Raw genomic sequence first — 57,671 nt, forward strand, 5'->3', positions numbered from 1 at the left:
CCGGCCGTCCGCGCAGCAGGTATCGCACCGGTCGCAGTAGCCGCTTGCGACTCCGCCACGACGCCGGACGCTGCTCGAATACCTGCCCCGCGCTTGCACCGCAGGCAACGCCGCGGTGATGGCATACCGCCTGCACTGGCCGGTCGCGCCCCTGTACGGGCTTTGCGCGACAATAGCCGCATGAGCAACCACGATCTCGTTCCCGCCGACGCCCGCGCCCGCGCCTTGCACGGCGCGTTGCTGATCGACATCCGCCACCCGCACGAGCGCGTCGGCGGCCAGGCAGAAGGCGCGCTGGCCATCGCACAGGCCGAACTGGAACAGTTCCCCGCCCAGCACCTGCCCGATACCGGGCGCGAGGTCCTCCTGATCTGCCAGAGCGGCCAGCGTTCCGCGCGCACCGCCGCCCAGCTGCGTGCGTATGGCTATGCGCGGGTGCAATCCGTGCTGGGCGGCACCGCCGCATGGGTGCGCGACGGGCTGCCCACGGTGCGGCCCAGCCTGCCGCCGGACGAGCAGGACTTCCTGGAGCGTTATTCGCGGCATCTCCGGCTGCCGCACGTCGGCCTCGACGGCCAGCAGCGCCTGGCGCGCGCACGCGTGCTGCTGATCGGCGCCGGCGGCCTCGGCTCGCCGGCCGCGTTCTATCTGGCCGCCGCCGGTGTGGGTCACTTGCGGATCGCCGACGACGACGTGGTGGACCGCAGCAACCTGCAGCGCCAGATCCTGCACACCGAAGACAGCGTTGGCAGCGCCAAGGTCGCGTCGGCCGCGCAGCGGCTGGGCGCGCTCAACCCGCGCGTGCAGGTCGAGCCGGTGCGCTGCCGCGTCACCAGCGACACTGTGGAACGGTTGCTGCAGGACGTGGATGTGGTGGTCGACGGCGCCGACAACTTCCCCGCCCGCTATCTGCTCAACGACGCCTGCGTCCGCCTCGGCAAGCCGCTGGTGTACGGGGCGGTGCAACAGTTCGAAGGCCAGCTCAGCGTGTTCGACGCCGGCCGCCAGCGTGGGCAAGCGCCCTGCTACCGCTGCCTGTTCCCCGAGCCGCCACCGCCCGAGTTCGCACCCAATTGCGCCGAGGCCGGCGTGCTTGGCGTCCTGCCTGGGGTGATCGGCCTGCTGCAGGCGACCGAAGCGGTGAAGTTGCTGCTCGGCATTGGCGACAGCCTGGCCGGGCGCCTGCTCAGCTTCGATGCACTGGCGATGCGCTTTCGCGAGATCCGCCTGCGGCCGGATCCGCACTGCCCGGTCTGCGCGCCCGACGCACGCTTTGCCGGCTACCCGGATTACGCGGCATTTTGCGGTAGCGCGATCGATTGAACCCGGCCATGGCGCCGCCGCGGTGCGCCAGCGCAGGTCAGCACGTCACCCGGCATCGTCGTTGACCCACTGCAGCGGGCACATGGCCGCCTTGCACACGCTCACAGGGCATAGGGAATCACCCGCACGATTTCACCGGCCTCGAAACGACGCGCCTGCTCCGGCAGCACGATCAACGCATTGCTGTCGGCGGCACCGCGCAGCAGGTGCGAGGCATCGCCGCGATGCGGCAACGCGCTCAAGCGCCCATCCGCGCCGCATTCCAGCCGCCCGCGCAGGAATTCCCGCCGCTCGTGGCGCTTCTCCCAGGGGCTGGCCAGCGCGGCATGCCACAGCGCTCGCGGCTCGCTGCGACCCTGCAGGCCATCCAGCAGCGGCACGCCGTAGGCGATCAGCGTCGCCAGTACCGACACCGGATTGCCTGGCAATCCCAACACCAGGCAACGCCCGATCTGCCCCAGCACCGCCGGCATCCCCGGGCGCATGCGCACGCGCCAGAAGTGGATCCGGCCCAGTTCCCCGATCAACCGCGGCAGATAATCCTTTTCGCCGGCAGAGACGCCGCCACAGGTGATGACCACATCGAAGGCCGCCGCCGCATCTTCCAGCATGCTGCGGATGCGTTGCGGATCGTCCGGCAGGGTGGGCCAGGCGGTAGGCGCATAGCCCAGCGCCCGCAGCTGCGCCATCAGCATGTCGCGGTTGCTGTTGTAGATCTGCCCGGGGCCCAGCGGTATGCCCGGCTCCACCAGTTCGTCGCCGGTGGCCAGCACCGCAATGGTGGGCCGCGGCGCCACCGCCAACCGCGAGACGCCAAGCGCTGCCGCCAGCCCGATGCGCGCCGGGGTCAGTACCTGCCCGGCCTGGATCACCAGGTCGCCGGCACGCACATCGCTGCCAGCCAGGCGCACGGAGGCACCCGCGCCTGGCGCAGCGAGGATGACCACGATCCCATCGCGCTCTTCGGTGTCTTCCTTGGGCACCACGGTGTCGGCACCGGCCGGCAGCGGCGCGCCGGTGGTGATGCGCAGGCATTGCCCCGGACCCAGCGTGCCGTCCCAACGTTGGCCGGCAAACTGTTCGCCGACCAGCTGCAGGCGGGTTTGCGCGTCCACCAGATCGGCATGCCGCAGCGCAAAGCCGTCCATCGCACTATTGGCGAACGGAGGCAGCGCCAGCGGCGCAATCAGATCGCCGGCGCTGATACGCCCATCGGCGCGTGCGTTGGGAATGGTTTCGTCCGGTGGACGATGGGCGCCCGCCACGGCATGCAGGATCTGCAGCGCCTGCGCGTAGGCAATACGGCTGGGATACTCGTTCATGCCGCGAAGGATACCAGCGCCCTGCGAAAGGCCGGTGCGCAGTGCCACTTCAGAAGACAGTGCTGCAACACGCAGCAGCCCGTGCGCGGCCGCTTGCGTCGTCGCCACCACGCCACGCATGCGCGGCGTGGTGGCGGACTTACTTGCCCTTGACGTGCCGCATCAGGCGCCGCTTGCGCGCCACCTGGCGGTCGGTCAGCGGGTTCTTCTTGCCTTCGTACGGATTGGCACCTTCGCGGAAAATGAAACGCACCGGCGTGCCGACCAGCTTGAAACGCTTGCGGAAAAAGTTTTCCAGATAGCGCTTGTACGACTCCGGCAACACCTTCAGCCGCGTGCCATGCACGATGAAGGTTGGTGGGTTCGCACCGCCCGGATGCACGTAGCGCAGCTTGGAGACGTGGCCGCGGATGCTCGGCGGCGGATTGGTCTCGTAGGCGATTTCCAGCGCCTGGTTCACTTCGCTGGTGCTGAACTCGTGCGTTGCCGAGGCGTGTGCGCGGTGAATCGCCTGGAACAGTTCGCGCATGCCCGAACCATGCAACGCGGAGATCCGCACCGCCTCGGCCCAGTTCACGAAGCCCAGCTTGCGCGAGAGCAGGTCTTCGGCCTGCGCCCGCTGGTAGTCGCTTTGCCCGTCCCACTTGTTGATCGCCACTACCAGCGCACGGCCGGCATCCAGGATCGCGCCAAGAATGGTCGCGTCCTGATCGGTCACGCCTTCGGTGGCATCGAGCATCAGCACTGCCACCTGGCATTGCTCGATCGCCTGCAACGTCTTGAACGCGCTGAACTTCTCCACCGCCTCTTCCACCTTGCCGCGACGGCGCAGGCCGGCGGTATCGATCAGGCGGTATTGGCGATTGTCGCGCTCCAGGTCCACCGCGATCGAATCGCGGGTGGTACCCGGTACATCGGAGGCGATCATGCGCTCCTCGCCCAGCAACCGGTTGACCAAGGTGGACTTGCCCACGTTCGGCCGACCCACGAAGGCGATGCGCACGCGCGCCGGGTCGTTGTCCAGCAACTCGCCGGAGCCTTCCTCCGGCAGCCGTGCACCGACTTCTTCGAGCAGCTCGTCGATGCCCTGCCGATGCGCGGCAGACAGCGCCACCACGTCGGAGAAGCCGTAGCGCGCAAACTCCGAGCGCACGGTCTCTTCGTCGGTGCCGTCGATCTTGTTGATGACCAGCACGGTCGGGCGGGCCAGCTTGCGCAGCCAGGCCAGGATCTCGTCGTCGAGGGAGGACGCACCTTCGCGGCCATCGACCACGAACAACACCAGATCCGCTTCGCCGGCGGCGGCACGCGCCTGACGCGCGGTGGCACCGGCCAGGCCTTCTTCCTCGCCGGCGATACCGCCGGTATCGACGACGATGAACGGTTGCTGCTCGTCGAGGCGGCAGACACCGTAATTGCGGTCGCGGGTGACGCCGGGCTGGTCGTGGACCAACGCGTCGCGGGTGCGCGTCAGCGCATTGAAGATGGTGGACTTGCCGACATTGGGCCGTCCAACCAGGGCGACCAGGGGCAGCATCGCAAGGTCCTTATTGTGCCAACCGGAAGGCGCTGAGATCGCCGTCGGTATTTTGTACCAGCAGAATGCCATCAACGACCTGTGGCTGCGCCAGCAGCGTGTCGCGTCCAGCGCGAGCGCGCGCGGCCAGTGCGCCATCGCTGAGCTTCAGCCAGTGCAGATAGCCCTTGTAGTCACCGACCACGGCATAGTCGCCCTGGATGGCCACACCGGTGAGCGAGCGGCGCGCCAAGGCCGCCTGCGACCACATCGCCGCACCGGTGGTCTTGTCCAGGCCCCATACCGAGCCGGCGTTGTCGGAGACCACCACCACGGCCGACGACACACCAACACCACCGGCGCCGCCATGATCGCGCGTCCACAGCGGACGGCCGCTCGGGCCTTCCAGCGCCAGGGTTTCGTTCTTGAAGCTGGTGGCATACAGCGTGGTGCCATCGAGCACCGGCGCACCATCCACGTCGGCCATGCGCTCCAGCTCGGTGCGACCTTCCGGCACGCCAATGGCCTGCTCCCACAACGGGCGGCCATCCTGCAGGGCCAGCGCGCTCAAGGTGCCGCTATCGTTGCCGACGAATACCACGCCCGGGCCGATGACGATCGGCGCATTGCCGCGCACCGACAGGGTGGGGCCTTCCTCGGCATGGAACCAGCGACGTTCGCCGGTGGCGGCATCGAATGCAGTCACGCGGCCGTCGTTGCTGCGCACCAGCACCAGATTCTGCGCGATCGCCGGTGCGGCGATCACCTCATTGGGCACCTTGCCGCGCCACTTTTCAGTGCCGTCGGCCTGATTCAGGGCAATCACATCGCCAGACAGGCTACCGATCACCACCAGCCCCTCGCCCACCCCGGGACCACCGGACAGGCGCTGCTTGAACTTGCGGTCGTTACGCTCTTCCTTCTTGGGCTTGTATTCCCATACGCGCTTGCCGGTCTGCAGGTCCAGCGCCTGCACGCCGCCGGTGATCGCTGCGGCATACACCTTGCCGTCGGCCACGGCCGGTCGCTGACGCACGCCGATGTGCCCTTCGCCCTTGCCCACGCCAGTGGACCACAGCTTGTCGACCTTGACCGATGACTCGAAATCCACCAATTCCGCCGGTTCCTGCGCCTTCTTGGCCGCCGCATCCTTGCCCGCGAACCAGCCCTTGACGGTGCTGCAGCCAGCCAACGACACGCCCATCAGGGCAAGCAACGCCACGCGCTTGTACATATCGACCTGCTTCATCAAATCTGCTCCGCCGGATCGGGCACCTTGCCGCCCACATCCATCAGCTTGGTTTCCAACAGCCGGCGCTGCGGCGAGGCCACGTCCACCGTGGTCAATGCCCGGGTATACAGGGCACGCGCATCTGTGGGCTTGCCCTGCGCAACCAGCGCATCGCCGCGAATCTCCAGGCTGGCATGGTCCTGCGCATCGGCCAGCAGCTTGATCGCTTCGTCCGGCTTGCCACTTTCGATCAGCACGCGCGCCAGGCGCTGCTGCACGACCTGCTTGAGCGCGCCTTCGGCCGGCACATCGCGCAAGGTCTTGATCGCTTCGGCATTCTTGCCGGCATCCACCTGGGCCTTGGCCAGACGCAGCGCCGCCAGCTCGGCATAGATGCCGCCCTTGCCGTCGTCCAGCGCCACGATGTCCTTGGCGGCCTTGTCCAGGTTCTTGGCCTGGATCGACTTCACCACTGCCTCGTAACGGGCATTGGCCTCCACCAGTTCGGTGTTGGCACGCTTCTGCCACCACTGCCAACCCAGGATCAGTGCCAGGCCGAGCAGGACGCCGCCCACCAGGCCCGCACCATTCTTTCTCAACCAGGACCGAACCCGTTCGCCTTGTTCGTGTTCGTCCAGCAGATCGTCGATCGCCATGCGTACTCTCGCTCCGTCATCCCGGAGGCGCGGAACATCAAAAGGGAAAAATGAAAAACCGCAGTCCGCTTCACTCGGAAGCAGGCACCACGGAGCCATCGGAGGATACCGCAAAACGTGCCACGTTCGCGCGCTGGAACGGTTTCACATCGACGATACTGCCGCCTTGCTGAACCTCTACCGCCGAGGCGTTGCCCAGCACGATGCGGCCCACCTGGCCCGGCGCATAGTTGCGGCGCTCGCCGGCATGGATCAATGCTTTCTCGACCGCACTGCCATCCGGCGCCAGGATCTGCACCCAACTATCGCCACTGAAACTCAGCGAAAGGCTGCCAGCCTGTGCTGCGCTTGGCGCCTGCTCGGCTGCCGGGGTGGCGCTTGGCACGGGCGTCATCGAGGCGATGTAGGGCGCAGCCCGCTCGCGCGGCACAGTGGCCGGCTGTGCTGCGGAGGCCGTGCCCCGGGTGTTGGCGGCCACCGGCATGCTGTCCAGCGACACGGTGCTCGGCGCCTTGCCATCCAGGTGCGAGCGGGTCGCATACCAGACCGGCACCGCAAACACGCCGGTAATGACGACATACATCGCCTTGCGCGCCGTGCTTTCGACAATGCGACGCGCGCGTGGCGTATGGGTATGGCTGACCAGCTTGACCGGTTCGACCGGGGCAATGGTGGCCTGCTGCAACAACGGCTCCAGATCGACCCGCAGCAGACGCGCATAGCTGCGTAACTGACCACGCACGAAGACCGGCGCGCCCAGACGCTGCCAGTCTTCCTGCTCCAGCGAACGCACCACATGCGCCGGCATGCGCAACTTGCCGGCCACCTCGTCCAGGCTCAGACCTGACGCTTCGCGCGCCTCGCGCAGATGCTGTCCGCAGCCCTTTTCCTGCTCGAAAGGGTTCGGATTGGAATCACTGATCACAATGCATTGGCCCCGGGGTGAGCGGTCGCTGCGTCAGGAAATTCCTTGACCAACCGCTGTTGGTAACGGCTGGCAGCTACCTTGTCGCCCAGCCCTTGCTCAATCTGAATGGCGAGTTGTAACACGGATGCCGTTGCCGGTGCAGCCGCAAGCCTCCGTTCGACAAACGCGCGTGCCTCGAAAAAGTTGCGCCGACCCGTTTCCAGCCGCGCCATCGACTCGAGCGCGTAGGGGTTGTTCGGATCGATGTCCAATGCCTTGCGCAGATCGCCCAGCGCACGTTCGGATTGACCTGCCTTTAGTGCGCAACCGCCGGCATTTCCCAGTGCCGACGCTGGCGAGGCGTACGCTCTGTCGGCCAAGGCACGATCGAACCAGGCAAGCGACTCGCCAGGTGAGCCGTTGGCACACAACCAGGCGCCGTAGTTGTTGAGAATGTCACCGCGCTGGGGAGCCAGTTCGGCAGCGCGACGGTAGGAAGCGCCAGCGCCGGCCATATCGCCCCTGCCCCCCTGGATCAGGGCCAGCATGCCAAGGGCATCCACCGACTGCGGATCTTTCTTCAACGCGGCCCGAACCTGTTCCTCGGCGCCAGCGTAATCGCCGGTCTGCAGCCGATTGTTGGCAAGGCCCAGCTTCTCCTGCACCGCGAGGCGGCTCTTGGTGGCCTTGCCATCGCGGAACGAATACACCGGCGCCACTTCTTCAACGCTTTCGGCCACACCGGCCTTGGGATTGCGCCAACCGCAGCCAACCGCGCACAACGCGATCGCCACGGCCGCCATTAACGCGAATTCACGCTGCCGCATCTCGATCGGCCTGCCCTTCCAATGTGCGGCGGAACTCCGCCTGGCGACGGGTGCGGTCCATGACCTGGCCCTTGAGCTGCCCGCAGGCTGCGTCGATGTCGTCGCCGCGGGTACGGCGCACCATCGTCAGCACCTGTGCGTCGAGCAGGATCTTCTGGAATGCGCGAATCTCCGTCTCGCCGGAGCGCTCATAGCGCGTGCCGGGGAACGGGTTGAACGGAATCAGGTTGACCTTGCCGGCATCCTTGGATTGCACCGCATTGTCGAACTGACGCATCAACCGGGCCAGCTGCCGCGCATGTTCCGGCTGGTCGTTGATGCCTTTCATCAAGGTGTATTCGAAGGTCACCGAATCGCGCTTCTTGCTGCCGCGCAGGTAGCGGGCGCAGGACTCCATCAACTCCGCGATCGGGTACTTCTTGTTCAGCGGCACCAGGCTCTCGCGCAGGGTGTCGTTGGCCGCATGCAGCGACACCGCCAGCGAGACATCGCTTTCGGTGGACAACCGGTCGATCATCGGTACCAGGCCAGAAGTGGACAGCGTCACCCGCTTGCTGGCCAAGCCGTAGCCCAGATCGTCGCGCATCACGCTCATCGCGCGCACGACGTTGTCGAAATTCATCAGCGGCTCGCCCATGCCCATCATCACCACGTTGGTGAGGCGGCGCCAGCCTTTGGCAGCACTGCCGTGCGGCACGTTGCCCAGATGGCGCGCCGCCACCCACACCTGCCCGATGATCTCGGCAGTGGTCAGGTTGCGGTTGAAGCCCTGGGTGGCGGTCGAACAGAACGTGCAGTTCAGGCCGCAACCAACCTGGGAGGACACGCATAGCGTGCCGCGGCCCTTGTCGGGGATGTAGACCGTCTCGATCGCATTCTTGCCGTCGGTGCCCATGGCCAGCAGCCACTTGTGGGTACCGTCGGTGGAGGGCTTGTCGAACACGACGTTCGGGACCAGCACCTCGGCATGCTGGTGCAGCTTCGCACGCAATGCCTTGCCGAGGTCGGTCATCTGGTCGAAATCGGCGACGTAGCGGTGGTGGATCCACTTCATCACCTGGTGGGCACGGTAGCGCGCTTCGCCGAGCGTGTCGGCGAAGAAGCGCTCCAGTCCCTCGCGATCGAGGTCGAGCAGGTTCTGCTTGCGCACCGGTGCTGCGGGGACGGGAGCGTCCTGCAGCACGGAGGGGATCACGACCTCATTCACGATTCGACTCTCTCGGCCTCAGCGCGAGACCACTTCGGTAGCGGCAAAGAAATACGCCACCTCATTGGCAGCGTTCTCGACCGAGTCCGAGCCGTGGGCGGCATTGGCATCGATCGAATCGGCGAAGTCGGCGCGGATGGTACCCGGCGCAGCGTCCTTCGGGTTGGTGGCACCCAGCAGGTCGCGGTGCGCGGCAACGGCGTTCTCGCCTTCCAGCACCTGGATCATCACGGGGCCGGAGATCATGAACTCGACCAGCGCGTTGAAGAACGGACGCTCGCGGTGCACGGCGTAAAAGCCTTCGGCTTCACGGCGCGACAGCTGCTTGTACTTGGCGGCCACGACCTTCATGCCGGCCTTTTCGAAGCGGCTGTAGATTTCGCCGATGACGTTCTTGGCGACGGCGTCGGGCTTGATGATGGACAGGGTGCGCTCCAGCGCCATGGGAATTCTCCGTTGGGCGGGCCACTGAAGGCCCGAGGTTATCATGAAAAAAACCCGCGTCAAAACGCGGGCTTAGGCTTCTTTGCGATGGTCAATTCTATCTCGTTGGCTATTTGTTTGCATACCGCCCCCTGAATCGTGCTGCAGCGCCGCATGACCGGGCGCACTGCTGGCCCTAGACTCAAACAATCGTTTGATTGAGCCTGACCCGACGCATGCCCAAGCCAGCCCACTTCTCCACCAAGGACCGCATTCTCGGCGCGGCCGAGGAGCTGTTTGCCCAGCATGGATTCGCCGGTACCTCGTTGCGCCAGCTCACCACCCAGGCCGACGTCAACATCGCTGCGGTCAACTACCACTTCGGCTCCAAGGAAAACCTGGTCAACGAGGTGTTCCGCCGGCGCATGGACGAGATGACCAGCGCACGACTGCAGCAGCTGGAAGCGGCGAAGAAGTCACAGCCCGGCGAACTCACCGCGGTCCTGGCGGCGTTCGTAGAGCCTGCGCTGGCGATGGCGCAGGACCGCCAGAACGGCGGCGCCTTCGTGCGCGTGATCGCGCGCGCCTACGCCGAAAAGAACGACAACCTGCGCAAGTTCCTGTCCGACCACTACGGGCACGTGCTGCGTGAATTCGGCAAGGCCATCGCCGCCTGCGTGCCGGGGCTGAGCAAGGAGGAACTGTACTGGCGCCTGGACTTCCTGGCCGGTGCGCTCACCTATGCGATGGCCGACTTCGGCCTCATCAAGCGCCCGGCCGGCGTCAGCGAGGCCGACCACCGCGCCCGCGCGGCGCGCGAACTCATCCGTTTCGCGGAACCCGGTTTCCGCGCTCATTCCACACCGTAAACGTTCCACCAAGAGGCTATTGCCATGTCCAATCCGTTGCTAGTTCGTCGCGCCGCCGTGCTCGGTGCCGGCGTCATGGGCGCGCAGATCGCCGCCCACCTCACCAATGCCGGTGTCGATACCGTGCTGTTCGACCTGCCCGCCAAGGATGGTCCGGCCGACGGCATCGTGCTCAAGGCCATTGCCAACCTCGGCAAGCTCAGCCCTGCCCCGCTCGCCAGCAAGGCGTTGGCCGAAGCGATCACCCCGGCCAATTATGAGAGCGGCCTGGAGCAGTTGCGCGACTGCGATCTCATCATCGAAGCGATCGCCGAGCGGATGGACTGGAAGCAGGACTTGTACAAGAAGATCGCGCCGTTTGTCTCCGAGCAGGCGGTGCTGGCCTCCAACACTTCCGGCTTGGGCATCAACAAGCTGTCCGACGTGCTGCCCGAGCAGCTACGCCACCGTTTCTGCGGCGTCCACTTCTTCAACCCGCCGCGCTACATGCACCTGGCCGAGCTGATCCCGGCCAAGGGCACCGACAAGGCCGTGCTGGAAGGGCTGGAAGCGTTCCTGGTCACTACCCTGGGCAAGGGCGTGGTGTATGCGAAGGACACCCCGAACTTCATCGGCAACCGCATCGGCGTGTTCTCGATCCTGTCCACCATCCACCACACGCAGGAATTCGGCCTGGGCTTCGACGAAGTGGATGGCCTGACCGGCCCCTTGGTCGGCCGCCCGAAGTCGGCGACCTACCGCACCTCGGACGTGGTTGGCCTGGACACCATGGCGCACGTCATCAAGACCATGGGCGACACCCTGCCGGACGACCCGTGGCACCAGTACTTCACATCGCCGAAATGGCTGGACGCGCTGATTGCCAAGGGTGCGCTGGGTCAGAAGGTTGGCGCCGGTATCTTCCGCAAGGTCGGCAAGGACATCGTGGTGCTCGATCTGCAGAAGCAGGACTACCGTCCGGCTGACCGGGCCGCTGCGCCGGAAGTGGTCGAGATCCTCAAGATCAAGAACCCGGCCGAAAAGTTCGCCAAGCTGCGTGAAAGCCAGCACCCGCAGGCGCAGTTCCTGTGGGCCACCTTCCGCGACCTGTTCCACTACAGCGCCTATCACCTGGCCGATATCGCCGAAACCGCGCGCGATGTGGACCTGGCCATCCGCTGGGGCTACGGCTGGTCGCTCGGCCCGTTCGAAACCTGGCAGGCCGCCGGCTGGAAGCAGGTGGCGCAGTGGATTGCCGAAGATATCTCCAACGGCAAGAGCATGAGCAGCGCGCCGTTGCCGAACTGGGTATTCGATGGTCGCGATGGCGTGCATGGCGCGGAAGGCTCGTACAGTCCGGCACGCGACGCCAAGCTACCGCGCTCCGCGTTGCCGGTGTACAAGCGCCAGCGTTTCCCGGACCCGCTGCTGGGCGAGAAGTTCTCGCCAGGCGAGACCGTGTTCGAAAACGACGGCGTGCGCATGTGGCACGACGGCGACGATGTCGCCGTGGTCAGCTTCAAGACCAAGATGAACACCGTCTCCGACCACGTGCTCAATGGCCTTCAGGAAGTGGTGGGCCGCGCGGAGAAGGATTTTGCCGGCCTGGTGATCTGGCAGCAGAAGGAACCCTTCTCCGCCGGTGCCGATCTGGCTGGCGCGCTGGGCCTGCTGCAGGCCGGCAAGGTGGACGCGTTCGAAGCCCTGGTCGCCAATTTCCAGGCCACCAGCCAACGCATCAAGTATTCGCAGGTGCCGGTGATTTCGGCGGTGCGCGGCTTGGCACTGGGCGGCGGTTGCGAATTCCAGATGCACAGTGCCAAGACCGTGGCCTCACTGGAGAGCTATATCGGCCTGGTGGAAGCCGGCGTCGGCCTGCTGCCGGCCGGTGGCGGCCTGAAAGAGCTTGCGGTGCGCGCCTCGGTGGCGGCGGGTCCAGGCGGCGATGTGTTCGCCGAGCTGAAGAAGACCTTCGAAACCGTGGCAATGGCCAAGGTCTCCAACTCAGCGGTCAATGCGCAGGAGCTGGGCCTGCTGCGCGCCACCGACAAGATCGTCTTCAACAGCTATGAGGCACTGCACATCGCCAAGGCCGAAGCGCGTGCGCTTGCTGAAGGTGGCTACCGCGCCCCGCTGCCGGCACGCCGCATCCAGGTGGCCGGCGATGTGGGTATCGCCACCTTCAAGATGTTGCTGGTCAACATGCTGGAAGGCCGCTTCATCAGCGAATACGACTACGAGATCGCCACCCGCATCGCCACGGTGGTCTGCGGCGGCGAAGTCGATCGCGGCGCGCTGGTGGACGAAGAATGGCTACTCAAGCTGGAGCGCAAACACTTCGTCGAACTGGCCCAGCAGGAAAAAACCCAGGCGCGGATTGGGCACATGTTGAAGACCGGCAAGCCGTTGAGGAACTGAGAATCGGGAGTGGGGAATCGGGAATGGGTAAACCCCCAACCGACTCCCCGCTTCTCCCAATTATCTGCCGGGTAATGAAGATGGCGAACTCAGGCGAATCCGCACTTGCGATTCCCGATTCCCGATTCTCGATTCCCGGCTATCGGAGATAGCCAAATGAGCAAGCAGATTCAAGAAGCCTACATCGTCGCCGCCACCCGTACCCCGGTCGGCAAGGCGCCCAAGGGCGTGTTCCGCAATACCCGTCCCGACGATATGCTGGCGCACGTGCTGCGTGCAGTGGTGGCGCAGGCGCCGGGGATCGATCTGTCGCGCATTGACGACGCCATCATAGGTTGCGCCATGCCCGAGGGCGAGCAAGGGATGAACGTGGCGCGTATCGGCGTGCTGCTGGCCGGCCTGCCCAATACCGTGGCCGGTCAGACCATCAACCGGTTCTGTTCGTCCGGCATCCAGGCCATCGCGATGGCGGCCGACCAGATCCGCCTGGGCAATGCCGACCTGATGCTGGCCGGCGGTACCGAGTCGATGTCGATGGTGCCGATGATGGGCAACAAGGTCGCGATGTCACCGAGCGTCTTCGCCGACGACCACGTGGCCATTGCCTATGGCATGGGCATCACCGCCGAGAAGGTGGCCGAAGAGTGGAAGGTGTCGCGCGAGGACCAGGATGCGTTTGCGCTGGCCTCGCACCAGAAGGCCATCGCCGCGATCGCCGCCGGCGAGTTCCGCGACGAGATCACCCCATATGAGATCCATTCGCACCAGCCTGACCTGGCCGGCAATGTCATCGCCCTGCGCCAGCGCCTGGTCGATACCGACGAAGGCCCGCGCCCGGACAGCTCGCTGGAAGGCCTGGCCAAGCTGCGCCCGGTGTTCCGCAACGGGCAGTTCGGCGGCAGCGTCACCGCCGGCAACTCCTCGCAGATGAGCGATGGCGCCGGTGCCGTGCTGCTGGCCTCCGAGCAGGCGATCAAGGATTACGGCCTCACCCCGCTTGCGCGCTTCGTCAGCTTCTCGGTCGCGGGTGTGCGCCCGGAAGTGATGGGTATCGGCCCGATCGCCGCGATTCCCAAGGCGCTCAAGCAGGCCGGGCTGACCAAGGACCAGCTCGACTGGATCGAGCTCAACGAAGCTTTCGCCGCACAGGCGTTGGCGGTGATCCGCGATAGCGAGCTGGATCCGTCCAAGGTCAATCCGCTGGGCGGCGCGATTGCACTGGGCCACCCGCTGGGCGCCACCGGCGCGATCCGTGCCGCCACCCTGGTGCACGGCCTGCGCCGCCGCCAGCAGAAGTACGGCATGGTCACCATGTGCATCGGTACCGGCATGGGCGCGGCGGGCATCATCGAGGCGCTGTAAGCCACGCCGTGTCAGATCAGCCGTCTTACCCGATCAGGTAATCGACGAAGGCGTGCACGAGCACGCCTTCGCTCGTTCTGCAGTGCGCTGACGAACAGCCCGCCTCGCGCTACCGTTGCAACGACACCACAGGCCGCAGCTTAGCGCGCAACCAGCCATTGCCCGACGCGCGCACCAGCAAACACCAAGGCCAGCCCGGCCACCAGCGTCACCGCCAGATAGACGCCGATCATCGTGGTGCGATCGCTGCGCGCAAAGACCAGGCATTCCATCATCAACGACGAGAACGTGGTCAGCCCGCCGATCACGCCGACGATCAGCAGCGCCCGCAGCGGCCAGCTCGACGGGCCGCGCGCCTCCAGCCATACCAGCAGCACGCCAGCGACGAACGAGCCGGCCAGGTTCACGGTCAAGGTTCCCCACGGAAACCCGGCGCCGAAGCGCTGCAGCAGCGATGCGCCGATCGCAAAGCGCAAACCGGAGCCGAGCGCACCGCCGGTCATCGCCAGCAACAATTGCTGCCACCACACCGGGGCATTCATAAGCCCCCCCCGCACTCGTTGGCCGGCAGTGTCATCGAAGAAGAAGTCGCGTGCGTGAGCGGCATCATCAATCCTCAGTCAAAAAACGATGCCGGGCACGGACCTGCCGCCCCGGCGAGGGTGGGCAGGCATCATCAGCGCGCAGAACGCGTGCGGTTCAAGGAGGAATGCCATCTCCTGCAGCAGTGATTATGCCGGGGGCTTGCCGGCCTTGTCAGCTCGCGCTTGTGCACGCGCCGCGCGCAGGCGGTCGAGCTTTTCCTTGAGCTTGATCTCCAGCCCGCGCGGCACCGGGTGGTAGTAGACCTGCTCGCCCATTGCGTCCGGAAAGCCGGTCTGGTCCAGCGCGATGCCGCCTTCGGCGTCATGGTCGTATTGATAGTCCTGCCCATAGCCGAGCGTCTTCATCAGCTTGGTCGGCGCGTTGCGCAAGTGCAGAGGAACTTCCTGGGTACCGGTGGCGCGCATGTCGGCCTTGGCCTGGTTGAAGGCGGCATAGCCGGCATTGGACTTGGCCGTGCTGGCCAGGTACAGCACCAATTGCGCAAAAGCCAGCTCGCCTTCCGGACTACCCAGACGCTCGTAGATGTCCCAGGCTTCCAGCGCCATGCTCTGCGCGCGCGGATCGGCCAGGCCGATATCCTCGATCGCCATGCGAGTCAGCCGCCGCGCCAGATAGGCCGGGTCGCAGCCGCCGTCGAGCATGCGCGTGAGCCAGTACAGTGCCGCATCCGGGTTGGAGCTGCGCACCGATTTGTGCAAAGCCGAGATCTGGTCGTAAAACTGCTCGCCGTTCTTGTCGAAACGGCGGGTGCGGTCGGCCAGTACCTGCAACAGCGTTTGCGGCGTGATCTCGCCACCCTCGCCTGCGGCAAGCTCGGCGGCAATCTCCAGCAGCGTCAAGGCGCGGCGCACATCGCCGTCGGCGGCGCTGGCAATCTCCAGCAAGGACGCGTCCGAGACCTGGATGCGCTCCTGCCCCAATCCGCGCTGCGGATCGTGCAAGGCGCGCTGCAATGCTTCGACGATCTCCTGCGGCCACACCGATTCCAGCACGTGCACGCGGCAGCGCGACAGCAACGCGGAGTTCAATTCGAACGAAGGGTTCTCGGTGGTCGCGCCGACGAACAGGATGGTGCCGCGCTCGATATGCGGCAGGAAGGCATCCTGCTGCGCCTTGTTGAAGCGATGCACCTCATCGACGAACAATACCGTGCGCCGGCCGCTGGCGAACCGCTGCGCGGCCTCGGCCAGCACCTGGCGCACATCGGGCAGCCCCGACAACACTGCGGAAATCGCCTTGAATTCGGCATCCGCGTAGTGCGCCAGCAGCAAAGCGAGCGTGGTCTTGCCGCACCCGGGCGGACCCCACAGGATCATCGAATGCACGCGACCGGATTCCACCGCGCGACGCAGCGCACTGTCGGGTGTCAACAGGCGTTTTTGCCCCACCATCTCGTCCAGCGTGCGCGGGCGCATGCGCTCTGCTAACGGCGCCATCGCGTTGAGGCCGGGATATGGCAGAACGGGCGTGATCGAGTGGGGGCGTTTGTGTTTGCTCACTCCTTCACTATATCGCCTTCGTCAAGTGGACGTTCCACAACGCAGTTTTCGACCATGCCTGGCGGAAACGCTGATGTTCTCTTTCCAATCGACCACTTCGCGCAGCTACGATGCCTCGAACGCGCAGCGCAATACTCTTAATCAGTAACAAATGACCGCATGCAACAGCTTGGCTGCCCCCCCATCGGCGGCGAGCTACGCCAGCGCAAGCGGCATGTTCAGCATACGGATTCCACCATGCCCCGCATTCCGCTTCGTCCCTCTGCCATCGCCGCTTGCCTTCCAGGGATGGCCGAAACCATCTCGCATCCATCCAAACCTTCAGCGAAGCGGCAGACGCACAACAAATTGGCTACCCCCGATCCATGCGCGTTCGAGGCGGAACTGATCCAGGCACAGGAAGATCCGCTGGGTTGGTCCGCAACGCTACTTGAGCAAGCGAAGCAGGCAACTGTCTTCGACTGCGGGTTGAAAGCCGCTCCCAAGCGCAAACACGCTCTTCTGCGGCCCTTCAGGAAGGCCGCAGAGCTATTGGGCCTCAGTAGTGGTGCGCCAGAACCACATACGGCCCTGCTGCGCTATTCCTCGGTGCAGTGCGAGAGGAACAGACCAGCCGATCCATCGGAACGCAGCACCAATGCCACCGTTGATCCGCAAGCAGCCCCGTTGCTTTCAAATGCCGCCAAGGATCTCAATGAGGCGCTGATATCCCGCCTGGAGCAATCCAACCGCGATTTGGCCGCACGGATCTCCCGGCGTCGCCAAGACGAATTGAAGTACGCGCATGAACAAACGCTACAAGCCGCACATGCGCAGTTGGCCTTGAGAGCCCGACGCGCCGCCAATCTTAACGACAGCATCAGCGTACTGACGCGCGCACGCGCCGAACTGCTGCAACGGCTGCATGGATGCAAAGTGCAAACTGATGCAGTATCGGCGACGGTACAAGATCTCGAGTCGGAAATTCTCTCCGCGCGCGCCGCATTGAACGCACTACCAGACGATCAGCAGTCGCGCGCTGTCGCAGCGCGCGCGGCGCCATCCTTGGCCAACGCGCATCAGAGCGTAGATTCCTCACAGCTGCAGCGCGTCCGCACTCGGCTCGAAAACGCACTGAAGGATGCGCGCGCGCGCGGCGATGCACTGGCCAAAGCGGTTTTTTTCGGCCGCGGCCTCGCACAGGCAGAACAAGCAGAACAAGCACTTGCGGTTACTAATGCGGAGATCGATCAGTTACGGAGCGCGTATGCACAAGCGCGCGATGCGTTGCAGTCATATCAAGCAAGCAGCGCGGCCAATGAGCCGGTGTCTGGCACGCTTGCGTCGCACCTTGCTGCAGAGCGAAACCGAGAATTGGAGGTACTGCGCACACGACTGGGGCGCAACGAGAACATGCTGACCCTGCAACGCACGCATGCCGAGCGCTGCCAGCGGAATGCGCGGCGCCTACAGGAGCACCTCGCCCAGGTCGACGCAAAACTGAAGCAGGCGCAGCATTCGTCGCGGATCAACACAAAGGAGTTGTGGCAGCAGGAGCAAACGATCAGCGTGCTGGAAGCAGCGAACGGCGAAATGCGGCGTATGGTGGAACATGCAGCCGCGCAGCCGCCGGTTGATGAGGTTCGGCCCAAAGCTGCCGATCTCGTCGCCGACACCATGGAGGCATTGCTCCACGTCCTACCCGGCTTTCGCAAGGAAACGATCGCCCCCGTGAGTCGACAGGCGCTACGCACCTGGGCTGGCGGCCTGCAAGGCCGCAGCGCTGCGTTCGGGACCGACGCCTTGCAGCCGGTCGACGCGTTGCACATCGCCCTGCAGGCCTTATCGATCGCCAGCGAGGGCGATGCCACGGTAGCGGTCAACGTGCTGCAACGCTTGGGCGTCGTGCAGTTGCGTGAGCTGATTCCGCCACCAGAGGTCTCCATCGCTACCGAGGTGGTCCCGCCGATGGATACCGTCACCGCCTGCGTCGGCCTGTTGGCCGGCGTTCCGCGCGGCATGCAGGTTCTTTCGCACATGCTGCACGAAGAACCCACGCCCCCCTCCAGGGAGTGTTTGGAGGCGGCGCAGGTCCATCTGCGTGCCAGCCATCGGCTTGCACTGATGCCAGACGCAGAACAGACTGAACGCACCTGGCTGGGCGATGCGCAAATGGGAGCGCGCCATGCCCTGCATGGCGCCTCGCCGCTGCAGGGCCTGCAGTCTGCAACGGATGCCCAGCGCGGCGCATTTCATGCGTTCCGCAACGGCTACGAAACCACTCGGGCAGGTTCACCCTATGCCCGCGTTAACGCATGCCTGCAGATGTTTGCGCAATGGGCGGTAACAGACAGCGGAAGGCGGGGCAATCGCGCCCTCAATCCCTTCAACGCACTCGAGCTGGGAATGAAGGTCGGCGCCTCCGAAGCGCTTCCGACAGCTGTGCGGCGGGCCAACGACGCTTTTCGCGAGGCGGCCGGCCACCTTACCAGCTGGCTCGTCGCGCGCCGCCAGATCCAAATGGCGTGCGGGCGAATGCCGTCGCAGGAAGAGCTGGCGATGCAAGCGCTTTCGGAGTACGCGCACTGGCTCCCACACGAGCAGAATGCGACCGAACTGACCTTCACTGCCAAGGTACTGGCCAAGATTGAACGGCGCGCTCAGGATCTTCAGCGCTCGGCGGCTGCCTCCGTGAGCGAAACCAACGATCGGCAACCGGCGGAGTGCCATCCGGCGATCGCGTCCGCCTGGGTTGCATTACGTACCGGCCGCATGCGTCTGCCTGAAACGCTGCGGCTGATCCAACGCGGCTTGCTCCACCACGCCGTACAGCCGACCGACATGCCGATCGGTGCAGCGCCCCTGGATGAAGAACTGGCGTCGGTCGCGCGCAACCACTTTCATCAGGCCGTTGGTAATGCCAGTCGTTTTCTTCATGAGGGCGACACGTCCCGCGTCAGGTCGCCACGCGCGCTGTTCGAATGCCTGCGCAACCTGATGGAACGGCTGGAATGGCGCGACAAGCTGCGTCTCACCGAGCAACGAGTGATAGGACTCAATACGACGCCGCTGTCGGCCGCGCTTGCGATCATCCCCAGCGGCCTGGGACTGAAATTATCCGCAGGCTGTCAGATCAGTTCCGATCGCTCGGTGGAGATTTACATGGGACGGACCGGGCTGTCGCTGCAGATCGGACGACAGAAGGCGCGGCAGTTCAACGCCAGTACGGGCATTAGCGCGGGCGTGCTGCTGCCGGGCACCGAACGCGCACCGGTGGGTATTACGGGAGCAGCCGATTGGCGCATCAAAAATGAATCGGGCATCGAACATGGCGTGCAGATCCGGGTACCACGACGGGGCAAGGGTCAGGAGCTGGAGCAGCGCGCGCAATTCCTCGCCATGTTCGAACATCTGCTGGAGCTCGCAGAACAAGCCGGCGGCGATACAGGCCAGTTGACCAGGCAGGATTTTCTGGCGGAGCTACTGGCGCACCATCCCAGCATCACCGTTGGCTTGATCGGCCATGCCGAGCGCAACTCTTCGGCCACCGAATCCAGCGTCACCATCGCTGCGGGCGTGCGCGTGGGAAAAATGGATGGCCAACCGCGTCGCGCCACCCTGGGGGCTTCGCTCGGGCTAAAGGCACGGCGGGAAACCTCCCGTTCGCAGACGCCGATCGAAGGCTACATGACGATGGTGCTGAAGGATTCAAGCGCACAATCCAGGGTAGAAATCGCAGGGCGCGGAACGGCAAGTCTCGTTGCTCAGCAGTGGACGCACCCGAGCACTGGCAATGTGCCGTCCACACCAGTGGCGCGGCTGTCCATGGCTACGCTCGATTTCGGCTATAGCAGAGAGCTGCGTTCGGGTGGCAGCAATACGTTCTCCACCTTGTGGATGTTCAATAACGAAATCGATCCTGTGCGCACAGATCGTGGCTTAGAATTCTTCAACTTCACGTCATTCAAACGCGAGGTGAAACGCAACTGGCAGTTATGGACCCACTACGGAATCTCCAAACTGCAAGGCAAGGTCGATGACCAGCGGCTCTACATGGTGGCCGAGCGCCAGTTAGAGGACTTCGTCGAACGGGTCCGCATCCACATGCAAGACAACAAGTTCGCTTCGCTGGTCGTAGACTGGGTATTACAGGCCGATGCTGCGCCGCGCCTGGACGCATTGCGCGCGCAGGCCCAGCTATTACGGGGCGCCGGCTGCGAAGCTCAAGCGATGGAGGCTGATCGCGCCTTCGATGATCTGATCAGCCACCCAGGCATCTGGGAACCGACCATTCTCATTCTGCGCGAAAAGGGAAAACGCCAGCGCGAGCGTGGCATCGACTTCTTCATCAAACGCCAGGTTAACCAAGCGGCCGAGGCGAGTCGTACGGTTGGTCAATGGATCCCGTACGAGCCAGTCCCGTAGCGCTGCCGGCGTCACCCCCGAATGGCGGGGTTTCCGTCACGTCACGGCGAACGCTGCGCCCCCCACCCCGGCAGGCACAGCCGAGCTGCACCATGCATTTATGCCGTGCGTCCGCAGACGCATCTAATGCGCGTCGCCCACCACGTCCACGCCCTTGGCCGGCGTGTACCGGAAGGTGTCTGCAGCAAATGCAGGATTGCGCTTCCAGCCGCTGAAACTGATGGCGGTGTGCTGCCCCACCGCGTCCACCACTTCCATCTTCGCCAGGCCGTCCTTACCGAACCCCAGCGAGGCCATCTGGAAGCTCGCCTCGGTGTCGACCTTGGGCGTCAGCGACAGCCACTGCAGGCCGTCGCGCGGCGCCGCTTCTTCGCTGACGTCGTACTGCTTGTCCAGGCGCGCCGGGTCGATCAGGGCGACCAGCGGGCTGTTCTGCTCTTCGCTGCCCTGTGCACGCACGGTCACCTGCTCCAGGTCGGGGTCGAACACCCAGACCTTCTTGCCATCGGCCACGATCAACTGCTTGTAGGGCTTGGCATATTCCCAGCGAAACTGGCGTGGCGCCGACAACGCCACCCGCCCGCTGGAGCGTTCCTTGACCCGACCGTTGGCATCGCTGACCTGCTGGCTGAACTGCCCGTCCAAGCCCTTCAGGCCACGCGTGAACGTCTCCAGCTCCTGTCGCGCACCGGCAAAGGCGGTACCGGCGAACAGGGCGGTGGCAAGGACGGCATAACGGAGCTGGCGATGCATCGCGGTCTTCCAGAAGGAACTGCGTCAATTCTGAAGCTTCACAGATGAATGGGCGAGCGCTATCGCGCGGATGCGTTCATGTGAGGCGCGTGCCCGCGCTGCGCGCTCACTGCGCCGTCTGCACCTTGCTCAGATCGCCGTAGACGATCTGGCCGCGAAAGCCCCGGCGCACCTGCTGGTAGAGCTCGCGAAACGCGCGGTAATCCTGTGGCTGGCACAAGGCCTGCGGCCCACGCACGGCAGCGCGTTGCAACCGGTGCACGGCGGTGACGGTCTGCCCCTGCCGCGTCCATTCCACCGCGTAGTCGCCTGCCTTGTTGCGGAACCGGCTGCTGCGCGGGATGGCAATGATGGGCACGGTGTCGGGCAAGGTCACCACGTAGGTTTCCTCGCGCACGCTGTCGTTGCAATAGAACGGCGTCAGATTGTCTTCGGCCGAGGTGGTCGTGTAGATGTCACGGGTGGATTCGGCGCCAGGCATCTCCGGCAGGGTCATGCCACCGACCACGGAAAAATCCACCGCGTCGCTGGCCTGGAAGGTGTAGCGATAATTGAACGGCGTCTCCAGATCCAGTGGATCGCCCTGGATCAGCAGATCGCCGATGCCGACGAAGCCGGACTGGGCAATGATCGATTCCTCGATGCGGTTGCGGTTCTGCGCATTGAGCTGCACGAACATCGCGCGCAACCCCACCTCACCGGTTTGCCCGCTATCCAGCGTGGTCAGCCCCTGCAGGCCACCCTGCGGGGTGAAGCGATAGTCGGTCCGCGCAACATAGCGATTGACCTTGCGGTCGTTCGGCGGCGTGTGGGTGAGCTTGCCGTCGCGCGTATGCACCACCGGTGCGCCCAGGTCGCCGGCCGGCAGCTGGCCGAAGCGCGCATACGGGTTGGTGGAATCGACGTAGAGATCGAAGGCCGGCAGATAGGTGATGGCGTGATTGAAACGCCCCAGCACCGGGATCGCCGGCAATGTCGGCCCGCCCTCCGCACCGATCAGGACCGGCGTACTGGCGATGCCCTTGGCCGCCAGCAACGCTTCCAGGATCACCGTGTGGTCCTTGCAGTCGCCATAGTGGTTGGCCAGGATGCTGTCGGCACTGTTGGGCTCCAGCCCGCCATTGCCCAGGTACACCGCCACGTAGCGGATATTGCGCGCCACCCATGCGTACAAGGCCGCGGCCTGCGCACGCGGGGCGTCGATGCCCTTGGTGACCTGGTCGGCCAGCGCCTGGATTGCCGGCGTCACCGCCGCCGCGCGCGCGCCCTTGACGTGATAGGCCAGGCCCATCTGCGACCAGCTGTCGAAGGTGCTGGCCATCAAGGTGGGGCTGAACTCCCAGGTTGCCGCGCTCCAGTTCTGGTTCTTCATCGGCACGGTGCGCTGGTAACGCCACTCCCAGCGCGCCTGATCGCCACGCACCACCGGCTTGGTCCCGCCCTGTAGCCCACGCACCGACAGATGCATCGGCAACGATTTCGGCGCCACCAGGGTCACCACCGCATCGTCGTATTGCGCAAACACGCTGAAGGTCTCCCACAGGCTGAAATAGCCGGGGAAATAGGGGGTATTCTGCGCCCGCCGCACCCGGTAGACGATACGTGCGCCGGGCGCCAGGTTCGGGAACACCACCACCTTGACCTTGCGGTCGGCATATATCGCCGCCGAGGCGCTGGAATAGCTTTCCTGGGTGTAGATCTTGTCGCTGGCCACCTCCTGGCGCAGGCCTTCGGCGGTGACGGTATAGGCCTGAAGCACCTCGAGCGTTTCCATCTTCTCGCTGTAACTCAGGCGCACCTGGCTGAACTGCTCCACCGCCGACTTGGTCTTGAGCAGAATCTCGTATTCGTCGGTCTCCACGCTACTGGCATCGGCGCGTACTTCGTAGTCGGCGCGATAGCGCACGAAGCTGAAGTTGGTGTCGGCCTGGGTGCGTGCCGCCCCCGGGACAGGCGCCGCCTGCTGTCGGGGCTGTGGCTGGGCCAGCAGCGGCGCGGAGAACAACAGCACGAGCAACAACAAGGGACGATGCAGCATGGGTCTCGATCACGACAGGCCAAAGTGGCGCTTGGCGCACAGGGTAGCCGTTGTGCCCGGCAATGACAGACATGGGCTTCCCACTCTGCCGCATCACTGCGCATGCCCTCCTGCCGACACTCCAGCAAGGTGAGCTGGATCCGACGCTGGCTGCGCCTGTCGCCTGTCGCCGGACAACGCGATGCGATGCTTCGGTACGTTCAACGCTACCGAATCCAAGGGCGGCGCGTGGTCACCAGAAACCCGCAAATCCCCGCACCCGGCGCCCTGCACGGCGGTGATGGCCGCCGCGCTTACTTCGGGGGCGGCGGTGCCAGCACGCTGCGGTCGCCGTTGTGCTCGGGCGGGCTGACCACGCCGGCCGCTTCCATCGCCTCGATCAGGCGCGCGGCGCGGTTGTAGCCGATCTTCAAGCGCCGCTGCACGCCGGAGATGGAGGCGCGCCGGGTCTCGGTGACGATGCGCAGCGCCTCGTCATACAACGGGTCCGACTCGTCGCCACCACCGCCACTGCTTTCCGGCAGGCCGGTGGCACCGACCACGGTGCCATCGCCCATGGTCTGCACTTCGTCCAGCACGCCTTCGACATAGGACACCGGCCCGCTGGCCTTGAGGTGCTCGACCACCCGATGCACTTCCTCGTCGCTGACGAAGGCGCCGTGCACGCGGTCCGGCAGTGCGGTGCCCGGCGGCAGATACAGCATGTCGCCGTTACCCAACAACGCCTCGGCGCCGGACTGGTCCAGGATGGTGCGCGAGTCGATCTTGGAACTGACCTGGAACGCCACGCGGGTTGGAATATTGGCCTTGATGAGGCCGGTGATGACATCCACCGACGGCCGCTGCGTGGCCAGGATCAGGTGGATGCCGGCCGCACGCGCCTTCTGCGCCAGACGAGCGATGAGCTCTTCGACCTTCTTGCCGACGATCATCATCATGTCGGCGAATTCGTCGATGAAGATCACGATGAACGGCAGCGTCTCCAGCGGCCGCGGTGCTTCGCCCAGCTCCGGGTTCGGCTTGAACAACGGGTCCATCATCGGCTGGCCGGCGTCGATGGCGTCCTTGATCTTCTTGTTGAAACCGGCCAGGTTGCGCACGCCCACCGCGCTCATCAGCTTGTAGCGGCGTTCCATTTCGGCCACGCACCAACGCAGACCGTTGGCGGCCTCCTTCATGTCGGTGACCACCGGTGCCAGCAGATGCGGGATGCCTTGGTAGACGCTCAGTTCGAGCATCTTCGGGTCGATCATCAGCATGCGCAGCTCCTTGTGCGAGGCCTTGAACAACAGGCTCAGCACCATCGCATTGACCGCCACCGACTTGCCCGAGCCGGTGGTACCGGCCACCAGCAGATGTGGCATGCGCGCCAGGTCGGCCACGGTCGGGCGGCCGGCGATGTCCTTGCCCAGCGCCAGCGTCAACGGGCTGGCCGACTTGTCGTATTCCTTGGAGCGCAGCAGCTCGGACAGGAAGATCATCTCGCGGGTGACATTGGGGATCTCCAGCCCGATCACCGACTTGCCCGGAATCACGTCCACCACGCGCACCGACTTCACCGACAGCCCGCGCGCGATGTCCTTGTCCAGCGAGCTGATCTGGCTGACCTTGATGCCCGGCGCCGGCTCGATCTCGAAGCGTGTGATGACCGGCCCCGGATAGGCGCCAACCACCTGCGCCTCGATGCGGAAATCCTTGAGCTTGAACTCGATCTGCCGCGACAGTGTTTCCAGCGTTTCTTCCGAATAGCCCTTGGCCTGCGGCTTGGGGTCGTCCAGCAACGCCAGCGGCGGCAGGTCCGAGCCATCGGTACTCACGCCCTGGAACATCGGGATCTGCGTATCGCGCTTGGCGCGTTCGCTCTTTTCCACCACCGGTGCCGGCGGCGGCTCGATCTTGACCGGCTCGCGCTTGGCCTGCTTGACCGCATCGACCTTGCGCACTTCCTCGCGCTCCTCGCGCATCACCCGGGTCTGCTGCCACTCGCTGGCCTGGTGGGTCTTGCGCTGCATCAGCGGCCCCAGCGCCAGCACCCACTTGCCGATGCGCTCCATCACCGCGAACCACGACAAGCCAGTGGCCAGGGTGATCGACACCAGCAGCAGCACCACCACGAACAGGTTGGCGCCCAGCGCGCCGAAGCCGGCGCTGAGCGAGCCGCTCACTTGCTCCCCAAGAATACCGCCAGCCTCGGCGACTTCTCCATGATAAAGACGCAGATGCAGGAAGCCGGTCGAAGAGATCAGGAAGCCGACCATCCCAACCAACCGCAGCGAGGGTCCAAGGTCGCTCTGACTCTGCTCCTCGCGCTCGCCGATCAGGGCAATCCAGGCCACCGCTCCCAAGATCACTGGCAACAGAAAGGCCACGTAACCGAGCAAATACAGCAACACGTCCGCCGCCATGGCACCAAACCGGCCGCCCATGTTGTGAATCGGCGCGACCAGGTTGCCGGTGCGCGACCAGCCGGGATCGGTGGCCGAATAGGTGAACAGGCTGGCCAGCAGGTACAGCAGCAGCGGCGCCACCGCGATCAATGCCAGATCGCGCCAGAGCTTCTGTCGGCGCGGAGTGTCGGCGGCCGCCGTCTTGCGCGACGACGTCTTGCCTTCTGCGGGCTTGCTGCGTTCGGGAACCTGCTTTGCCACCTGTAGCCAGACCTTAGAAAAATGCTGTTAGTGGTTGATAATAAACGACTGCGGCCGCAGTGACAGCAGTCAGGCGACCGCCGGCTGCCACGGCATGCAGCCGTCAACGAAAAACGCCGCACAAGGCGGCGTCGGACCTGCAACGTGGGTGGGCCATGCCATCTGCGGTTCAAGCAGTTCCATCGCGCCGCCTTGATTCACCGGGTGTGGACCGCCACTCTATGCCGCCACGGGAGCGCGAATCTGCGCGCCAGCCCTGCCATTTCCTAGATCGCGAGTATACATGAGCGCCTCTTCTGCCAGCCCCGCCAAGCATTCCCGCCTGCTGATCCTGGGCTCCGGCCCGGCCGGCTGGACCGCCGCGGTCTACGCCGCCCGCGCCAACCTCAAGCCGGTGGTCATCACCGGGCTGCAGCAGGGCGGCCAGCTGATGACCACCACCGAGGTGGACAACTGGCCCGGCGACCCCCACGGCCTGATGGGCCCGGACCTGATGAACCGCATGCAGGCGCACGCCGAGCGCTTCGACACCGAGGTGATCTTCGACCACATCCACACCGCCGACCTGTCGCAGCGCCCGTTCCGGCTGATCGGCGATAGTGCCGAGTACACCTGCGACGCGCTCATCATCGCCACCGGCGCCACCGCCAAGTACCTGGGCATTCCCACCGAGGAAGCCTTCAAGGGCCGCGGCGTGTCCGCCTGCGCCACCTGCGACGGGTTCTTCTACAAGGACCAGGACGTGGTGGTGGTCGGCGGCGGCAACACCGCGGTCGAAGAAGCACTCTACCTGTCCAACATTGCCCGCAAGGTCTACCTGGTGCACCGCCGCGACACTTTGCGCGCGGAAAAGATCATGCAGGACAAGCTGTTCGCCAAGGTGGCCGCCGGCAAGATCGAAACCGTCTGGCACCACGCAGTGGACGAAGTGCTGGGCAACGATGCCGGCGTGACCGGCGTGCGGGTCAAGTCCACCCTCGACGGCAGCACCCGCGACATCGCTGCGCACGGCTTCTTCGTCGCCATTGGCCACCACCCCAACACCCAGTTGTTCGACGGCCAGCTGGCGATGAACAACGGCTACCTGGAGATTCGCTCCGGCCTGAACGGCGCGGCGACCGAAACCTCGGTGGCCGGCGTATTCGCCGCCGGCGACGTGGCCGACCAGCACTACCGCCAGGCGATCACCTCGGCTGGCTTCGGCTGCATGGCGGCGCTGGATGCCGAGCGTTATCTCGACAAGGGCGTCTGAGGTGATTGCCAACCGCCGGTCGCGCCCTGCGACCGGCCTGCCCAGCAGGCAGCGCGGATGAGCGTTACCGCGCGCTGGTGCCGTCGGCTGGACGAATTGCCGGCTGGCGCCTGGGATGCGCTGCACGATGGCACGCATCCCTTCATCGGCTATGCGTTTCTGCAGGGACTGGAGCAGGAAGGCTGCCTGCGTCCGGACTGGGGCTGGAACCCGCTGCATCTGACCCTGTGGGAAGGCGACAGCCTGGTCGCCGCCGCGCCGGGATATCTGAAACACAACTCGCACGGCGAATTCGTGTTCGACCATGCCTGGGCGCATGCGTACGCGCGCTACGGGCAGGAGTATTTCCCCAAGTGGCTGTGCGGGGTGCCCTACTCGCCGGTGACCGGCCCACGCCTGCTGGGCGCCCCAACGTGGCGGCCGCACCTGCTGGCGGCCATGCGCGAGCTGGTGGAGCGCAGCGGCCTGTCGTCGGCGCATGTGAATTTCCACCCGGTGGACGAAGACACCGCCTTCGATACCGACTGGCTGGAACGCAACGACCTGCAATACCACTGGCACAACCGCGCCGGCTGGACCAACTTCGAGGCGTTCCTTGGCGCCATGGACCACAAGCGGCGCAAGAACATCCGCCAGGAACGGGCCAAGGTGCAGCGCGCCGGTATCCGCATGCGCGTGGTGCATGGCGACGAGGCCAGCCAGGACGACCTGGCGGCGATGTATGGCTTCTATCTCAAGACCTTCAACGAGTACGGCAATTCGCCCGCACTCACGCCGCAGTTCTTGCAGCATCTGGCAACGGCCATGCCGCGCCAGCTGGTGATGTTCCTGGCCGACCTCGACGGCCGCCCGATCGCCGGCGCGCTCTGCCTGCGTGGCCACGACACCTTATACGGCCGTTACTGGGGCGGCGACACCCTGCCCGGCCTGCACTTCGAAACCTGCTACTACCAGGGCCTGGAATACTGCCTGCGCGAAGGCCTGGCCCGCTTCGAGCCCGGTGCCCAGGGCCAGCACAAGATCGCGCGCGGCTTCCTGCCCACCCTGGTACGCAGCCGCCACTGGATCGCCGACCCCAGCTTTCGTGCGCCGCTGGCGCAATGGTGCGCGGACGAGCGCGTGGCGGTTGCCCAACAGGCCCTCGAACTGGCCGAGCACAGCCCGTTCCGCGACTGCACCGGTGCGCCGACTCCAGCGCACAATGCGCCGATGCACCCGTGTGAGGGACGGGCAAGGCTCTAAACTCGTCAGATGTCGCGCGCTCTTCCCTTCCTGCTTTCCGCCGATCCCGCCGCGCCGTTTCCGCCTGCCGAGCAGGCATTGCGCGAGCCAGATGGCCTGCTGGCGATCGGTGGCGACCTGTCGGTGCCGCGGTTGCTCAATGCCTATGCGCATGGCGTATTCCCCTGGTTCTCCGATGGCCAGCCGCTGTTGTGGTGGAGCCCAAATCCGCGCATGGTGTTCTGGACCGAGAGCGTACGCCTCTCCTCTCGCTTCAGGCGCCAGCTGCGCACCAGCACCTGGACCGTGCGCGCCGATACCGCGTTCGAGCAGGTCATTGCAGCCTGCGCGGCGATTCCGCGCGCAGGCCAGGACGGCACCTGGATCACGCGCCCCATGCAGCAGGCCTACATCGAGCTGCACCACCTCGGCCATGCGCATTCGCTGGAAGTATTCGACGGGACACACCTGGTGGGCGGCATCTACGGGGTGGCGATCGGCCGAATGTTCTTCGGCGAAAGCATGTTCAGTGCGCGCAGTGGCGGCTCCAAGGTGGCCCTGGCCGCCCTGGCTGCGGACCTGCACGCCCGTGGATGGCCGCTGCTCGATGCGCAGGTGGAAAACCCCCACCTGCTGAGCCTGGGAGCCGAACGCCTGCCGCGTGCAGACTTTTTGCATTCCGTGCAGCGGCAGGTGGCGCAACCGGAGCCGGCAGGCAGTTGGTCCGCGCGCTATGGCGAGCGGCTGGCGCGTGAGCTGCATGAAGCTCGCTTAACATAAATTTGCACCACCGGGAGATGGGGCGTAAAATGCCGTCCCTTACGGCCCTGCCGGGCCAGCCGTGATTGCACAGGATTACATGTCGAAAGACGACTCCATTGAATTCGAAGGCAGCGTCAGCGAGACGCTTCCCAACACCACCTTCCGGGTCAAGCTGGAAAACGGGCACGAGATCATCGCCCACATCTCCGGCCGCATGCGCAAGAACTACATCCGCATCCTGACCGGTGACCGGGTCAAGGTCGAGATGACGCCATACGACCTCACCAAGGGCCGTATCACCTACCGCATGAAGTAAGCGGCTTTGGTGCTGAGACGCGAGGCGGCCCATGGCCGCTTTTTGTCGTGCCTGGAATTTGCAGCGTACTGCCTTGCGGTGGCATTTGTCGTCACAACAGCCATGACGCCGCACAAACAGCCAGACGCAATGCGATAGGTCCGCCTCCAGACCCTAGCCGCAGACCTCTGCGTCAGGCAGGCACAAAAAAGCCGCTCAGAGGAGCGGCTTTTCGTTGACCAGAACTTGCGATCAGTCGACCGTGGCAGGCAGCAAGCGCTCCGGTTCCGGATGCGCCTCCACTAGCAGCTCGCCTTCCTTGACGTCGATGTTGACGCGACCACCTTCCACCAGCTTGCCGAATAGCAGCTCGTCGGCCAGCGGGCGCTTGATCTTCTCCTGGATCACGCGCGACATCGGGCGTGCGCCCATCAGCGGGTCGAAGCCATGCTGGGCAAGCCAGTCGCGCGCGGTTGGGGTGGCCGACAGCGAGACATGCTTTTCCTGCAACAGCATTTCCAGCTCGATGATGAACTTGTCCACCACGCGCAGGATGTGGTCGAACCCCAGTGGCTGAAACTGCACGATGGCATCCAGACGGTTGCGGAACTCCGGCGTGAACCCGCGGCGGATCGACTCCATCGCATCGGTGGAATGATCCTGCTTGGTAAAGCCGATCGACCGCCGCGATGCCTGGGTGGCACCGGCATTGGTGGTCATCACCAGGATCACGTTCTTGAAGTTGGCCTCGCGCCCGTTGGTATCGGTGAGGATGCCGCGGTCCATGACCTGCAACAGGATGTTGAAGATGTCCGGGTGCGCCTTCTCCACCTCGTCCAGCAACAGCACGCAGTGCGGTGTCTTGACGATCTTCTCGGTCAGCAGGCCGCCCTGGTCGAAACCGACGTAACCCGGAGGCGCGCCGATCAGGCGGCTGATCGAATGCGCTTCCATGTACTCGGACATGTCGAAGCGCACCAGCTCGATGCCGAGCTGCAGCGCCAGCTGCTTGGTGACCTCGGTCTTGCCCACACCGGTGGGGCCGGCAAACAGGAAGTTGCCGATCGGCTTTTCCGGGTTGGCCAGGCCGGAGCGTGCCAGCTTGATGGAGCCGGCCAGTGTCTCGATCGCCGGATTCTGCCCGAAGATCACCATCTTGAGGTTGCGCTCCAGATGCTGCAGCACGTCCTTGTCGGTCGCGCTGACCTGCTTGGCCGGAATCCGCGCCATCTTGGCGACGATGGTCTCGATTTCCTCGATGTCGATCAGTTCCTTGCGCTTGCCTGCCGGCAACAGGCGCTGGCGCGCACCGGCCTCATCGATCACATCGATCGCCTTGTCCGGCAGCAGCCGGTCGCCGATGTGCTTGACCGACAAGTCAACTGCCGCCTGCAGCGCATCGTCGGCGTAGGTCACCCCATGGTGCGCCTCGTACTTGGGCTTGAGGCCCTGCAGGATCTCGAAGGTCTCGCCCACGGTGGGCTCGACGATGTCGATCTTCTGGAAGCGACGCGCCAGGGCACGGTCCTTTTCGAAGATGCCGCGGTATTCCTGGAAAGTGGTGGAGCCGATGCAACGCAGCTCGCCCGAGGCCAGCGCCGGCTTGATGAGGTTGGAGGCATCCATGGTGCCGCCCGACGCCGAGCCGGCCCCGATGATGGTGTGGATCTCGTCGATGAACAGCACCGCATTGGGCACCTTCTTCAGCGCGGTCAGCACGCCCTTCAGGCGCTTTTCGAAGTCGCCGCGATACTTGGTGCCCGCTACCAGCGCGCCCAGGTCCAGCGAGAAGATCACCGCATCGGCCAGCACGTCCGGCACGTCGTTATCGACGATGCGCTTGGCCAGTCCCTCGGCGATCGCGGTCTTGCCCACGCCCGCCTCGCCCACGTACAGCGGGTTGTTCTTGCGGCGGCGGCACAGCACCTGGATGGTGCGCTCGATTTCATCGGCACGGCCCACCAGCGGGTCGATCTTGCCGTTGCGCGCCTGCTCGTTGAGATTGGTGGCGTACTCGGCCAGCGCGTCGCCCTTGCCCTCGCCTTCCCCGCCCTCGCTCTTGGGCTCGCCCTCGGACGCGGAGGGCTGCTCGCTGTCTTCGCCCAGCTTGGCGATGCCGTGGGACAGATAGTTGACGATGTCCAGCCGGGTGATGTCCTGCTGGTTCAGGAAATACACCGCGTGCGAGTCCTTCTCGCCGAAGATGGCCACCAGTACGTTGGCGCCGGTGACTTCCTTCTTGCCGGACGATTGCACGTGGTAGACGGCGCGCTGCAGCACGCGCTGGAAGCCCAGCGTCGGCTGGGTATCGCGGCCGTCGTCTTCGGCCAGGCGCGAGACCGCCGCCTCGATCGCCTGCTCCAGATCGTTGTGCAGGCGCAGCTGGTCTGCCCCACAGGCCTTGAGCACGGCCTGTGCGGAGGGATTGTCCAGCAGCGAGAGCAGCAGATGCTCGACGGTCATGAACTCATGACGCGCCTCGCGTGCTCGCTTGTAGCACTGGCCGATGGTTTGCTCTAGGTCTTTGCTGAACATTGGTCACTCCGAACGGCTGTTGCCAACAATATGCGGCTTTTGTCGGGATTTTCCACAACCCTATCCAATAGGCATGTTCAGACAGCGTTAGCACGCGATTGCAGTCACACTGTTGCGCTGCTGGAATGATCCAGCAACGGTCTCAGCGCTGTTCCATCGTGCACAGCAACGGGTGCTGGTTCATCCGCGAAAACTCGTTGACCTGCGCCACCTTGGACTCGGCGACTTCGCGGCTGTAGACCCCGCAGACGCCGCGCCCACGGGTGTGGACGTGCAACATGACCTGGGTGGCGCTTTCCAGGTCCAGGTTGAAAAACTGCTGCAGGACGGTCACCACGAAGTCCATCGGGGTGTAGTCGTCGTTCAGCAGCAACACCTGGTAACGCGGCGGCGGCGCCACCTCCGGCTTGCTGGCTTCAACGGTCAGGCCGTGATCGTGTTCGTGTGAGGTCTTGCGAGGCATCCGGCCATTATACGGTTCAACGCCACGCGCATTGGACGATTTGCGCCGCGGCCCGCACAATTTGTCTCCAATTTCCCCCTTGGCCCCCATGACCGACTCCCTGACCGCAGCTGCGCCGGCGCCGCCGCCCTCGACCGACGCGGGCAACGCTGCCATGGCTGGCCCCCGCAGTGGGCGTATTGACCACTCTTGCGCGCTGGGCTCCGGCGGCTTGCCTGGCAACCCGTCCGCCCGCCAGGAGCGGCGGCGATGAGCGCCCCGCAGCCGCGCTGGCACCCCGATGTCACCGTGGCCACCGTGGTGGTGCGCGACGGACGCTTGCTGCAGGTGGAAGAGCGCATCGGCGACCGCCTGCTGCTGAACCAGCCGGCCGGGCATCTGGAGCCGGATGAAAGCCTGCTCGACGCCGCCGTGCGCGAAACCCTGGAAGAGACCGGCTGGGACGTGCGGCCGACCCATTTCATCGGCAGCTACCAGTGGCTGGCCCCGACCGGCCAGTGCTACCTGCGCTTTGCCTTCGTGGCCGATGCGCTGACACACCACCCCGAGCGCAGCCTGGATACCGGCGTGGTGCGGGCACTGTGGATGACGCCGGACCAATTGCGTGACGCCAGCGAGCGTTGGCGCAGCCCCCTGGTGTGGGAGGTGGTGGCCGACTACCTGGCCGGACAGCGGCATCCGTTGGCACTGGTGCGGCACGTCGCATGAGGACGCCGCGCATCGTGGTGGGCGTGTCCGGCGGGGTGGATTCGTCGGTGGCGGCCTGGCAACTGGCGCAGCAGGGCGAGGCGATCGCCGGGCTGTTCATGCAGAACTGGGCCGACGACGGCAGCGGCGATTGCCGCGCCGAAGACGACCGCCGCGACGCGGTGGCGGTCTGCGGGATGCTGGGCATCCCCTTCCACTTTCGCGATTTTTCCGGCGAATACTGGAGCGGCGTGTTCGAGCACTTCCTGGCCGAATACGCAGCCGGGCGCACCCCGAACCCGGACGTGCTGTGCAACCGCGAGGTCAAGTTCAAGCACTTCCTGGACGCCGCACAGGCACTGGGCGCCGAGCGCATCGCCACCGGGCATTACGCCCGGGTTGCCCACAGTGGCGGGCGCTGGCAGCTGCTGCGCGGCGCCGACCGGGGCAAGGACCAGAGCTATTTCCTGCATCAGCTGGGGCAGACCCAGCTGGCCGCCACCCTGTTCCCGGTCGGCGAGCTGGAGAAAAGCACGCTGCGCCGCATCGCCCAGGATGCGGGCCTGCCGACCCATGCCAAGAAGGATTCCACCGGGATCTGCTTCATCGGCGAACGCGACTTCCGCGAGTTCCTGGGCCGCTACCTGCCCGCCCGCACCGGCGAGATCCGCGACCCGCAGGGGCAGCGCATTGCCGAGCACCCCGGCGTGTTCTATTTCACCCTGGGCCAGCGCGAAGGCCTGAACATCGGTGGGGTGCGCGGCCGCGCGGCCGCGCCGTGGTACGTGGTGGGCAAGGACGTGGCCAGCAACGTGCTGTACGTGGACCAGGACCGCGACAGTCCGCTGCTGCAGTCGCGCTGGCTGCAGTCCGAGCTGGCCCACTGGGTCGCCGGTGCGCCGCCGGCGCGCCGCTTCAATTGCACCGCGCAGACGCGCTACCGGCAGCCGGACGAGCCGTGCACGGTGGCCGTGCAGGACGATGGCAGCATGCAGGTGCGCTTCGAGCGACCGCAGCGGGCGGTGACGCCCGGGCAGTCGCTGGTGCTGTACGACGGCGAGCAATGCCTCGGCGGCGCGGTCATTGCCGCCACCGATGCACCGCTGGAGCGTCAATTGGCAGGATCTTCTTCTTCCCCCGAGGGTGTGGCTTGATGAGTGTTTCCATGGATCACCGTGTGCTGGCGCTGGCCGGCGTTGCCCAGGCCCTGCAGCAGGTGCGGCGGATCGCCGAAACCGGGCATTCGGAGGCGGCCACGGTGCGCACCGCCATCGACAGCGTGTTCCGGGTGGATGCGGCCTCGCCGGAGGCGGTGTACGGCTCGACGGCGGCCCTGGCGCCCGGCCTGCGCCTGCTGCACAACTACTTTCGCAACCAGGGCCAGGACGATGTGCTGCCACGGCTGGCGCTGGCGGTGCTGCAGCTGGAGCGCCGCTTCGTGCGCGACACCGCCACCGTGGCCACGGTTTCCAGCGGGATCGCGGCGGCGGCGCAGCAGGCGCAGCGCCTGGACGACAGCGCGCATCCGGAGGTGTTGAGCGCGCTGGGCGGGCTGTATGCGCAGACCATCAGCCACCTGCGCCCCAAGGTCATGGTGCAGGGCAACCCGCACTACCTGGGCCAGGCCGGCGTGGTGGCGGAAATCCGCGCGCTGTTGCTGGCGGCGGTGCGCTCGGCGGTGCTGTGGCGGCAGATGGGCGGCAGCCTGTGGGATTTTCTGTTCGCCAAGCGCGCGATGAGCGAGGCGGTGGATCGCGCACTGCGTTGAGCAGCGCCGAAATGCCGGATGAAAGCGCCCACAACGGGCGCTGGCGTCCGCCAGTGGCGGCGCGATGCGCGAGGCAATCTGGCGATCGTCGCTAAAGACAACGGGGGGAGTGCCGATACAGCAACCGTGACTCCGCCGAGAACGCCCATGTATTCACGTCCACTCATCCGTCTAGCCGCCCCTCTGGCTCTGACCTTGCTGTTCCCCTTCGCTGTCGGATTCGACTGGCCCGCCTCGGTGCGCTGGGCGATCCTGGCGACCATGACCCTCAGTTGGTTGGGTTTTGCTGCCTGGGTGACGTATTCCCAGTTCCGGCCCAACCCGGACCAGGCCCGCATCCTGCGCGAGCAGGACCAGTTGCTCAACGAACTGCGGACGTTCGTCAGCAACGAAGTCGACGGGTCGCGCTCTGAAGTCGAGCGTGCCCGCGAACTGATCCGCCAGGCGGTGTCCGGCCTGGGCGGCAGCTTCGAAGCGATGAACCGCAAGTCGCGCCAGCAGAGCCAGGCGTTGGCCCGCATCGTGGACCGTGCCGGTGACGACGGCAGTGCCGGCGTCGACGTCGCCCGCTTCGCCCAGCACGCCAGCTCCCGCATGGAGCAGTTGGTGGAAGCGCTGGAACAGGTGAGCGGCCAGAGCACCAACACGGTGCATCACATCGACGAGATGGCCCAGCATCTGGATGGCATCTTCGCGTTGCTGGAAGACGTCAAGTCGATCGCCGACCAGACCAACCTGCTGGCCTTGAACGCGGCCATCGAAGCCGCGCGCGCCGGTGAAGCCGGTCGTGGCTTCGCGGTGGTCGCCGACGAGGTGCGCAACCTGTCCGAACGCTCCACCACCTTCAACGAGCAGATCCGCAAGCTGGCGCACAGCTCCAAGGAATCGATCGCCAAGGTGCGTGAAACGGTCTCGCAGCTGGCCTCGCGCCACATGGACCGCTCCCGCGAGGCGCGCCATGAATCGGCCGCCATGCTGGAGAACGTCGCCCAGATCAACGCCTCGTTGGGCGATGGCATGCGCGAAATCTCCGAATGCGCCCGCTCCATCGACGGCAGCGTGGCCGAAGCGGTGCGTGCGCTGCAGTTCGAAGACATCGCCACGCAGACCCTGAGCGGCATCCACACCCACCTCGATCGCCTCACCGCGATCAACCGCGAGGCAGTGGCGCTGCAGGAACTACTGCATCGCAATGGCGGCGTGTACGACAGCGACCTGGTCGCCGCGCTGCAGAAGGTGTCCAACCGCTTGCGCGACATGCGCGTGGAGTGGGAACGCCCGCCGCACAAGCCGGTGGCGCAGCAAGGCATGGGTGCCGGCACGGTCGAGCTGTTCTGAGACCGATGCCGACCCGCAACGTCTGATCCCGACATTCCCCGGCCTGCCGGGGATTTGTCGTTCCGTACCGACCTGGTGTTTCGTCATGACGCTACTTGCCCCGACCATCGATGCGGACCCCAGCGATGCGCTGCAGTCCGCCGCATTGGCTGCCACGTACGCCGAGCGCATCGCGCAAGGCGACGCGGCCAAGCCGGTGGTGCGGCGCGTGCGCCTGCCGGCCGCGCTGGAGCGGCTGGAACTTGCCGCCCGCGCAGAGGTCAAGGCGCTGGTCAATCCGCGCCGCGATTGCAGCGAAGACGAGCTGCTGTTCGCCACCGTGGCCTGGGATCTGGGCCTGGATGGCGCCGCAGTCGGCGCCTCCGGGCGCTGATGCAACACCGGCGGAGCGCGTCTCGGCAGGTGCCCCGCCGGATTGTCGAACTGCCCGATCTCAGGCGTTTGAGCGGCCGGTTTCCACCGTACCCCGGCATCGCTGATGGCGTGCACGCCCGCCCTTGCGACCGCCCTGCCCGACCGGACGTCGCTCGCTCCGGCGGGTGTCGCCGGTCTTGGTCACCCCGTCACCGTGCATCTCGGCCCTTGGCGCATTGCCAGGCAGGGTGAGCACGCGTTCCTGTTCCGATTGAGCGCCCTGGCGACCGTGACGAAGATCTCTCCCGGCAGTGCTTGCGACAGCGCCCTCGCCTGCAGCAGTGCGACACACGACAAGGCGTTGGCCTGGAACTTCACGCGCGTGCACGTCCTTTCCTGACCAATACAGCGCGCAGCTCGCTACCCTGAAGGCGCGAGCTTTTGTTCAAATCGACGTGAGAAGGTCCGCTGCCATGGCACGGCACCAATGCGGTGGCATCACTGCAGGACTGTGCACCGCGCCGGGCTGGCGGCGCCAGCCGGGCCAACATCTCAGTTGGCGATCACCAACCGCGCGCCCAGCCGCATGCCGGCTTCGGCCTCGCGCAGCCACTGCGCCATGTCGCGTGGCGACAACGGGCGCGAGTAGAAATACCCCTGGATTTCGTCGCAGCCCTGCTGGCGCAGCAAGGCATCTTCCTGCACCGTCTCCACGCCCTCGGCCACCACCTGCATGCCCAGCGCATGGCCCAGGTGCACGATGGCCTGGGTCACTTCGGCCGTGTTGGCGTCGTCGAGCATGCCCTGCACGAAGCTGCGGTCGATCTTCAGGCGCTGCACCGGAAAGCGGTTGAGGTAGTGCAGATTCGAGAATCCAGTACCGAAGTCGTCCACCGCCAGCAGCACGCCGTTCTGTTCGAACAACTCGAAGCAACGGCGCAGCGAATCCGAATCGCGAATCAAGGCCGATTCGGTCAACTCCAGCTCCAATCGCGACGGCGACCAGCCGTTGTCGCGGCAGATCTCCAGCACGCGCTCGGCGAAGCCGCGCTCGCGCAGCTGCACTGCCGAAACGTTGACCGCAATGCGGCTGAAGTTGAGTCCGGCACGGTCCCAGACCACCGCCTGGCGACAGGCCTCGCCAATGACCCATTCGCCAAGGCGCACGATCTCGCCGCACTCCTCGGCGATGGGAATGAACTCGGCCGGGCTGCACGGCCCGTGACCCGGCCGATTCCAGCGCATCAACGCCTCGATCGCTGGCGAGGTATCGCCGACGGTATTGACCAGCGGTTGGTAGACCAAGGTGAATTCTTCGCGTTCCAGCGCGCCTTGCAGCGCATGCTCCAGCTCCAGGCGACGCTGTGCACGCATTAGCACGTCCTGGCTGTAGTAATGGAACGTGTTGCGGCCCGATTCCTTGGCGGCATACATCGCCGCGTCGGCGGCGCGCAGCAGGCTGTCGAAGTCCGACAGGCCCTCCCCTTGCAGCGCGATACCGATGCTGGCGCCGAGCTTGAGGGTCACTTGGTCCTTGCGCAGCGGTTCGCCCAGCGCGCTGATGAGCTTGCGCGCGACGTGGCCAGCATCTTCCGGCTCGGACAGATCGCGCAGCAGCACGATGAATTCATCGTCGCTGAAGCGGCCGAACAGGTCACTGTTGCGCAGGTGCTGGTGCAGGCGCGCGGAGGCGAGCTTGAGCAGGTTGTCGCCGGTCGCATGACCGAAGGAATCGTTGATGCTCTTGAAGCCATCCAGATCGATCAACAGCATGGCCATCACCTGGCCGCGCTCATGCGCTTCGCGGATGGCGTTTTCGGCCTGCTCGCGCAGCAGGAAGCGGTTCGGCAGGCCAGTCAGGCGGTCGTAATGTGCCAACAGCTCGATGCGTTCATTGGCCTCGCGCTCGCGGGTGACATCGCGGAACAGGGCCACGAAGCGCGGCGGCAGGCCTTCGCGTCGGTCCAGTTCAATCAGGACCTGCACCCAGACGCGCTGGCCGGAATTGCGGTAGAAGCACAGCTCCAGTTGTTCGGGCAGGCCGCCGTCGGAAATGCGCAGCAGCGCCGATTCGAAGGCATCACGCGAGTCCTGGGTGTAGAGCGCAAGCGCCTGCTCCAGGGTGATGTTTTCCTTGCGCAGGCCGTGGATGCGATAGCACTCCTCGGTCCACTGCATGCGGCGGGTGTCGACCTCGATCTCGCAACCGCCGATCTTGCCCAGTGCTGAGACGCGGTTGAGCAATTCGGTACGCCAGCGGATCAAGGCATCGGTCTGGCGTTGTTCGGTCACATTCTGTAGTTGGCCAAGAACGCGCACCATGCTGGCGTTGCCATCGAACACCGGCTGCGCCCACACCCGCAGATGATGCGGGTTGACGCCCGGCAGGCCGTTGACTTCCAGCTCGAAATGCACGGGTAGGCCTTCGTGCTTGATCTTGCGCCAGGCGCTGCGCAATTGCGCAAGCGAAGTGCGCGCAAGCAGGCGCAACAGGTCGCGGACGCCGTGCAGACGCAGTTCGGCCATGCCGAGCTGCTGCAGGAAATCCGGCGAGATCCACAACTGGTCGTTCAACGCATCCCAGCTCCAGCTTCCCATGCTGGCAATGCGCTGGGCCTCTTCCAGCTGGGCCTGCTGCTCACGCAGCTGCTGTTCGAGCAGTTTCTGGTGGTGCACATCGGTATGCGTGCCGACCATGCGTAGCGGCCGGCCATCGGCGGTGCGCGAGACCACCCGGCCACGGTCCAGAATCCAGCGCCATTGGCCGTCGTGCTGGCGCAGGCGGAATTCGGCCACATAGGTCTCGGCACGCCCCTCCAGGTGGGCCTGCACCGCGGCGCTGACTTTCGCGTGATCGTCGGGATGGATCAGCCCGGACAAGGCAGTGAGATTGTTCGGCGGCGGCTGCTCGCTGTAGCCGAGCATGCGCGTCCAGCGTTCGGAGCGGTACACCACGTCGGCCGGGATATCCCAGTCCCACAGGCCGTGATCGGCGCTGTCCAGACCCATTTCCCAGCGACTGGTGCCGTCGGCGCCTACCGGTTCGGGAATGCTCAACGTGAACGCCATGACCTGGCCATGCTCGTCGCACACCGCGCGCAGCCAGCCTTCCAGTCGCCTGCCGCCGGTGCCCGGCAACACGCAGGCGGCCATGCCGCCGCCGTCCGCCACCTGGGCGCGGCTGCTTTCCAGCACTTCGGCATAGGCACCAAGGGTTGCCGGCAGCCCGATCGACTGCGCAACGCGGTTGGCCGCCAGCGGCTGGCCATGCGCATCCAACAACACCACCGCCGAGGTCAGCGGGTGTTGCAGCATGCTTGCAATGACGCCTGAGTCCACTCTGGAACACTCCGAAGAATCGCCCCCTGGCTCGGGGTCGCAATGGATAACGGCCGTTTGATGAATTAGTTGAGGCACCGGTTTCCGGCATGACCGAACCGGACCGAGTTACGGCTAAGATGGTTCCATCGCCCGCTCCATAGGTCGTCTGCGGACCCATGCAACAACCCGACGCCGCGCCCGCGTTCTCGTCCCCTCCCGTTTCCTGCCTGCGTCTGGCCCGGCGCCTGACCCATGGTGTGTGGACCCTCACCGGGCTGTACCTGCTGGTGGGCGTGATCTGGCTGTTGCTGGGCAACAGGCTGCTGAGCCTGGCCGGCGCGGCAACCCCGGAACGCTGGTCCGATGCCAGCTTCCTGCTGCTGTCGAGTATGGTGATCCATGTGGTCCTGCGGCGTTTCGTGGCCCTGATCGTGGACGAACATGCGCAACTGGCGCAGTCCGAGGCCTTGTTGAAGGCCAAATTCCTGGCACTGCCCAGCCCGGCGTTCGTCTACGATCTGGCGAGCATGCGCATCCTCGATGCCAACCCGGCAGCGCTGGAATTCTTCGGCTGGGAGCGTGACGAGTTCCTGCAACAGACCCTGCAGGCGATCTGGCCCAACGCCGACGGCGCGCGGCTGGAAGAGGTGATCGCGCAGATCCGCGCCAAGGGCGATGCCACCTGCGTATTGCACGAAGACCTGATGACGCGCAGCGGGCCGCGCCATGTAGAGGTGCGCAGCAACCAGCTGCATCTGGCCAGTGGCCCGGCCCGCCTGGTGGTGACCCTGGACCGCAGCGAGGAACGGCAGGCGCAGCAACTGCGCGACGAGGCCGTGCAGCGCCTGGAAGAAGCGCAATCCATCGCGCGGCTGGGTTCGTGGCAGCTGGATCGGCAAACCGGCCTCGGGCGCTATTCGCCAGCGGTCTATCGCGTGCTGGGGCGCAGCGTGCCGATGCACCGGCGCGAGCATCGGCTGGAAGAACTGCTGAACGCCTCCGACACCGCCACCCAGGCGCGGATCGAACGCATGATCGAGGACATGTGCACCGGTGGCGAGGTGCAGATCGACGTGCTGTTGCCGCTGACCGGTGGCGATTCGCAACCCCGTACCGTACATCTGCGCGCCGAGAGCGTGACCACCGCCAGCGGCGCGCGGCACGTGCACGGCACCTTGCAGGACGTGAGCGAGCGCGAACAGTCGCGGCGCCTGCTGCGCGAGCGCGAAGAGCAGTTTCGCGAGCTGGTGCGGGTATTGCCGGACGGGGTGCTGATCCTGGCCGACGAGCACGTGATGTATGCCAATGCGGCCGGCTCGGTCCAGTTCGGTTTCCAGGGCGAGACCATCCTGGGCGAACCCTTGCAGACGCTGGTCAGCGACACCGATCTGCCCCTGGTACGCGACTACCTGCGCGCCGGCAGCGACCGCAACGAGCCGGTGTCCAGTGCGCGCGCGATGCGCCGCCGCGATGGCAGCACGTTCTATGCCGGCCTGTCGGCCGGCGACATTCGCTATGGCGGGCGCAGCTGCAAGTTGCTGGTGGTACGCGACCTGAGCGAACCCGAACGCATGCGCGATGCGCTGGCCGAGAGCAACGCCGAACTGCAGGCAATGGCCAAGCGGCTGTTTTCGTTGCAGGAGGACGAGCGCCGCGCCATCTCGCGTGACCTGCACGATGATATCGGCCAGGCGATCACGGCGATGAAGCTCTCCGCGCACGCGGCACTGGACGAGCCCGATCCTGAGGCGCGGCGCGAAGACCTGCTGGAAGTGGTGTCGCTGGCCGACACCACGGTGACCAAGCTACGCAATCTGTCGATGCTGTTGCGCCCGCCGCAACTGGACGCACTGGGCCTGGAAGCGGCACTGCGCTGGCAGGCGTCGATGCTGTTCCGTGCCTCGCAGGTGCGGCTGGAGCTGGATATCCAGCCGCTGGAGGTACGTCCGGGCAACGAGATCGAGCAAGCCTGCTTCCGCATCGCGCAGGAAAGCCTTACCAATGCGCTGCGGCATGCCTGTGCCGGTGAAGTACGCATGCGGCTGCGCTCGATCGACAGCGAAAGCTTCAGCCTGGAAGTCAGCGACGATGGTGATGGGTTCGAGCCGGAAGGTCCACGCGGGCTTGGATTGATCGTGATGCGTGAGCGCGCGCAAACCGTCGGCGGTGCGCTCGCGATAGAATCGGCTCCCGGTGCAGGCACGCGCGTGACGTTGCGCCTGCCCTATCACCCGGCCGGCGAGTCCGTCCACGAAGATGGTGGACGTTGAGTCATGTGGAACCCTGTGATCCCGCCCGGACTGGAAATCGTCAAGCCGACGCGGCTGGGTGCGGGTAACCCCGACCTGTTGCACTTGGTGGACGCGGCCGCTTCCGGCGGCGCGCCCCTGATGGTCTTCCATGTCGATATCGACCACTTCGCCTCGATCAACGAAAACATGAGTGGCGAGGTCGGCGACCAGGCGCTGACCCTGGTTGCGCGACGGCTGCAAGAATTTTTGGGCACGCGCGGCAAGCTGTGGCGCCATGGCAGCGACGAGATGGTCATCGTGGCGGTGCGCCGCGAGGACACGCCATTGCCGGAAGATTTCGCCGAAGAGATCCGCCAGCAATTGGAGCTACCGCTGTCGGTTTTGCCGTACACGCTGTTCATGACCGGCAAGGTGGGCATCAGCCTGTGCCCGGAACATGCCACCTCGCTGTCCACCTTGCTCGATTACGCCGAGGAAGCCAGCTACCAGGCCGCGCGCGAAGGCGGCAATACGGTGCGGTTGTACACGCGCAATTCGGCGACCAATGCGCATAGCGAAAGCATCATCGCGCGGCAGATCGTCGATGCCATTCCGCATGGCGAGCTGCGCCTGCGCTATCAACCCCTGGTGAGCGCACGCGACGGGCGCATCGTGGGCATGGAGGCGCTGCTGCGCTGGCAGTCGCCGACGCTGGGCATGCTGGTACCGGAGCGCTTCATGCGCACCGCCGAACGCCTGGGCGTGATCGTGCAGATCGGCGAGTGGGTACTGCAGAACGCGGTACGCCAGGCGCGGCTATGGCGCGACCAGGGTTTCGACGATTTCAGCATCGCGGTGAACGTTTCCACACTGCAGCTGCTGCGCCCGGGCTTCTTCAACGAAGTGATGGCGATGCTGCAGACCGCAGGCGTGCCAGCGCAATTCGTGACCCTGGAGATCAACGAAAGCGCGTTGACCAACAACGTCAACTTCGTCCACGAGACGATGGCCAACCTGCGCAATGAAGGCATCAGCCTGAGCCTGGACAATTTCGGCACCGGCGATTCCAGCCTGAGCGCACTGGTGCGTTACCCGGTGGATCGGCTGAAGATCGACCGCAGCTTCATCAAGAGCGCGCCGGCCGGCAGCCGCGAAGCGGCGATCGCGCGCGCCATCATCGCGATGGGCCACCAACTGGGCATGACGGTGATTGCCAATGGCGTGGAATCGCAGGCCCAGCTGGGCTTTTTGCGCCGCAACGATTGCGACATTTTCCAGGGGTATCTGTTCGGCGAGCCGATGTCGGCCGAGTCGGCAGGCATGGCGCTACGGCGGCGCTACCTGCGCCCGGAGTCGTTCGCCGAAAGCCGCCCCGACCGCACCCTACTGCTGCTGGACGACGAAGAAAACGTGCTGCGTTCGCTGGTGCGCCTGTTCCGCCGCGATGGCTACCGCATCCTGGCGGCCGGCAACGTGCGCGACGCCTTCGACCTGCTGGCCACCAACGACGTGCAGGTGATTCTCTCGGACCAGCGCATGAGCGACATGAGCGGCACCGAATTCCTGGGCCGGGTGAAGATGCTCTACCCCGACACCGTGCGCCTGGTGCTGTCCGGTTACACGGACCTGGCCACGGTGACAGAGGCAATCAACCGCGGCGCGATCTACCGCTTCCTGACCAAGCCCTGGAACGACGACGAACTGCGCGAGCACATCCGCCAGGCGTTCCGCACGCATGACGAATTGCGCAACGGCCGGGAATAGGGAATCGGGAGTGGGGAATCGGTAGAGCAGCCCATTACCGCCCTGTTTGCATTATCAGACCCGCAGCCAACACCCAGCCACCGACAAACCGCTTCTACCCATTCCCGATTCCCCATTCCCGAATCCCAGTGCGTCAGCGCTACTTCGGCTGCCGGATCGGCAACACGATGCGGAAGCTGGCACCCTGCCCCGGGACGCTTTCCACGTCGATACGGCCGTGATGCTTGTTGATGATGCCGTAGGAGATTGACAGGCCCAGGCCAGTGCCACTACCGACCGGCTTGGTGGTGAAGAACGGGTCGAAAATGCGCTGCAGCAGATCCGGTGCGATGCCGGCGCCGCTGTCCTGGAACTGGATCCACACGTTGTCGGCCTCGTCGCGGCCGGTGGTGACGGTGATCGTGCCGCGCTCGGCGATGGCCTGCCCGGCATTGAGCAGCAGGTTCATGTACACCTGGTTGAGCTCGGACGGCAGGCACTCCACCAGCGGCAGATCGGCGTAGTTGCGCTCCAGGGTGACCTTGTACTTGAGCTCGTTCCAGATGATGTTGATGGTCGATTCCAGACCGGCGTGCAGGTCCACCATCTTCCATGACTCGGAGCGGTCCGAGTACGAAAAGTCCTTGAGGTCGCGCACGATGCGGGTCACCCGTTCGATGCCCTCGCGCGACTCGGACATCAGTTGCGGCAGATCGCGGCTGATGAAGTCGATGTCGGCACGATTGCGGATCTCGTCGATCTCCGGGATCAGCGCCTTCGGGTCCGGCGCCTGCAGCGCACGCTCGTAGGCTTCGATCAGGGTGAACAAGCTGCGCAGATACTCCTGCAGGCTGCCGAGGTTGGAGTGCACATACCCGATGGGGTTATTGATCTCGTGCGCGACGCCGGCCGCCAGCTGGCCGATGGAGGCCATCTTTTCCGACTGCAGCAGTTTGTCCTGTGCGCCGTTCAGGCGCATATAGGCCTGGCGCAGTTCCGCATGGCGCTGTTGCAACTCGCGCTCGTAGTCCTGCTGGCCTTCGATATTGTGGAACAACGCCAGGAAGTGACCGGCGCCCTGCTCTTCGTTGTAGTACAGGTGCGCGATGACCACCGTGTCTGCCACCGGCAGGCTGCCGGTCCAACTGCCCTTGCTACGCGCCTGGTTGAGCGCGTCTGCGGGCAGCACCTGCGAGATGCGCTCCCCCAGGTTGCGGTCGTCGGTAGGGTCTTCCTTGCACAGGCTCTGCCGCGCGACGGCGTTGGCCAGGATCAGCTGCCCGTCGGCACGAAACAACAACACGCCCTCCAACAGCTGGTCGCCGAAGGCGCGTAGCGTGGTCGAAGACGGCAGCAGTGCTTGGTTGAGAAAGAACTTGGCGGTCACGGGAGAAGGCAGCGGCAAGGGCAGCTCAATATACGCCCAACCACTGCAGCGCCATATCGCCACTTGGTCGTAGACCGCATCCCGCGCGTGCGGTGCTCGCTACCTGGCAGGCACGGCCGCAGCAGCAATTGATGGCGCAGCCTGACGGCATGCCGGGATGTGCATCGCCACTGCAGGGGCCAGTCGGCCCACCATCGCGCGCACTATTTCGGTGGCGGCATGGGATGGCGCATGGCCTTGCCACGGACGTGCCTGTGTCATCGCCAGTGCGGCAGCGGTGCTTGCGCCCCGGTCTTCAGGCCACGGCCAGCGAACGCCCGCCGCGCACCACGTTGGATTGGCCCTTGGCATCGTAGGACGGCGCGCTTTCTGTGCGGCCCAGGTGACGCAGCGCCCAGTTCACTTCCCGGCGGCGGCGTGCCAGCAGCGCGCCATTGGCGCGATTGGCTTCGGCCAGCTCGCGCAGGCGGTCTTCCTCGCCTTCGGGCATCGCTGATTCCAGCGCGCGCAGCGCCGACAGCTTGTCCTGCGTGTGCCGCATCAACCCATCGATGTCGTTCTCGAGTAATGCCTGGCGTTCGCCGGCCAGCGCATCGCTGAGACGTTGCAGGGACTCGTTCACGTTCATCCTTTGCGGTCGGATCAACCGGCCAGTTGCTGATTCAGATCCATCATGCGGCTGGCGATGGCATCCGGGTTGATGGAGTAGCTGCCGTTCTGCAAGGCTTCCTTCACTGCCTGGACGCGACCGGTGTCGATCGCCGAGGACTGCGAAAGCTCGCGCTGCAGGTTCTGCAGGTTGGTCGCCTCGCCGGTCAGCTTGACGCTGTCGGTGGGCGCGGTGGCAGCGATCGGGGACGTGCGATCTTCGCCGGCCGAAGCGATCTTGCTGCTGGTGGCCGCCGTACGAAGGGTGGCAGCGGTCGGTAGATTACCTTCAATTTTCTGGGTCATGTCAGGAACTCCTCTACAGGTCGTAGGGGATAACGGCACCCGGAAAAAAAACTTTACAACTAATTTTCACCTGGAAACGACGACGGTTCCACTGGCCTCGACGACTCCCTGCACCACCCGCCGCGAGGAAGAATTCTCCACCGATACGCGCTCGTTCTCGCCGGCATCGGACAGCGCGCGGCCGCTCATGCGCACTTCCAGGCCACCGTTGCGCGCCACCAGCGGCACGGTGTCGCCGCGTCGGACCAGGCGCTGGGAGACCAGATCGCTGGCAGAGAGCAGCGTGCCGGCAGGCAGGATGCGACGAGCGCTCCTGCCGACCGCAGCCACCGGGTCGGCCAGCACCGCACCGACGATGCGCGCGGCGTCACGCTTCTCGATGCTGATATCGGCCAGCGAAATGGTTTCTCCAGCGCTGATGCCGCGGCGCAGCACCAGCACGTCCTGGTTACGGCGCACTTTGAGCGGCACGAACAAGCGCCAGCCGGCCGGTTGCGGGCAGGCCACTTCCACCGTATTGGTCCCGGTGGGCTGGGCCTGCAACGCGATCGGGCAGGCCGGCATGCGCAGGCCCGGATCGAGCGTGGCCTCGGCCTGTGCATCCGGGCCAACGGTCGCGAGCGCCGCAGCACGGATGGAATCGACAGACTGATAGCTCTGGGCCCACGCCGGAGCGGCAGCCAACAAAATGACAAGCAGGAGCAGGCGCATGGGACCAGATCCGGAGGAAGACGGGACAGACGCTGCAAGCGGCGTGCCTGTTTTCGAATAGGGAATCGGGAATGGGGAATCGGTTGGTGGCTGAAAGATGGTTGGCCTTCGTTGCTGCCGTGCGATTTACTAGGTGAAAGCTATCAGTAGGCAAAGTCACTGCCCTTCGCTTCGGGCTTGCTGCGGAAAGCTTCATCCCTCGCTTTTACGATTCCCCATTCCCGACTCCCCATTCCCGACAGCGCCCCCCCGATCAACCACAAAGCCCTCAAGTTTCCGGGCGGCGCTGTCGATATCTGCCCCATGACCCACGATCTGCTCAACCGCATCGACCAGCGCACCCGACTGGCTGGCCACAATCGACTGGCCCTGCTGCTGTTCCGGCTGGGCGGGCGCCAGCTTTTTGGCGTCAACGTCTTCAAGGTGCAGGAAGTGCTGCGCCGCCCGGATCTGTTCCAGGTGCCGGGCCTGCCGAGCGAGTTCGCTGGCGTGGCCGATGTCCGTGGGCGCTCGGTGCCGGTGCTGGACTTGGGGCTGGCCATCGGCCACCCCGAACGCGACTCGCACGCCGAGGGTGGCCCCGGGTACCTGGTGGTGGCCGAGTTCAACCGCTCGGTCCAGGGCTTTTTGGTCAGCGGCGTGGAGCGGATCGTCAATATTGCGGTGGAAGATATTCATCCACCGCCGGAACTGGGCGCCGAAGCCACCTACCTGACGGCAGTCACCCGCTTCCATGGCGAGTTGATCCAGGTCATCGACGTGGAAAGCGTGCTGGCCGACATCGCCAAGGTCAGCAAGGACGTGCAACTGGATCCGTCGTTGCAGCTGGTGGCCTACGACCGGCAGTTCCAGGTACTGGTGGTGGACGATTCGCGCGTGGCGCGCCAGCAGATCCGCAGCGTGCTCGACCAGCTCGGTGTCTCGGCCACCCTGCTGTCGGACGGCCGCCAGGCGCTGGATCACCTGCTGCAGGTGGCCGCCTCCGGCGAAAACCCGGCCGACCGCTATGCCATGGTCATCTCCGATATCGAAATGCCGGCGATGGACGGCTATACGCTGACGACGGAAATCCGGCGCACGCCAGGCCTGCAGGGCTTGTACGTGCTGCTGCACACCTCGTTGTCCGGGGTGTTCAACAACGCCATGGTCGAGCAGGTCGGTGCCAACGCCTTCGTGGCCAAGTACAGCGCCCACGAACTGGCCGACTATGTGCTGGCGCGCCTCAAAGTGGTTGCCGAAGCGGCCTGAGCACACGTTTGGGCCGTACAGTCGATGAGCCGCAGGCGGCCATCGTCAGCGCCTGTTCCCTGGAAAAGGCTCCTGGTGACGGAATTGCGGCGGTGTGAGCATTCCCTCGCCAGGTCCTGACACCTGTCAGACAGTCTGGCCGGGCTGCAAGTTGCACAGCTGACCGCTGCAGCTTCTCCGGGGACAACCCACGTCCCGATCTCTGCCCGCCAAGCCCGTCTTTCGGCTGCTCCTGGCGCCCTCCCGGCGCGCCCCCTGTCCCACCTCGATTTGGCACAAACATTGCTTCTTCCCTGGCAACATCTCGCGGGAGAGCACCGTGTCCAATCCCTTCTCGTCCTTTCTAGGCGTCCACGGCGACGCGCTGCCGCTGCGCGAGCAACGGATGAAGCTCATTGCCAGCAACCTGAGCAATGTGGACACCCCTGGCTACAAGGCCAAGGACCTAAACTTCGAAGCCGCGCTCAAGGCGGCCGAAGGCGCACGCGATGGCACCCTGTTGCAGACCACCGACGCCAAGCATTATGAGATCGGTGGCAGCGCCGGGCTGAACCCGTTCCAGATCACCCGCGCAGCCGACCAGCCCAGCCTGGACGGCAATACCGTCGATCCCGACGCAGAACGCGCTGCCTACGGCCGCGCTGCGCTGGAATATCGCGCGTCGCTGAGCTTCCTCGAATCCAAGGTGCGCTCGATGCTCACCGCGATCACGGGCCAATAAGTCATGAGCAACCTTCCCATTTTCGATGTGGCCGGCTCGGCGATGCATGCGCAGTCGGTGCGCCTGAGCACCATCGCCTCCAACCTGGCCAATGCCGATTCGGTGGCCGGTTCGGCCGAGGCGACCTACAAGCCGATCGAGCCGATCTTCCAGGCCCAGCAGAACCGCCAGGACCCCAGCCTGACGTCGGTGAACATCAAGGAGATCAGCAACACCAACGCCCCGCCGATCCGTCGCTACGAGCCGGGCCACCCACTGGCCGATGCCGATGGCTATGTGTTCTCGCCAGACGTGGATCCGGTGTCGCAGATGGTCAACATGATTTCCGCCTCGCGCAACTACCAGGCCGGCGTGGAAATGCTCAATACCGCCAAGGAACTGGCGCTGGCGACCCTGACCATGGGGCGCTGACCCGTCCCTAGCTGACCCAACCCAACGGAACCTTCCAGATGAGCACGATCGGCAGCGATCTCTACAAAAGCCTTGGACTGAGCACTGGCAGCACTGTCGCCAAGAAGGAGGAAGCGCTCGGCCAGGCCGACTTCCTCAAGTTGATGACCGAGCAATTGCAGCACCAGGACCCGCTCAAACCGATGGAAAACAGCGCATTCCTCGGCCAGCTGGCGCAGTTCTCCACGGTGCAGGGGATTGGCGACCTCAATACCAAGGTCGGCGATTTCTCCGCCGCGATGAGCAACGACCAGGTACTCAAGGGCGCGGCGCTGGTCGGCCACAACGTCCTGGTGCCGTCCCCACAGGTGGCCATCGATGGCACCGGCTCGAGCAAGGGCGTGGTGTCTTCCACCGCCGCCGGCACGGTCAATTTCGAGATCACCGACGCCAACGGCACCTTCGTCAAGCAGATCAGCGTGCCGTCACCCGCGCCCGGCGAGGTGGCCTTCGCGTGGGATGGCACCGATGCCAATGGCAACCGCATGCCCGCCGGCAAGTACGGCATCACCGCGACACAGACCGATACGGCCGGTGCCAAGAGCAAGTTGCCCACCTACGTGGATGCACCGGTGGACAGCGTGACCATCGGCGCAAAGGGCCTGTACCTCAACCTGACCGGGCTCGGCACCGCCCCGCTCGCCAACGTGCTCCGCATCAGCTGAGCCGGCAACCGACACTCAAAGGAATCCATCCATGTCTTTCAATACTTCGTTGTCCGGCATCACCGCAGCCAATGCCGACCTGAACGTCACCTCCAACAACATCGCCAACGTCAACACCACCGGCTTCAAGGAGTCGCGCGCCGAGTTCGCCGACATGTTCCAGAGCACCAGCTACGGCCTGTCGCGCAACGCGGTGGGTTCGGGCGTGCGGGTCAGCAACGTGGCGCAGCAGTTCTCGCAGGGCAATATCGACCCGACCGGGCGCAGCCTGGACCTGGCGGTCTCCGGCGAGGGTTTCTTCACCGTCTCTTCCAATGGCGCCAAGATGTACACCCGCGCCGGCAACTTCCAGACCGACGCCAATGGCTACGTCATCAACCCGCAGGGCGCGCGCCTGCAGGTGTTCGCCCCCAATCCCAGCGGCAACGGCTTCGACGTGGGCCGCCTGTCGGATCTGCAGCTGCTGACCACCGACAGCCCGCCCAAATCGACTTCCACGGTCAACCTGGCCTTCACCCTGCCCGGCAATAGCACCGCACCGGTGGTGACCCCGTTCAACCCGGCCGACGACAAGACCTATAGCCATTCCACCGGTGGCATCAACGTCTACGATTCGCTGGGCGTCAGCCATGTGCAGACCTCCTATTTCGTCAAGACCGCCAACCCGAACGAGTGGCAGGTGCACAACTATGTGGATGGCACGGCGGTCGGTGCACCGACCACCCTGCAGTTCTCCAATACCGGTGCGCTGACCACGCCGGCCAATGGCATCGTCACAATGGACCCGTTCACCCCCAGCACCGGTGCCGGCGTGCTGAACATGCGGCTGGATATCAGCGGCTCCACCCAGTACGGCGAAGCCTTCGCGTTGCGCGACACCCGCCAGGACGGCTACGCCAGCGGCAAGCTCAACGAGATCAGCATCGACACCAGCGGCGTGGTGTTTGCGCGCTACTCGAATGGCGCCGACAAGCCGCTGGGCCAGGTGGCGCTGAGCAGCTTCGTCAACCCGCAGGGCCTGCAATCGCAGGGCAACAACATGTGGGCCGAAAGCTACACCTCCGGCGCCGCGCGCACTGGCGCACCGGACACCTCGGACCTGGGCCAGATCGAATCCGGCTCTCTGGAATCCTCCACGGTGGACCTGACCGAGCAGCTGGTGAACATGATCGTGGCCCAGCGCAACTTCCAGGCCAACTCGCAGATGATCTCCACGCAGGACCAGGTCACCCAGACGATCATCAATATTCGTTAAGAGCCGGGAATCGGGAGTGGGGAATAGGGAGTGGGGAATAGGGAATCGTAAAAGCCGGCGTCGCGCGTGACTGATGCCGGCCTTGCCCCCTACTCTCCCAGCCCCCGCCATCCCGCTGTTGCGATTCCCGATTCCCGATTCCCGATTCTCCATTCCCGGTGCCCCATGGATAAAGCCCTCTACGTCGCGATGACCGGTGCCCGTGCCTCCCTGCAGGCGCAGAGCACCGTGTCGCACAATCTCGCCAACGTCGATACGGTGGGGTTCAAGGCCGCATTGGCCAATACCGAGGCCTTCAAGTTGCAGGGCAAGGGGTATCCGTCGCGCATTGATGCCTTGCATGTGGATCAGGGCTTCGATCGCAGCCAGGGCCACCAGAAGGTCACCGGCAACCCGCTGGACGTGTCGCTACAGCAGGACCGCTGGCTGGCGGTGCAGTCGCCCGACGGCAGCGAGGCCTATACCCGCAATGGCGAGCTGGCGCTCACCGCCAATGGGCAGCTGGTCACCGCCAACGGGCATGCGGTGCTGGACGAGGCCGGCAACCCGATGACCATCCCGCCGCACCAGGCGATGGAGATCGGCAGCGACGGCAGCATTTCCATCATTCCCCAGGGCGAAGGCCCGCAGACCATGGCCATCGTCGGCAAGATGAAGGTGGTCGATGCCCCTGCCGATCGTTTGACACGGCGCCCCGACGGGTTGATGCGCAATACCAGCACCGACCCGGCGCAGGCGTTTGCGGTGGCCACCGGCAAGACCGTCAACAGCGGCATGCTGGAAGGCAGCAACGTGGATGCCGCCGGTGCGCTGGTGGAAATGATCCAGCTGCAGCGCCAGTTCGAAATGCAGGTCAAGATCATCAAGAACGGCGACGACAATGCACAGTCGTCCAATTCGCTGCTGCGGGTGAGTGGCTGACCGCAGCGCGACTAGTTTTTCAGCGGCAAGGCGGCTGATCTGTGGCTTGCTGCAGGGCCCTCGCCCGCCCACCCTCGCGGGACACGCCGTGAATCCATCCATGGAGGCTCTGATGCGGCATCCATGCCGCATAAGGTCCCGCGAGGGTGGGCGGGCAAGGACCAGTGGAGGGTGTCGGTGTGCATGTTTTAGAGCCACGCATGAGCGCGCGCGTTCGATTCTGATGTAACGCGCCGGCTCAACATTCCACCCACATCAAGCGCCAAATAGCGTTTCACGCGACGACCGACCAACTTCCTGGTGCGGTGTCCTTGCCGTTGGCGGGACCATGTAGCGGCATGGATGCCGCTACTGAGCCTCCAGGGACGGATTCACGGCGTGTCCCGCCAACGGCAAGGGCACCGCGCCCTCGACCAACCACCACTGCAACTACCACTGCAACTGCGTCGCAGTAGCAGCCACCAACCCCGCACCCGCAGCACATCGCGCACCAGGCCGCGTGATCCAGCACACACCTGGCGGAAATCCGGCACGTGTTTGGCACGCCACGTGCATCTACCCACCCGTACCCGGAACACATCCCCGGGTCTAACGAGGAATCGGGTCATGAATCAGGCTTTGTGGGTCGCCAAAACCGGACTGGATGCGCAGCAGACGCGCATGTCGGTCATCTCCAACAACCTGGCCAATACCAATACCACCGGCTTCAAGCGCGACCGTGCCGCGTTCGAAGACCTGCTGTATCAACAGGTGCGTGCGCCGGGCGGCTCCACCTCCGCGCAGACACAGCTGCCGACCGGCCTGCAACTGGGCACCGGCGTGCGCGTGGTATCCACCTTCAAGGGCTTCGACCAGGGTAGCCAGCAGCAGACCGGCCGCGCGCTGGATGTGATGGTCAACGGCCGCGGCTTCTTCGAAGTGCAGATGCCCGACGGCACCTCCGCCTACACCCGCGACGGCACTTTCCAGATCAACGCGCAGGGCGAGCTGGTCACCAACAGCGGCTACCCGCTGCAGCCGGGTATCCAGGTCCCGGAAGGCGCGCAGTCGCTGACCATCGGCAACGACGGCACCATCAGCGTGACCCTGGCCGGCCAGGCCGCCGCGCAGGAGATCGGCGCACTCACCTTGACCGACTTCATCAATCCCTCGGGCCTGCAGGCCAAGGGCGAGAACCTGTTCGTCGAAACCACCGCTTCGGGCCCCGCACAGAACGGCAGCCCCGGCCTCAACGGCCTGGGCACCACCGTGCAGGGCGCGCTGGAAGGCAGCAACGTCAATACCGTGGAAGAGCTGGTGAGCATGATCGAAACCCAACGCGCCTACGAAATGAACGCCAAGGCCATTTCCACCACCGACTCGATGCTCGGTTACTTGAACAACAACGTCTGATCGGCTCGCCGCTCACCGCCCTCTCAGGAACTTACGCCATGTCCCGCCTGCCTTCCCTCTCCTCCCTGTGCTTGGCCATCGCCTGCAGCGCGCTGCTGGGTGGCTGCGTGGCTGCCGGCGATGTGCGGCCGTTCGCCGAGCTGGCGCCGATCGTGCCGGTGGTGGCGCCGACCGCACAGCCCACCGCCGGTGCGATCTATGCCGCCGGCCCCAGCTTGAACCTGTATGGCGACCGCCGCGCCCGCGATGTCGGCGACCTGCTGACGGTGAACCTGGTCGAGAGCACCACCGCCTCGTCTACCGCCAACACCAGCGTCAGCAAGGCCGACACCGTGGACATGAGCACGCCTACCCTGCTGGGCGTGCCGCTCACCGTCAACGGCACCGACATATTGCGCAATTCCACCAGTGGCGACCGCACCTTTGCCGGCAAGGGCAACACCGCGCAAAGCAACCGCATGCAGGGCAGCGTGACCGTCACCGTGATGCAGCGCCTGCCCAACGGCAACCTGGTGATCCAGGGCCAGAAGAACCTGCGCCTGACCCAGGGCGACGAACTGGTGCAGGTGCAAGGCATCGTGCGCGCGGCCGACATCGCCCCGGACAACTCCGTGCCCTCCAGCAAGGTGGCCGATGCCCGCATCGCCTACGGCGGCCGTGGCGCCATCGCGCAGTCCAACGCCATGGGCTGGCTGAGCCGCTTCTTCAACTCCCGTCTGTCGCCCTACTGAGCCTGCGACCATGAACCTGTCTTCCCTGCCCTTCCGTCTGCTCGCTGCCGCCGTGGCGCTGTGCGCGATCGCCGCGCCGGCCAGCGCCGAGCGCATCAAGGATCTCGCCCAGGTCGGCGGGGTGCGCGGCAACGCGCTGGTCGGCTACGGCCTGGTGGTTGGCCTGGATGGCAGCGGCGACCGCACCAGCCAGGCGCCCTTCACCGTGCAGAGCTTGAAGAACCTGCTCGGCGAACTGGGCGTCAATGTTCCGGCGAACGTCAACCCGCAGCTGAAAAACGTCGCCGCCGTGGCCATCCATGCCGAATTGCCGCCGTTCGCCAAGCCGGGCCAGCCGATCGATATCACCGTGTCCTCGATCGCCAATGCGGTGTCGTTGCGTGGCGGCTCGCTGCTGATGGCGCCGCTGAAAGGCGCCGATGGACAGGTCTATGCGATGGCGCAGGGCAACCTGGTGGTCGGCGGCTTCGGTGCGCAGGGCAAGGATGGCTCGCGGGTGTCGGTGAACATTCCCAGCGTCGGCCGCATTCCCAACGGCGCCACCGTCGAACGTGCGTTACCGGACGTATTCGCCGGCAGCGGCGAAATCACCCTGAATCTGCATCAAAACGACTTCACCACCGTCTCGCGCATGGTCGCGGCGATCGACAACAGTTTCGGCGCCGGCACCGCGCGTGCGGTGGATGGCGTGACCGTGGCGGTGCGCTCGCCGACCGACCCGGGCGCGCGCATCGGCCTGCTGTCGCGGCTGGAAAACGTCGAGCTTTCGCCCGGCGACGCACCGGCCAAGGTGGTGGTCAACGCACGCACCGGCACCGTGGTCATCGGCCAGCTGGTGCGCGTGATGCCGGCGGCCATCGCGCATGGCTCGCTTACCGTGACCATCAGCGAAAACCTCAACATCAGCCAGCCGGGCGCCTTCAGTGGCGGACAAACCGTCGTCACCCCGCAATCCACCATCACCGCCACCGCCGAAGGCAGCCGCATGTTCAAGTTCGAAGGCGGCACCACGCTCGACCAGATCGTGCGCGCGGTCAACGAGGTCGGCGCGGCTCCCGGCGACCTGGTCGCCATCCTGGAAGCCCTGAAGCAGGCTGGCGCGCTGACGGCGGAGCTAGAGGTGATCTGACATGCGTATCGCAGCCTCGCCCATTGATCTCAACCCGAGCACCAAGGCCGATCCGGCAAAGATCGACAAGGTCTCCCGTCAGCTCGAAGGCCAGTTCGCGCAGATGCTGGTCAAGAGCATGCGCGATGCCAGCTCCGGCGACCCGATGTTTCCGGGCGAAAACCAGATGTTCCGCGAGATGTACGACCAGCAGATGGCCAAGGCGCTGACCGAGGGCAAGGGGCTGGGGCTGTCGGCGATGATTGCCAAGCAGCTGGGCGGCGATACCGGCGGCCCGGCGTTGAATACCTCGTTGAGCACTGCCGATGCCGCCAAGGCCTATGCGCTGGTGGCGGGCAAGCGGGATGCCTCGTTGCCGCTGCCTGCACGCGATGGCGCGGCGAACGGCATCGACGTCAGCGCTGCCACACGCCCGGGCATCGGCACAGGCGGCCTGAGCGGGATCGGCATGAGCCAGGTGCTGGACCTGATCGCCGGGCGCACTGGCAGCAGCGAGGCCGGCGGCGACGATGCCGCCGCACTGAGCTGGCCGTCGGCCAAAGATCGCTGGAGCGATGTGGCCGCCAGCGATGCCGCCGACGCCAATGCCGCGGTCAACGCCAGCGCCGCCAGCAGCGCCGCTGCCAGCCTGGGCGAACGCACCCCGGAAGGCTTCGTCGCCAAGATCTGGACGCATGCACAAAAAGCCGCACGCGAACTGGGCGTGGACCCACGCGCACTGGTGGCACAGGCCGCGCTGGAAACCGGCTGGGGCCGTCGCGGCATCGGCAATGGCGGCGATTCCAACAACCTGTTCGGCATCAAGGCCACCGGCTGGAACGGCGCCAAGGTCACCACTGGCACCCACGAGTACGTCAACGGCGTCAAGACCACCGAAACCGCCGATTTCCGTGCCTACGGCTCGGCCGAGGAAAGCTTTGCCGACTACGTGCGCCTGCTGAAGAACAACGACCGCTACCAGGGCGCACTACAGGCCGGCACCGATATCCACGGTTTTGCACGCGGCTTGCAACGTGCTGGCTACGCCACCGATCCGGGCTATGCGGCCAAGATCGCGGCGATCGCCAACGGCCCGACCATCGACCGTGCGGTGGCCGCAATTGGCAACGCGGCGGCCGATCTGTCCAACCGCTACGCCAGTACCGCCGAGCCGGCCGGGCTTGGCACCATCCGTCGCTGAGGTAGTCGCCCATGTCCATCATGTCCACCGGGACCAGCGCACTGATCGCCTTCCAACGGGCGTTGTCGACCGTGAGCCACAACGTCGCCAACATCAATACCGAAGGCTACAGCCGCCAACGTGTGGAATTTGCAACGCGCACGCCCACCGACATGGGCTACGCGTTCGTGGGCAATGGCGCCAAGATCACCGACGTGGGCCGGGTGGCCGACCAGCTGGCCATTTCGCGCCTGCTCGACAGCGGCGGCGAACTCTCGCGCCTGCAGCAGCTGTCCTCGCTGTCCAACCGCGTGGATGCGCTGTACTCCAACACTGCCACCAACGTGGCCGGGCTGTGGTCGAACTTCTTCGACTCCACCAGCGCACTGTCTTCCAATGCCTCCTCCACTGCCGAACGCCAGAGCATGCTCGACAGCGGCAACTCGCTCGCGACGCGCTTCAAACAGCTCAACGGGCAGATGGACAGCCTGAGCAATGAGGTCAACAGCGGCCTGACCTCATCGGTGGACGAGGTCAACCGTTTGACGCAGCAGATCGCCAAGATCAATGGCGCCATCGGCAACAGTGCCCAGAATGCAGCGCCGGACATGCTCGACCAGCGCGACGCGCTGGTGACCAAGTTGGTGAGCTACACCGGCGGCACTGCGGTGATGCAGGACGGTGGTTTCATGAACGTTTTCACCGCCGGCGGTCAGCCGCTGGTGGTGGGAACCACCTCGGCCAAGCTCACCACCGTCGCCGACCCGTACCAGCCGACCAAGCTGCAGGTGGCGATGCAGACCCAGGGCCAGAACGTCAGCCTCAGCGCCAATTCGCTGGGCGGGCAGATCGGCGGCCTGCTGGAGTTCCGTAGCAGCGTGCTGGAGCCGACCCAGGCCGAACTCGGCCGTCTGGCGGTGGGCATGGCCAGCACATTCAACGCCGGTCACGCGCAAGGCATGGACCTGTACGGCGCGATGGGCGGCAATT

Annotated in this window: 47 protein-coding genes, 1 pseudogene and 1 riboswitch (1 of these 49 cut by a window edge); of the genes and pseudogenes, 28 read left to right on the forward strand and 20 right to left on the reverse strand. The window is 65.3% G+C overall.

Annotated elements, in window-relative coordinates:
• Positions 1-180: 180 nt before the first annotated feature.
• Positions 181-1,323, forward strand: coding sequence for a molybdopterin-synthase adenylyltransferase MoeB (gene moeB, locus ACCQ13_RS11755; RefSeq protein ID WP_104603673.1), 1,143 nt, complete (start codon positions 181-183; stop codon positions 1,321-1,323).
• 101 nt (positions 1,324-1,424) lie between these two features.
• On the opposite strand, the gene ACCQ13_RS11760 is transcribed toward moeB, so the two are convergent.
• From ACCQ13_RS11760 to ndk, 8 genes are all read right to left on the reverse strand, one after another.
• A complete protein-coding gene (locus ACCQ13_RS11760) occupies positions 1,425-2,645 on the reverse strand; it encodes a molybdopterin molybdotransferase MoeA (RefSeq protein WP_104603736.1) in 1,221 nt (406 codons plus the stop codon).
• Positions 2,646-2,784: 139 nt separating this feature from the next.
• A complete protein-coding gene (der, locus tag ACCQ13_RS11765) occupies positions 2,785-4,182 on the reverse strand; it encodes a ribosome biogenesis GTPase Der (RefSeq protein WP_159407221.1) in 1,398 nt (465 codons plus the stop codon).
• Between the two features lie 10 nt (positions 4,183-4,192).
• Positions 4,193-5,410 (reverse strand): outer membrane protein assembly factor BamB, encoded by a 1,218-nt coding sequence (gene bamB, locus ACCQ13_RS11770; RefSeq protein WP_167526908.1) that lies wholly within the window; start codon positions 5,408-5,410, stop codon positions 4,193-4,195.
• On the reverse strand, positions 5,410-6,048 hold the full coding sequence (locus tag ACCQ13_RS11775) for a YfgM family protein (protein ID WP_104603676.1): 639 nt from the start codon (positions 6,046-6,048) through the stop codon (positions 5,410-5,412). The genes bamB and ACCQ13_RS11775 overlap by 1 nt, the downstream gene beginning before the upstream one ends.
• Positions 6,049-6,118: 70 nt before the next feature.
• The gene (locus ACCQ13_RS11780; protein ID WP_104603677.1) at positions 6,119-6,973 is read right to left on the reverse strand and encodes a RodZ domain-containing protein; all 855 of its coding nucleotides are present in this window, start codon (positions 6,971-6,973) and stop codon (positions 6,119-6,121) included.
• Positions 6,970-7,758, reverse strand: a complete 789-nt coding sequence (gene pilW, locus ACCQ13_RS11785; RefSeq protein WP_104603678.1) for a type IV pilus biogenesis/stability protein PilW — start codon at positions 7,756-7,758, stop codon at positions 6,970-6,972. The genes ACCQ13_RS11780 and pilW overlap by 4 nt, the downstream gene beginning before the upstream one ends.
• Before the next feature lie 10 nt (positions 7,759-7,768).
• Entirely contained in the window at positions 7,769-8,989 is a 1,221-nt protein-coding gene (gene rlmN, locus ACCQ13_RS11790; RefSeq protein ID WP_104603679.1) for a dual-specificity RNA methyltransferase RlmN, read from the reverse strand.
• A gap of 18 nt (positions 8,990-9,007) precedes the next feature.
• On the reverse strand, positions 9,008-9,433 hold the full coding sequence (ndk, locus tag ACCQ13_RS11795) for a nucleoside-diphosphate kinase (protein ID WP_159407222.1): 426 nt from the start codon (positions 9,431-9,433) through the stop codon (positions 9,008-9,010).
• A gap of 215 nt (positions 9,434-9,648) precedes the next feature.
• On the opposite strand from ndk, the gene ACCQ13_RS11800 reads away from it, so the two are divergent.
• The 3 genes from ACCQ13_RS11800 (at position 9,649) to ACCQ13_RS11810 (ending at position 14,040) form a co-directional block, all read left to right on the forward strand.
• Complete coding sequence (locus tag ACCQ13_RS11800) at positions 9,649-10,281, forward strand: TetR/AcrR family transcriptional regulator (protein ID WP_104603680.1); 633 nt, start codon at positions 9,649-9,651, stop codon at positions 10,279-10,281.
• Positions 10,282-10,305: 24 nt separating this feature from the next.
• On the forward strand, positions 10,306-12,678 hold the full coding sequence (locus tag ACCQ13_RS11805; RefSeq protein ID WP_159407223.1) for a 3-hydroxyacyl-CoA dehydrogenase/enoyl-CoA hydratase family protein: 2,373 nt from the start codon (positions 10,306-10,308) through the stop codon (positions 12,676-12,678).
• Between the two features lie 156 nt (positions 12,679-12,834).
• Positions 12,835-14,040 (forward strand): acetyl-CoA C-acyltransferase, encoded by a 1,206-nt coding sequence (locus ACCQ13_RS11810; protein ID WP_104603682.1) that lies wholly within the window; start codon positions 12,835-12,837, stop codon positions 14,038-14,040.
• A gap of 140 nt (positions 14,041-14,180) precedes the next feature.
• Here the strand turns inward: ACCQ13_RS11810 and crcB are convergent, their stop codons facing one another.
• Together crcB and ACCQ13_RS11820 are read right to left on the reverse strand one after the other, a co-directional pair.
• A complete protein-coding gene (gene crcB / locus ACCQ13_RS11815; protein ID WP_104603683.1) occupies positions 14,181-14,582 on the reverse strand; it encodes a fluoride efflux transporter CrcB in 402 nt (133 codons plus the stop codon).
• A 118-nt stretch (positions 14,583-14,700) separates the two neighbouring features.
• A riboswitch (Fluoride riboswitch) is annotated at positions 14,701-14,769 on the reverse strand.
• A gap of 2 nt (positions 14,770-14,771) precedes the next feature.
• Positions 14,772-16,145, reverse strand: coding sequence for a replication-associated recombination protein A (locus tag ACCQ13_RS11820; RefSeq protein ID WP_104603684.1), 1,374 nt, complete (start codon positions 16,143-16,145; stop codon positions 14,772-14,774).
• A gap of 237 nt (positions 16,146-16,382) precedes the next feature.
• Here ACCQ13_RS11820 and xopZ point away from each other — a divergent pair, with 237 nt between their 5' ends.
• A complete protein-coding gene (gene xopZ / locus ACCQ13_RS11825; RefSeq protein WP_159407986.1) occupies positions 16,383-20,549 on the forward strand; it encodes a XopZ family type III secretion system effector in 4,167 nt (1,388 codons plus the stop codon).
• Between the two features lie 123 nt (positions 20,550-20,672).
• On the opposite strand, the gene lolA is transcribed toward xopZ, so the two are convergent.
• The 3 genes from lolA to ACCQ13_RS11840 all read right to left on the reverse strand — a co-directional run bounded on the left by lolA (position 20,673) and on the right by ACCQ13_RS11840 (position 25,988).
• The gene (gene lolA, locus ACCQ13_RS11830) at positions 20,673-21,302 is read right to left on the reverse strand and encodes an outer membrane lipoprotein periplasmic chaperone LolA (protein ID WP_104603686.1); all 630 of its coding nucleotides are present in this window, start codon (positions 21,300-21,302) and stop codon (positions 20,673-20,675) included.
• Positions 21,303-21,408: 106 nt separating this feature from the next.
• Positions 21,409-23,340, reverse strand: a complete 1,932-nt coding sequence (locus ACCQ13_RS11835; RefSeq protein ID WP_159407224.1) for a DUF3857 domain-containing transglutaminase family protein — start codon at positions 23,338-23,340, stop codon at positions 21,409-21,411.
• A 293-nt stretch (positions 23,341-23,633) separates the two neighbouring features.
• On the reverse strand, positions 23,634-25,988 hold the full coding sequence (locus tag ACCQ13_RS11840; RefSeq protein WP_104603688.1) for a DNA translocase FtsK: 2,355 nt from the start codon (positions 25,986-25,988) through the stop codon (positions 23,634-23,636).
• Positions 25,989-26,271: 283 nt separating this feature from the next.
• Between ACCQ13_RS11840 and trxB the strand changes: the two genes are divergently transcribed.
• From trxB to infA, 4 genes and pseudogenes are all read left to right on the forward strand, one after another.
• Entirely contained in the window at positions 26,272-27,240 is a 969-nt protein-coding gene (trxB, locus tag ACCQ13_RS11845) for a thioredoxin-disulfide reductase (protein WP_104603689.1), read from the forward strand.
• A gap of 57 nt (positions 27,241-27,297) precedes the next feature.
• Positions 27,298-28,410: pseudogene (locus ACCQ13_RS11850) on the forward strand (GNAT family N-acetyltransferase); the annotation flags it as partial.
• Positions 28,411-28,491: 81 nt separating this feature from the next.
• Positions 28,492-29,241, forward strand: a complete 750-nt coding sequence (aat, locus tag ACCQ13_RS11855) for a leucyl/phenylalanyl-tRNA--protein transferase (protein ID WP_104603691.1) — start codon at positions 28,492-28,494, stop codon at positions 29,239-29,241.
• Positions 29,242-29,320: 79 nt separating this feature from the next.
• Positions 29,321-29,539, forward strand: coding sequence for a translation initiation factor IF-1 (gene infA, locus ACCQ13_RS11860; RefSeq protein ID WP_002813418.1), 219 nt, complete (start codon positions 29,321-29,323; stop codon positions 29,537-29,539).
• A 231-nt stretch (positions 29,540-29,770) separates the two neighbouring features.
• On the opposite strand, the gene clpA is transcribed toward infA, so the two are convergent.
• Positions 29,771-32,053 (reverse strand): ATP-dependent Clp protease ATP-binding subunit ClpA, encoded by a 2,283-nt coding sequence (gene clpA, locus ACCQ13_RS11865; RefSeq protein ID WP_104603692.1) that lies wholly within the window; start codon positions 32,051-32,053, stop codon positions 29,771-29,773.
• Positions 32,054-32,195: 142 nt separating this feature from the next.
• Complete coding sequence (gene clpS / locus ACCQ13_RS11870) at positions 32,196-32,516, reverse strand: ATP-dependent Clp protease adapter ClpS (protein ID WP_104603693.1); 321 nt, start codon at positions 32,514-32,516, stop codon at positions 32,196-32,198.
• A gap of 249 nt (positions 32,517-32,765) precedes the next feature.
• Between clpS and ACCQ13_RS11875 the strand changes: the two genes are divergently transcribed.
• The 6 genes from ACCQ13_RS11875 (at position 32,766) to ACCQ13_RS11900 (ending at position 37,063) form a co-directional block, all read left to right on the forward strand.
• Positions 32,766-33,224: an NUDIX hydrolase gene (locus ACCQ13_RS11875; RefSeq protein WP_104603694.1), complete on the forward strand. Its 459-nt coding sequence runs from the start codon at positions 32,766-32,768 to the stop codon at positions 33,222-33,224.
• On the forward strand, positions 33,221-34,357 hold the full coding sequence (mnmA, locus tag ACCQ13_RS11880) for a tRNA 2-thiouridine(34) synthase MnmA (protein ID WP_104603695.1): 1,137 nt from the start codon (positions 33,221-33,223) through the stop codon (positions 34,355-34,357). The genes ACCQ13_RS11875 and mnmA overlap by 4 nt, the downstream gene beginning before the upstream one ends.
• A complete protein-coding gene (gene hflD, locus ACCQ13_RS11885; protein ID WP_104603696.1) occupies positions 34,357-34,971 on the forward strand; it encodes a high frequency lysogenization protein HflD in 615 nt (204 codons plus the stop codon). The genes mnmA and hflD overlap by 1 nt, the downstream gene beginning before the upstream one ends.
• Positions 34,972-35,118: 147 nt before the next feature.
• Positions 35,119-36,309 carry a methyl-accepting chemotaxis protein gene (locus ACCQ13_RS11890; RefSeq protein ID WP_104603697.1) on the forward strand — a complete coding sequence of 397 codons (1,191 nt, stop codon included), beginning with the start codon at positions 35,119-35,121 and terminating at the stop codon, positions 36,307-36,309.
• Positions 36,310-36,394: 85 nt separating this feature from the next.
• A complete protein-coding gene (locus ACCQ13_RS11895; RefSeq protein ID WP_104603698.1) occupies positions 36,395-36,682 on the forward strand; it encodes a hypothetical protein in 288 nt (95 codons plus the stop codon).
• Positions 36,683-36,787: 105 nt separating this feature from the next.
• Positions 36,788-37,063, forward strand: coding sequence for a hypothetical protein (locus ACCQ13_RS11900; protein ID WP_104603699.1), 276 nt, complete (start codon positions 36,788-36,790; stop codon positions 37,061-37,063).
• A 152-nt stretch (positions 37,064-37,215) separates the two neighbouring features.
• On the opposite strand, the gene ACCQ13_RS11905 is transcribed toward ACCQ13_RS11900, so the two are convergent.
• Positions 37,216-40,002, reverse strand: a complete 2,787-nt coding sequence (locus ACCQ13_RS11905) for a sensor domain-containing protein (RefSeq protein WP_208800365.1) — start codon at positions 40,000-40,002, stop codon at positions 37,216-37,218.
• 158 nt (positions 40,003-40,160) lie between these two features.
• Between ACCQ13_RS11905 and ACCQ13_RS11910 the strand changes: the two genes are divergently transcribed.
• Positions 40,161-42,254 carry a sensor histidine kinase gene (locus tag ACCQ13_RS11910; RefSeq protein ID WP_159407225.1) on the forward strand — a complete coding sequence of 698 codons (2,094 nt, stop codon included), beginning with the start codon at positions 40,161-40,163 and terminating at the stop codon, positions 42,252-42,254.
• A 3-nt stretch (positions 42,255-42,257) separates the two neighbouring features.
• Positions 42,258-43,979 (forward strand): EAL domain-containing protein, encoded by a 1,722-nt coding sequence (locus tag ACCQ13_RS11915; RefSeq protein ID WP_104603701.1) that lies wholly within the window; start codon positions 42,258-42,260, stop codon positions 43,977-43,979.
• A 139-nt stretch (positions 43,980-44,118) separates the two neighbouring features.
• On the opposite strand, the gene ACCQ13_RS11920 is transcribed toward ACCQ13_RS11915, so the two are convergent.
• From ACCQ13_RS11920 to flgA, 4 genes are all read right to left on the reverse strand, one after another.
• On the reverse strand, positions 44,119-45,345 hold the full coding sequence (locus ACCQ13_RS11920) for an ATP-binding protein (RefSeq protein WP_159407987.1): 1,227 nt from the start codon (positions 45,343-45,345) through the stop codon (positions 44,119-44,121).
• A 295-nt stretch (positions 45,346-45,640) separates the two neighbouring features.
• Positions 45,641-45,973: a flagellar protein FlgN gene (locus ACCQ13_RS11925; protein ID WP_104603703.1), complete on the reverse strand. Its 333-nt coding sequence runs from the start codon at positions 45,971-45,973 to the stop codon at positions 45,641-45,643.
• 14 nt (positions 45,974-45,987) lie between these two features.
• On the reverse strand, positions 45,988-46,299 hold the full coding sequence (flgM, locus tag ACCQ13_RS11930; RefSeq protein ID WP_104603704.1) for a flagellar biosynthesis anti-sigma factor FlgM: 312 nt from the start codon (positions 46,297-46,299) through the stop codon (positions 45,988-45,990).
• Between the two features lie 66 nt (positions 46,300-46,365).
• Positions 46,366-47,010, reverse strand: a complete 645-nt coding sequence (gene flgA, locus ACCQ13_RS11935) for a flagellar basal body P-ring formation chaperone FlgA (protein WP_104603705.1) — start codon at positions 47,008-47,010, stop codon at positions 46,366-46,368.
• Between the two features lie 303 nt (positions 47,011-47,313).
• On the opposite strand from flgA, the gene ACCQ13_RS11940 reads away from it, so the two are divergent.
• The 11 genes from ACCQ13_RS11940 to flgK all read left to right on the forward strand — a co-directional run.
• A complete protein-coding gene (locus tag ACCQ13_RS11940) occupies positions 47,314-48,258 on the forward strand; it encodes a chemotaxis protein (protein WP_104603706.1) in 945 nt (314 codons plus the stop codon).
• Between the two features lie 319 nt (positions 48,259-48,577).
• Positions 48,578-48,979, forward strand: a complete 402-nt coding sequence (gene flgB / locus ACCQ13_RS11945; protein WP_104603707.1) for a flagellar basal body rod protein FlgB — start codon at positions 48,578-48,580, stop codon at positions 48,977-48,979.
• A gap of 3 nt (positions 48,980-48,982) precedes the next feature.
• Complete coding sequence (flgC, locus tag ACCQ13_RS11950) at positions 48,983-49,390, forward strand: flagellar basal body rod protein FlgC (protein ID WP_104603708.1); 408 nt, start codon at positions 48,983-48,985, stop codon at positions 49,388-49,390.
• Between the two features lie 38 nt (positions 49,391-49,428).
• Complete coding sequence (locus ACCQ13_RS11955; RefSeq protein ID WP_159407226.1) at positions 49,429-50,094, forward strand: flagellar hook assembly protein FlgD; 666 nt, start codon at positions 49,429-49,431, stop codon at positions 50,092-50,094.
• Between the two features lie 31 nt (positions 50,095-50,125).
• Positions 50,126-51,349 carry a flagellar hook protein FlgE gene (gene flgE, locus ACCQ13_RS11960; RefSeq protein WP_104603710.1) on the forward strand — a complete coding sequence of 408 codons (1,224 nt, stop codon included), beginning with the start codon at positions 50,126-50,128 and terminating at the stop codon, positions 51,347-51,349.
• A gap of 165 nt (positions 51,350-51,514) precedes the next feature.
• Complete coding sequence (gene flgF / locus ACCQ13_RS11965) at positions 51,515-52,270, forward strand: flagellar basal-body rod protein FlgF (RefSeq protein WP_159407227.1); 756 nt, start codon at positions 51,515-51,517, stop codon at positions 52,268-52,270.
• 606 nt (positions 52,271-52,876) lie between these two features.
• A complete protein-coding gene (gene flgG / locus ACCQ13_RS11970; RefSeq protein ID WP_104603713.1) occupies positions 52,877-53,662 on the forward strand; it encodes a flagellar basal-body rod protein FlgG in 786 nt (261 codons plus the stop codon).
• A gap of 38 nt (positions 53,663-53,700) precedes the next feature.
• The gene (gene flgH, locus ACCQ13_RS11975) at positions 53,701-54,393 is read left to right on the forward strand and encodes a flagellar basal body L-ring protein FlgH (protein ID WP_104603714.1); all 693 of its coding nucleotides are present in this window, start codon (positions 53,701-53,703) and stop codon (positions 54,391-54,393) included.
• Between the two features lie 10 nt (positions 54,394-54,403).
• Positions 54,404-55,522 (forward strand): flagellar basal body P-ring protein FlgI, encoded by a 1,119-nt coding sequence (locus ACCQ13_RS11980; RefSeq protein ID WP_159407228.1) that lies wholly within the window; start codon positions 54,404-54,406, stop codon positions 55,520-55,522.
• A 1-nt stretch (position 55,523) separates the two neighbouring features.
• Positions 55,524-56,702: a flagellar assembly peptidoglycan hydrolase FlgJ gene (locus tag ACCQ13_RS11985; RefSeq protein WP_159407229.1), complete on the forward strand. Its 1,179-nt coding sequence runs from the start codon at positions 55,524-55,526 to the stop codon at positions 56,700-56,702.
• A gap of 11 nt (positions 56,703-56,713) precedes the next feature.
• On the forward strand, positions 56,714-57,671 hold the 5' portion of the coding sequence (gene flgK / locus ACCQ13_RS11990) for a flagellar hook-associated protein FlgK (protein ID WP_104603717.1). Its footprint extends 917 nt past the window's final position; 958 of the gene's 1,875 nt are visible here — the first part of the coding sequence; the start codon lies at positions 56,714-56,716; its stop codon lies off the right edge, out of view.

This window comes from Xanthomonas sp. NCPPB 1638 (assembly GCF_041475635.2).
Classification (GTDB): Bacteria; Pseudomonadota; Gammaproteobacteria; order Xanthomonadales; family Xanthomonadaceae; genus Xanthomonas; species Xanthomonas cucurbitae.

Coding starts and splice junctions, on each gene's coding strand:
- moeB (WP_104603673.1), top strand. CDS start 181: ATGAGCAACCACGATCTCGTTCCCGCCGACGCCCGCGCCCGCGCCTTG.
- ACCQ13_RS11760 (WP_104603736.1), bottom strand. CDS start 2,645: ATGAACGAGTATCCCAGCCGTATTGCCTACGCGCAGGCGCTGCAGATC.
- der (WP_159407221.1), bottom strand. CDS start 4,182: ATGCTGCCCCTGGTCGCCCTGGTTGGACGGCCCAATGTCGGCAAGTCC.
- bamB (WP_167526908.1), bottom strand. CDS start 5,410: ATGAAGCAGGTCGATATGTACAAGCGCGTGGCGTTGCTTGCCCTGATG.
- ACCQ13_RS11775 (WP_104603676.1), bottom strand. CDS start 6,048: ATGGCGATCGACGATCTGCTGGACGAACACGAACAAGGCGAACGGGTT.
- pilW (WP_104603678.1), bottom strand. CDS start 7,758: ATGGCGGCCGTGGCGATCGCGTTGTGCGCGGTTGGCTGCGGTTGGCGC.
- ndk (WP_159407222.1), bottom strand. CDS start 9,433: ATGGCGCTGGAGCGCACCCTGTCCATCATCAAGCCCGACGCCGTCGCC.
- ACCQ13_RS11800 (WP_104603680.1), top strand. CDS start 9,649: ATGCCCAAGCCAGCCCACTTCTCCACCAAGGACCGCATTCTCGGCGCG.
- ACCQ13_RS11805 (WP_159407223.1), top strand. CDS start 10,306: ATGTCCAATCCGTTGCTAGTTCGTCGCGCCGCCGTGCTCGGTGCCGGC.
- ACCQ13_RS11810 (WP_104603682.1), top strand. CDS start 12,835: ATGAGCAAGCAGATTCAAGAAGCCTACATCGTCGCCGCCACCCGTACC.
- crcB (WP_104603683.1), bottom strand. CDS start 14,582: ATGAATGCCCCGGTGTGGTGGCAGCAATTGTTGCTGGCGATGACCGGC.
- xopZ (WP_159407986.1), top strand. CDS start 16,383: ATGCCCCGCATTCCGCTTCGTCCCTCTGCCATCGCCGCTTGCCTTCCA.
- lolA (WP_104603686.1), bottom strand. CDS start 21,302: ATGCATCGCCAGCTCCGTTATGCCGTCCTTGCCACCGCCCTGTTCGCC.
- ACCQ13_RS11835 (WP_159407224.1), bottom strand. CDS start 23,340: ATGCTGCATCGTCCCTTGTTGTTGCTCGTGCTGTTGTTCTCCGCGCCG.
- trxB (WP_104603689.1), top strand. CDS start 26,272: ATGAGCGCCTCTTCTGCCAGCCCCGCCAAGCATTCCCGCCTGCTGATC.
- aat (WP_104603691.1), top strand. CDS start 28,492: ATGTCGCGCGCTCTTCCCTTCCTGCTTTCCGCCGATCCCGCCGCGCCG.
- infA (WP_002813418.1), top strand. CDS start 29,321: ATGTCGAAAGACGACTCCATTGAATTCGAAGGCAGCGTCAGCGAGACG.
- clpA (WP_104603692.1), bottom strand. CDS start 32,053: ATGTTCAGCAAAGACCTAGAGCAAACCATCGGCCAGTGCTACAAGCGA.
- clpS (WP_104603693.1), bottom strand. CDS start 32,516: ATGCCTCGCAAGACCTCACACGAACACGATCACGGCCTGACCGTTGAA.
- ACCQ13_RS11875 (WP_104603694.1), top strand. CDS start 32,766: ATGAGCGCCCCGCAGCCGCGCTGGCACCCCGATGTCACCGTGGCCACC.
- mnmA (WP_104603695.1), top strand. CDS start 33,221: ATGAGGACGCCGCGCATCGTGGTGGGCGTGTCCGGCGGGGTGGATTCG.
- hflD (WP_104603696.1), top strand. CDS start 34,357: ATGAGTGTTTCCATGGATCACCGTGTGCTGGCGCTGGCCGGCGTTGCC.
- ACCQ13_RS11890 (WP_104603697.1), top strand. CDS start 35,119: ATGTATTCACGTCCACTCATCCGTCTAGCCGCCCCTCTGGCTCTGACC.
- ACCQ13_RS11895 (WP_104603698.1), top strand. CDS start 36,395: ATGACGCTACTTGCCCCGACCATCGATGCGGACCCCAGCGATGCGCTG.
- ACCQ13_RS11900 (WP_104603699.1), top strand. CDS start 36,788: ATGGCGTGCACGCCCGCCCTTGCGACCGCCCTGCCCGACCGGACGTCG.
- ACCQ13_RS11910 (WP_159407225.1), top strand. CDS start 40,161: ATGCAACAACCCGACGCCGCGCCCGCGTTCTCGTCCCCTCCCGTTTCC.
- ACCQ13_RS11915 (WP_104603701.1), top strand. CDS start 42,258: ATGTGGAACCCTGTGATCCCGCCCGGACTGGAAATCGTCAAGCCGACG.
- ACCQ13_RS11925 (WP_104603703.1), bottom strand. CDS start 45,973: ATGAACGTGAACGAGTCCCTGCAACGTCTCAGCGATGCGCTGGCCGGC.
- flgM (WP_104603704.1), bottom strand. CDS start 46,299: ATGACCCAGAAAATTGAAGGTAATCTACCGACCGCTGCCACCCTTCGT.
- flgA (WP_104603705.1), bottom strand. CDS start 47,010: ATGCGCCTGCTCCTGCTTGTCATTTTGTTGGCTGCCGCTCCGGCGTGG.
- ACCQ13_RS11940 (WP_104603706.1), top strand. CDS start 47,314: ATGACCCACGATCTGCTCAACCGCATCGACCAGCGCACCCGACTGGCT.
- flgC (WP_104603708.1), top strand. CDS start 48,983: ATGAGCAACCTTCCCATTTTCGATGTGGCCGGCTCGGCGATGCATGCG.
- ACCQ13_RS11955 (WP_159407226.1), top strand. CDS start 49,429: ATGAGCACGATCGGCAGCGATCTCTACAAAAGCCTTGGACTGAGCACT.
- flgE (WP_104603710.1), top strand. CDS start 50,126: ATGTCTTTCAATACTTCGTTGTCCGGCATCACCGCAGCCAATGCCGAC.
- flgF (WP_159407227.1), top strand. CDS start 51,515: ATGGATAAAGCCCTCTACGTCGCGATGACCGGTGCCCGTGCCTCCCTG.
- flgG (WP_104603713.1), top strand. CDS start 52,877: ATGAATCAGGCTTTGTGGGTCGCCAAAACCGGACTGGATGCGCAGCAG.
- flgH (WP_104603714.1), top strand. CDS start 53,701: ATGTCCCGCCTGCCTTCCCTCTCCTCCCTGTGCTTGGCCATCGCCTGC.
- ACCQ13_RS11980 (WP_159407228.1), top strand. CDS start 54,404: ATGAACCTGTCTTCCCTGCCCTTCCGTCTGCTCGCTGCCGCCGTGGCG.
- ACCQ13_RS11985 (WP_159407229.1), top strand. CDS start 55,524: ATGCGTATCGCAGCCTCGCCCATTGATCTCAACCCGAGCACCAAGGCC.